This window comes from Blautia sp. aa_0143 (genome assembly GCF_004167315.1).
GTDB classification, from domain to species: Bacteria; Bacillota; Clostridia; order Lachnospirales; family Lachnospiraceae; genus Blautia_A; species Blautia_A fusiformis.
Genome location: NZ_RCXU01000010.1, coordinates 57,672 through 115,342 on the forward strand (window position 1 = coordinate 57,672; position 57,671 = coordinate 115,342).

General features: G+C 44.5%; 51 protein-coding genes and 3 pseudogenes (2 of these 54 cut by a window edge). 4 read left to right on the plus strand and 50 right to left on the minus strand.

All coding sequences use genetic code 11. The annotated features are described in order from the left end of the window. The 3 genes in view from xylB to EAI83_RS06555 are tightly spaced (at most 34 nt apart) and all read right to left on the minus strand, a layout consistent with a single transcriptional unit that may run on beyond the window. Positions 1-431, minus strand: partial view of a xylulokinase gene (xylB, locus tag EAI83_RS06545; RefSeq protein WP_129974808.1) — the 5' portion only. The gene continues 1,087 nt to the left of window position 1, outside the view; 431 of the gene's 1,518 nt are visible here — the first part of the coding sequence; it begins with the start codon at positions 429-431; its stop codon lies off the left edge, out of view. Next, positions 431-1,456 (minus strand): LacI family DNA-binding transcriptional regulator, encoded by a 1,026-nt coding sequence (locus tag EAI83_RS06550; RefSeq protein ID WP_015527309.1) that lies wholly within the window; start codon positions 1,454-1,456, stop codon positions 431-433. Before EAI83_RS06550 ends, xylB begins: the two co-directional genes overlap by 1 nt. A 34-nt stretch (positions 1,457-1,490) precedes the next feature. Next, entirely contained in the window at positions 1,491-2,342 is an 852-nt protein-coding gene (locus tag EAI83_RS06555) for a class II fructose-bisphosphate aldolase (protein WP_015527310.1), read from the minus strand. A gap of 347 nt (positions 2,343-2,689) precedes the next feature. Between EAI83_RS06555 and EAI83_RS06560 the strand changes: the two genes are divergently transcribed. Further along, entirely contained in the window at positions 2,690-3,136 is a 447-nt protein-coding gene (locus EAI83_RS06560; RefSeq protein ID WP_015527311.1) for an RbsD/FucU family protein, read from the plus strand. A gap of 117 nt (positions 3,137-3,253) precedes the next feature. Here EAI83_RS06560 and EAI83_RS06565 read toward each other — a convergent pair whose 3' ends face one another. The 3 genes from EAI83_RS06565 to glf (EAI83_RS06575) all read right to left on the minus strand — a co-directional run bounded on the left by EAI83_RS06565 (position 3,254) and on the right by glf (EAI83_RS06575) (position 8,328). Further along, positions 3,254-6,178 carry a C1 family peptidase gene (locus EAI83_RS06565; protein ID WP_129974809.1) on the minus strand — a complete coding sequence of 975 codons (2,925 nt, stop codon included), beginning with the start codon at positions 6,176-6,178 and terminating at the stop codon, positions 3,254-3,256. 39 nt (positions 6,179-6,217) lie between these two features. Continuing rightward, positions 6,218-7,090 carry a hypothetical protein gene (locus tag EAI83_RS06570; RefSeq protein WP_129974810.1) on the minus strand — a complete coding sequence of 291 codons (873 nt, stop codon included), beginning with the start codon at positions 7,088-7,090 and terminating at the stop codon, positions 6,218-6,220. 122 nt (positions 7,091-7,212) lie between these two features. Beyond that, on the minus strand, positions 7,213-8,328 hold the full coding sequence (glf, locus tag EAI83_RS06575; protein ID WP_114002264.1) for a UDP-galactopyranose mutase: 1,116 nt from the start codon (positions 8,326-8,328) through the stop codon (positions 7,213-7,215). A 196-nt stretch (positions 8,329-8,524) separates the two neighbouring features. Between glf (EAI83_RS06575) and EAI83_RS17510 the strand changes: the two genes are divergently transcribed. Both EAI83_RS17510 and EAI83_RS17515 read left to right on the plus strand, forming a co-directional pair. After that, positions 8,525-8,953 carry a hypothetical protein gene (locus EAI83_RS17510; RefSeq protein ID WP_227589092.1) on the plus strand — a complete coding sequence of 143 codons (429 nt, stop codon included), beginning with the start codon at positions 8,525-8,527 and terminating at the stop codon, positions 8,951-8,953. Continuing rightward, complete coding sequence (locus EAI83_RS17515; protein WP_242981976.1) at positions 8,890-9,459, plus strand: Rpn family recombination-promoting nuclease/putative transposase; 570 nt, start codon at positions 8,890-8,892, stop codon at positions 9,457-9,459. The genes EAI83_RS17510 and EAI83_RS17515 overlap by 64 nt, the downstream gene beginning before the upstream one ends. A gap of 91 nt (positions 9,460-9,550) precedes the next feature. Here the strand turns inward: EAI83_RS17515 and EAI83_RS06585 are convergent, their stop codons facing one another. From EAI83_RS06585 to EAI83_RS06620, 8 genes and pseudogenes are all read right to left on the minus strand, one after another. Next, on the minus strand, positions 9,551-10,573 hold the full coding sequence (locus EAI83_RS06585; protein ID WP_118368694.1) for an acyltransferase family protein: 1,023 nt from the start codon (positions 10,571-10,573) through the stop codon (positions 9,551-9,553). A gap of 133 nt (positions 10,574-10,706) precedes the next feature. Then, a pseudogene (locus tag EAI83_RS17825) lies at positions 10,707-11,608 on the minus strand (sugar phosphate nucleotidyltransferase). A 24-nt stretch (positions 11,609-11,632) separates the two neighbouring features. Then, positions 11,633-12,553: pseudogene (glf, locus tag EAI83_RS06595) on the minus strand (UDP-galactopyranose mutase); the annotation flags it as partial. Between the two features lie 35 nt (positions 12,554-12,588). Further along, positions 12,589-12,705 (minus strand): annotated as a pseudogene (locus EAI83_RS17830) (LicD family protein); the annotation flags it as partial. A gap of 215 nt (positions 12,706-12,920) precedes the next feature. Continuing rightward, entirely contained in the window at positions 12,921-14,045 is a 1,125-nt protein-coding gene (locus tag EAI83_RS06605) for a glycosyltransferase family 1 protein (protein ID WP_118368686.1), read from the minus strand. Between the two features lie 31 nt (positions 14,046-14,076). After that, positions 14,077-15,111 carry a glycosyltransferase family 2 protein gene (locus EAI83_RS06610; RefSeq protein WP_118368685.1) on the minus strand — a complete coding sequence of 345 codons (1,035 nt, stop codon included), beginning with the start codon at positions 15,109-15,111 and terminating at the stop codon, positions 14,077-14,079. An 11-nt stretch (positions 15,112-15,122) separates the two neighbouring features. Continuing rightward, complete coding sequence (locus EAI83_RS06615) at positions 15,123-15,947, minus strand: DUF4422 domain-containing protein (RefSeq protein WP_059086096.1); 825 nt, start codon at positions 15,945-15,947, stop codon at positions 15,123-15,125. 334 nt (positions 15,948-16,281) lie between these two features. Beyond that, entirely contained in the window at positions 16,282-17,517 is a 1,236-nt protein-coding gene (locus EAI83_RS06620) for a zinc ribbon domain-containing protein (protein WP_161206345.1), read from the minus strand. 311 nt (positions 17,518-17,828) lie between these two features. Between EAI83_RS06620 and EAI83_RS06625 the strand changes: the two genes are divergently transcribed. Then, positions 17,829-18,938, plus strand: coding sequence for a tyrosine-type recombinase/integrase (locus EAI83_RS06625; RefSeq protein ID WP_118368683.1), 1,110 nt, complete (start codon positions 17,829-17,831; stop codon positions 18,936-18,938). A 188-nt stretch (positions 18,939-19,126) separates the two neighbouring features. On the opposite strand, the gene galE is transcribed toward EAI83_RS06625, so the two are convergent. From galE to clpX, 36 genes are all read right to left on the minus strand, one after another. Beyond that, positions 19,127-20,143 (minus strand): UDP-glucose 4-epimerase GalE, encoded by a 1,017-nt coding sequence (gene galE, locus EAI83_RS06630; protein ID WP_015527335.1) that lies wholly within the window; start codon positions 20,141-20,143, stop codon positions 19,127-19,129. Between the two features lie 92 nt (positions 20,144-20,235). Continuing rightward, positions 20,236-21,159, minus strand: coding sequence for a sugar phosphate nucleotidyltransferase (locus EAI83_RS06635; RefSeq protein WP_021652265.1), 924 nt, complete (start codon positions 21,157-21,159; stop codon positions 20,236-20,238). Between the two features lie 143 nt (positions 21,160-21,302). After that, on the minus strand, positions 21,303-22,658 hold the full coding sequence (locus EAI83_RS06640; RefSeq protein WP_021652264.1) for a sensor histidine kinase: 1,356 nt from the start codon (positions 22,656-22,658) through the stop codon (positions 21,303-21,305). Next, positions 22,655-23,329, minus strand: coding sequence for a winged helix-turn-helix domain-containing protein (locus EAI83_RS06645; RefSeq protein WP_044961949.1), 675 nt, complete (start codon positions 23,327-23,329; stop codon positions 22,655-22,657). Before EAI83_RS06645 ends, EAI83_RS06640 begins: the two co-directional genes overlap by 4 nt. A 158-nt stretch (positions 23,330-23,487) precedes the next feature. Further along, positions 23,488-25,308: a Na/Pi cotransporter family protein gene (locus EAI83_RS06650; RefSeq protein WP_129974812.1), complete on the minus strand. Its 1,821-nt coding sequence runs from the start codon at positions 25,306-25,308 to the stop codon at positions 23,488-23,490. Positions 25,309-25,594: 286 nt separating this feature from the next. Beyond that, entirely contained in the window at positions 25,595-26,095 is a 501-nt protein-coding gene (gene greA, locus EAI83_RS06655) for a transcription elongation factor GreA (protein ID WP_015527340.1), read from the minus strand. Further along, positions 26,092-26,244 (minus strand): hypothetical protein, encoded by a 153-nt coding sequence (locus tag EAI83_RS17210; RefSeq protein ID WP_015527341.1) that lies wholly within the window; start codon positions 26,242-26,244, stop codon positions 26,092-26,094. The genes greA and EAI83_RS17210 overlap by 4 nt, the downstream gene beginning before the upstream one ends. Beyond that, on the minus strand, positions 26,232-26,765 hold the full coding sequence (locus EAI83_RS06660) for a CarD family transcriptional regulator (protein ID WP_110102861.1): 534 nt from the start codon (positions 26,763-26,765) through the stop codon (positions 26,232-26,234). Before EAI83_RS06660 ends, EAI83_RS17210 begins: the two co-directional genes overlap by 13 nt. A gap of 216 nt (positions 26,766-26,981) precedes the next feature. Further along, on the minus strand, positions 26,982-29,996 hold the full coding sequence (locus EAI83_RS06665; protein WP_129974813.1) for a translation factor GTPase family protein: 3,015 nt from the start codon (positions 29,994-29,996) through the stop codon (positions 26,982-26,984). Positions 29,997-30,080: 84 nt separating this feature from the next. Further along, a complete protein-coding gene (locus EAI83_RS06670; RefSeq protein WP_021652256.1) occupies positions 30,081-30,950 on the minus strand; it encodes a patatin-like phospholipase family protein in 870 nt (289 codons plus the stop codon). Positions 30,951-31,072: 122 nt separating this feature from the next. Further along, a complete protein-coding gene (locus EAI83_RS06675) occupies positions 31,073-32,629 on the minus strand; it encodes an ABC-F family ATP-binding cassette domain-containing protein (protein ID WP_129974814.1) in 1,557 nt (518 codons plus the stop codon). Between the two features lie 222 nt (positions 32,630-32,851). Further along, positions 32,852-33,841, minus strand: coding sequence for a choloylglycine hydrolase (bsh, locus tag EAI83_RS06680; RefSeq protein WP_129974815.1), 990 nt, complete (start codon positions 33,839-33,841; stop codon positions 32,852-32,854). A gap of 17 nt (positions 33,842-33,858) precedes the next feature. Further along, on the minus strand, positions 33,859-35,415 hold the full coding sequence (gene cls / locus EAI83_RS06685; RefSeq protein WP_129974816.1) for a cardiolipin synthase: 1,557 nt from the start codon (positions 35,413-35,415) through the stop codon (positions 33,859-33,861). A gap of 398 nt (positions 35,416-35,813) precedes the next feature. Further along, positions 35,814-36,617: a hypothetical protein gene (locus EAI83_RS06690; protein ID WP_021652251.1), complete on the minus strand. Its 804-nt coding sequence runs from the start codon at positions 36,615-36,617 to the stop codon at positions 35,814-35,816. Positions 36,618-36,633: 16 nt separating this feature from the next. Further along, entirely contained in the window at positions 36,634-37,452 is an 819-nt protein-coding gene (locus EAI83_RS06695; RefSeq protein ID WP_021652250.1) for an ImmA/IrrE family metallo-endopeptidase, read from the minus strand. Next, positions 37,452-37,829: a helix-turn-helix domain-containing protein gene (locus EAI83_RS06700; RefSeq protein WP_015527351.1), complete on the minus strand. Its 378-nt coding sequence runs from the start codon at positions 37,827-37,829 to the stop codon at positions 37,452-37,454. Before EAI83_RS06700 ends, EAI83_RS06695 begins: the two co-directional genes overlap by 1 nt. Before the next feature lie 855 nt (positions 37,830-38,684). After that, the gene (locus EAI83_RS06705) at positions 38,685-38,984 is read right to left on the minus strand and encodes a hypothetical protein (protein WP_110104167.1); all 300 of its coding nucleotides are present in this window, start codon (positions 38,982-38,984) and stop codon (positions 38,685-38,687) included. Positions 38,985-39,363: 379 nt separating this feature from the next. Next, the gene (locus EAI83_RS06715; protein ID WP_161206346.1) at positions 39,364-40,080 is read right to left on the minus strand and encodes a DUF4868 domain-containing protein; all 717 of its coding nucleotides are present in this window, start codon (positions 40,078-40,080) and stop codon (positions 39,364-39,366) included. Next, entirely contained in the window at positions 40,053-40,259 is a 207-nt protein-coding gene (locus EAI83_RS17215; RefSeq protein ID WP_161206347.1) for a hypothetical protein, read from the minus strand. The genes EAI83_RS06715 and EAI83_RS17215 overlap by 28 nt, the downstream gene beginning before the upstream one ends. Positions 40,260-40,278: 19 nt before the next feature. Beyond that, positions 40,279-40,935 (minus strand): phospholipase D-like domain-containing protein, encoded by a 657-nt coding sequence (locus EAI83_RS17410; protein WP_192926471.1) that lies wholly within the window; start codon positions 40,933-40,935, stop codon positions 40,279-40,281. After that, complete coding sequence (locus EAI83_RS06725) at positions 40,917-41,876, minus strand: DNA cytosine methyltransferase (protein ID WP_129974818.1); 960 nt, start codon at positions 41,874-41,876, stop codon at positions 40,917-40,919. Before EAI83_RS06725 ends, EAI83_RS17410 begins: the two co-directional genes overlap by 19 nt. A 26-nt stretch (positions 41,877-41,902) precedes the next feature. Further along, entirely contained in the window at positions 41,903-44,773 is a 2,871-nt protein-coding gene (locus EAI83_RS06730) for a DEAD/DEAH box helicase (RefSeq protein ID WP_129974819.1), read from the minus strand. Positions 44,774-44,775: 2 nt separating this feature from the next. Further along, on the minus strand, positions 44,776-45,165 hold the full coding sequence (locus EAI83_RS17520) for a hypothetical protein (RefSeq protein ID WP_243113455.1): 390 nt from the start codon (positions 45,163-45,165) through the stop codon (positions 44,776-44,778). Positions 45,166-45,215: 50 nt separating this feature from the next. Next, positions 45,216-46,874, minus strand: coding sequence for a site-specific DNA-methyltransferase (locus tag EAI83_RS06735; RefSeq protein WP_243113456.1), 1,659 nt, complete (start codon positions 46,872-46,874; stop codon positions 45,216-45,218). 16 nt (positions 46,875-46,890) lie between these two features. Further along, on the minus strand, positions 46,891-47,085 hold the full coding sequence (locus EAI83_RS06740) for a helix-turn-helix domain-containing protein (protein WP_129974820.1): 195 nt from the start codon (positions 47,083-47,085) through the stop codon (positions 46,891-46,893). 346 nt (positions 47,086-47,431) lie between these two features. Then, positions 47,432-48,091 carry a vWA domain-containing protein gene (locus tag EAI83_RS06750; protein WP_129974822.1) on the minus strand — a complete coding sequence of 220 codons (660 nt, stop codon included), beginning with the start codon at positions 48,089-48,091 and terminating at the stop codon, positions 47,432-47,434. 109 nt (positions 48,092-48,200) lie between these two features. Continuing rightward, positions 48,201-49,217 (minus strand): O-acetyl-ADP-ribose deacetylase, encoded by a 1,017-nt coding sequence (locus EAI83_RS06755; RefSeq protein WP_021650597.1) that lies wholly within the window; start codon positions 49,215-49,217, stop codon positions 48,201-48,203. Between the two features lie 614 nt (positions 49,218-49,831). Then, complete coding sequence (rpsI, locus tag EAI83_RS06760) at positions 49,832-50,224, minus strand: 30S ribosomal protein S9 (protein WP_059086106.1); 393 nt, start codon at positions 50,222-50,224, stop codon at positions 49,832-49,834. A 16-nt stretch (positions 50,225-50,240) separates the two neighbouring features. After that, positions 50,241-50,669: a 50S ribosomal protein L13 gene (gene rplM / locus EAI83_RS06765; protein ID WP_021650595.1), complete on the minus strand. Its 429-nt coding sequence runs from the start codon at positions 50,667-50,669 to the stop codon at positions 50,241-50,243. 243 nt (positions 50,670-50,912) lie between these two features. After that, positions 50,913-51,650, minus strand: coding sequence for a tRNA pseudouridine(38-40) synthase TruA (truA, locus tag EAI83_RS06770; RefSeq protein ID WP_021650594.1), 738 nt, complete (start codon positions 51,648-51,650; stop codon positions 50,913-50,915). A gap of 157 nt (positions 51,651-51,807) precedes the next feature. Continuing rightward, a complete protein-coding gene (locus EAI83_RS06775) occupies positions 51,808-52,611 on the minus strand; it encodes an energy-coupling factor transporter transmembrane component T family protein (protein WP_015527359.1) in 804 nt (267 codons plus the stop codon). Further along, entirely contained in the window at positions 52,608-53,495 is an 888-nt protein-coding gene (locus tag EAI83_RS06780) for an energy-coupling factor transporter ATPase (RefSeq protein ID WP_022426171.1), read from the minus strand. The genes EAI83_RS06775 and EAI83_RS06780 overlap by 4 nt, the downstream gene beginning before the upstream one ends. After that, positions 53,480-54,331, minus strand: a complete 852-nt coding sequence (locus tag EAI83_RS06785) for an energy-coupling factor transporter ATPase (RefSeq protein ID WP_015527361.1) — start codon at positions 54,329-54,331, stop codon at positions 53,480-53,482. The genes EAI83_RS06780 and EAI83_RS06785 overlap by 16 nt, the downstream gene beginning before the upstream one ends. 14 nt (positions 54,332-54,345) lie before the next feature. Then, entirely contained in the window at positions 54,346-54,957 is a 612-nt protein-coding gene (yihA, locus tag EAI83_RS06790) for a ribosome biogenesis GTP-binding protein YihA/YsxC (protein ID WP_015527362.1), read from the minus strand. A gap of 69 nt (positions 54,958-55,026) precedes the next feature. Then, the gene (lon, locus tag EAI83_RS06795; RefSeq protein WP_129974823.1) at positions 55,027-57,339 is read right to left on the minus strand and encodes an endopeptidase La; all 2,313 of its coding nucleotides are present in this window, start codon (positions 57,337-57,339) and stop codon (positions 55,027-55,029) included. 17 nt (positions 57,340-57,356) lie between these two features. Continuing rightward, on the minus strand, positions 57,357-57,671 hold the end of the coding sequence (gene clpX / locus EAI83_RS06800) for an ATP-dependent Clp protease ATP-binding subunit ClpX (RefSeq protein WP_059086109.1). 999 nt of this gene lie beyond the right edge of the window; only the last 315 of its 1,314 coding nucleotides appear in the window; its start codon lies off the right edge, out of view; the stop codon is at positions 57,357-57,359.

Sequence of the window (57,671 nt, forward strand, 5' to 3'; positions counted from 1 at the left end):
TCTTTATACCAGAGGATCTTTGCAGTTGTGTAGGACGGCTGAAGGGAATTACCGGATACTTCAAAAATCTGCTCTGCCCCGATCTCTTCATTCAATCTGTCACAGATAGACTGTGCTCTGGTATCCATCCAGATCGGAGTGTTTGTCAGTACATTTCCGTCCTTATCCATGGCAATGGCTGACCAGCTCTGGCCGTCAATACCGATGCCTGCGATCTCCTCAGGTGCTATCCCCGCTTTTTGGATAGCCTTCTTTACCGCCTGACAGACAGCACTCCACCATTCTTCCGGATTCTGTTCTGCCCAGCCCTCCTTCGGATAGTAAACCGGATAATCGCCGTTGGCCGCAGCCACAACCGTTCCCGATTTTTCAAAAACCGCAACCTTACAGGCACTGGTGCCGATATCAATACCTAATAAATATGGTTTCATTATAGCTTCTCCTTCTCGTCCAGCACACGGACGGATTTTCCCATGATGATCTCTGCGCCAAGCTTCTCCGTGATCGGTTCTGTTTCTTCACTTGCAGCCCCTTCCAGCCGTTTCAGCATGATTCCCGCCACTTCTCCGGCAATCCCCTGTGTAGGTTGTGCCACAATGGTAAGCTTGGGATTGCATGCTCTGGCAAACTGCAGATTGTCAAAACCGATCATAGACAGCTGTTCCGGGATCTTAAGACCCAGCTCATTCATCCCGATCACCGCCCCCATGGTCATCTCATAGTTGGTAACAAACACGGCCGTCATATCCGGATTGTCCGCAACAAGCTTCTCAATTCCCTGCACACCGCCCTGAATGGTATAATCGCCGTGATAGATCAGAGATTCCCGTACCGGTATATTTTCTTTTTCGTATGCATTGCGGTACCCCTGGAGACGTTCCTGAGCTGTGGAAATTTCCTCCGGTCCGCCAATGATCCCGATCTTACGGTGTCCTGCCTGAAAAAAAACTCTCATTGCGTCCTCAGCCGCCTTCTCGTTGTCTACAAGAACACTGTCACAGGAAAGCTCCCGGATCCTGCGGTCAATGAGTACGATGGGCTTTCCGGTTTTCTGGAATTTTTTCAGATGATTGCCTTCCGCATCTACCGGCATGCTGATGATCCCGTCCACACGCTTCCGGCTTAAAAACTCCACTGCATCCCGCTCCAGTCTCTTATCGGTACGGCAGTCACAGACAATAGTCGCATATCCGTGACTCCTTAAGACATCCTCCATTCCTGTGATGATCTCCGCGCAAAAGGTATTGTTAAGCTCCGGGATCACCACGCCGATGGTCTTGGTAGCATTAGTCTTAAGCCCTCTGGCCACCTCATTGACCTCATAATGCAGCTCCTGAATGGCCTCCTCGATCTTTATTCTGTTTTTTTCTCTTACGTTTCCGCCGTTAAAATAAGAAGAAATCGTTGCGAGCCCAAGTCCGGTCCGCCTGGCAATATCTTTCATGGTTGCTGCCATACTGATCACTCCGTTTCTGTTTTTTTACAGAAGATCATTCTGCCTTTCCATCACAGCCGCAAACCTTCATACGCGCCTCAACCAGCTCCTTCACTGCCTGGATCGCTTTCTTTCCGTAGGCCTTCGGATCGATGGTGTTCTCATTCTCTGCAAAGGTCTCCTTCACTGCCCTGGAATATGCAGCACGAAGCTCTGTTGCAAAGTTAACCTTGCAGATACCACGTTTTACACAGTCGCTGACATCCTCATCACTGAGTCCGGATGCCCCGTGAAGAACAAGGGGGATATCTACAACTTCACGGATCTCGCTTAAGCGTTCCTTGTCAAGAACCGGTGTTCCCACATAGAAACCATGTGCGGTTCCGATGGCAACTGCCAGGGAAGTAACACCTGTACGCTCCACGAATTCCTTCGCCTCCTGCGGGTCGGTGTTAGTGTCTGCCTCAGCCTCAAGATCATCCTCTTTACCACCGACCTTACCGAGCTCAGCCTCACATGGGATATCCAGGGCTGCTGCCACATCCGCAACTCTCCTGGTCTCTCTGATATTATCCTCAAAATCCAGCTTGGAACCATCGATCATCACAGAGGTATAGCCTGCATGCATTGCCTGCATCGCAAGCTCAAAGCTGCTGCCATGGTCAAGATGAAGGCATACCGGAACGGAAGCCTTGGCTGCCTCTGCTGCTACGATCGCAGCGTAAGTCTCAACCGTACCATATTTAACAGTAGAAGGTGTTGTCTGGATCATAACCGGTGCTTTCAGCTCCTCAGCTGCCTGGATGATCGCCTTCACCATCTCCATATTCTCTGCGTTGAATGCTCCTACTGCATATCCGCCCTTCTGTGCCTTTAACAGCATTTCCTTCGATGTAACCAGTGGCATAATCTTCTCCTCCTTGGAATCATAATCATTGTGTTTGTTTTGTATTATTTTCTCATTTGGTCCAGAAACCGAAACGTTTCCGTTTGAGTTCATCATAGCGCTCCACAGGGTTTCTGTCAACCATAAAATTTTCATCATTTACAGGAAAATATTCCCTTGAAAAGAAGACCAAATACCGTTAGATTAATTAATAAGAGTTCTAAAGCCTGTGGCCGGGCAGGTCTGTCTGATACTACCGGCGTCATAACAGTTTCGGAAATCCATGTATCCTGTTCTGATTATCTGAGCCTGATGCTATAATTTCCGAAATGCTGTAAGTACACAATGATCTTAGGAGGATATAAACTATGTTAAAAGGAATTCCAGAAATCTTATCACCAGAATTACTGAAGGTTTTATGTGAGATGGGACACAGTGACCGTCTTGTTATCGCTGACGGAAACTTCCCTGTAGAATCCATGGGAAAAAATGCCATCACCATCCGCTGTGACGGACATGGCGTTCCGGAGATCCTGGATGCCATCCTGAAGCTCTTCCCGCTGGATACTTATGTAGAGCATCCGGTAAACCTGATGGAAGTAATGCCTGGCGATAATGTGGAGACACCGATCTGGGATACATATAAGGAAATCGTTTCCAAGCATGACGAGCGTGGCGAAAAAGCCGTCGGAAACATCGAGCGTTTCGCATTCTATGACGAAGCAAAAACTGCATACTGCATCATCTCCACAAGTGAGAAAGCACTTTATGCCAACATCATGCTTCAGAAAGGCGTTGTGATCAACAACGACTGATCTTTCTTTTGAACTGCCTGATATAATCATATATAATACACATATTCAACCAAAACATAAAACGCCCGGATCTGGATTGAAACATTCCAAATCCGGGCGTTTTATATTTTAACACTTTTATCTCTTTGCTGCTTTTGCGGCGTATCCTCCGCAGAGTACTTTTCCACCCGAGGTTTTTATCCCTGCACGCACCGCATAGTAATACGTTGTTCCCTTCTTTGCGGTCTTATCCTCAAAGGAGGAGCGGCTGCCTCCGGAAACTGTACTGATCTTTTTCCATGACCCCTTTCCGGTCTTACGGTAGATCTGATAGCAATCTGCTTTCTTCTGCGCTTTCCAGCAGATCTTCAGCCCCCTGGAGGTCTTCCTAACACTGGATATCTTCTGAAGTTCCGGATAGGACAGGATATAGCTGCTTGCCTGATATCCTCCTAAAACTTTTTTCCCGTCTACATTCTTATATGGCCTCACAGCATAAGCGTAGGAGGTGATTCCCTCAATCTTCGTGTCCTGCCAAGACAATACTTTGTTGTTAACGGTTCCAATCCGAACCCAGCTTTTCCCCTGGAGCTTCCGGTAGATATAATATCCACTGGCTCCGGAAACCTTCTTCCAGGATACCCTGTTACATGGTCCGCTGACAGCTTCAGCCACTGCACGGGCCTTCCCCAGCTCCGCTTTTGCTGAGAACGGCGAAGATACGGCTCCATAAACAGTCTTCTTTCCGGAACGTACATAAGAAGCCCGGATCCGATACGTATAAGTGCTTCCTGTTTTCACTGCAGTATCCTGCCAGGTCACTACATCTGCTGCCACGGTTGCCATTTTTTTTGAATTTCCGCTTTCATCCCAGCGATAGATAGCATAACGATTGCAGCCGGGAACTGCTTTCCAGGAGATCCGTATCCTGTTAAATGCCTTGGAAACCAGTTTTACACCTGTGGTCTGACGAAGCTTCACCGTAACCTTACAGGTAGCCCGGATTCCCCTGGCATTTTTTCCGTAGCAGGTTATGGTTGCTGTTCCCGGATTTTTTGCAGTAACAACGCCGCTTCCATTTACAGCAGCCACACTGGTATCTGAGCTTTCCCAGACAATGCCGGAAGCATCCATCTCGGATCTGGTAGCCGAAGCATTTAGTGTTTTCTGATCTCCGGAATACAGACTTATCTCAGAGGAAGAAAGCTGCATCCTGGCCGCACTGCTCAGAGTCCTGGTATGCGCCTTGATCCTCGGAGTTACCGATGGATTAAATTCAACTGCATCCATCCAGGTATCCTCCGCGTTATATCGCAGAAAGCTCTGATCGGATACGATAGACGGAGAAAAGCTGCACCAGCCATAACTGACCTCTGCCTCCACACAGTATTTTATATATGTGCTTCCTGCATTTGTCACCACAATAGAATACAGACTGTTCTGGCTGAGCAGAACCTCCGGGATTTGAAAAGTCATAACCCCAGCCATCGGCTGACTGCAGGAAACCGGTGTGGAATATGCCGGTGTTCCACTGGTAGGATCACTGGCATCCTTCAGATTTGTGTATACCTGCACAGTATAGGAATTATTGGCAGACATGGAGCTAAGAGTCACCTCACCAAGCGATTCCGCTTTTCCGTTTCCTGCACTGGCACGAAAAACCGTGGACAACTGTTCTCCTGCATACATGCGGATAGAACCAAGGCCCGACGTTCCGTCATAAAAATAATTGTTTCTATATTTCGGTGTATTGACAGCCGTAGCCGCAACCAGCTCACTGACAGACTTATCCTCATAGGACATATAAAAATATCCGGATTTTCCCCAGCCTGTACCCCAGCTGTTCTTGACGATCCAGGCTCCATCTCCCTTTACCTGGGAAGATGCCCGGAAATTCTTCGCAGAATAATTGTCATCCCAACCCACCACTGTAACTACATGATTCACGTTCTTGGTGCTGGTAGGATAGGAATAGGCCGCTGTACTTGCATTGTAATAGGCATTCTGTGCATTATACATCACAGTGACCGAATTATTTGCAACCAGAAGCTTCTTCATGGCATTTACGGAATAATCGGAAAAATAGGCATTTTTCAGATAAGCAGCTGCATTGTACGCCTTGGATGCCGCCGGAGTCACACCGGTTTTCTGTGTATGCGTGGAATCTGTTGCCAGCGGCACATCCCCTTCTGTTGTCATTCCGGACCAGGTGCTCAGAAACATGGAAGCCAGAAGATCATTTCCGCCCTCATGATAATCTGCGTTTCCTTTATCATCTGTCCCCATATGCTTATTGACATCCCCGTAGGTATTTCCAAGCGGGTCATTCTTTCTGTTTGCAAAAAAATACGCCAGATGCTCTTCCGACAGATCATAAGTTCCAAGGTCCTGGGTCAGAAACGAAGTTTCCAGAAGAGAGGCCATTCCAAATGCCCAGCACATACCGTAGGGCTCCTGATTCTTTACGGAAGTAACATATCCCTGATCCGCTGCATTATAATAGGACGGATAGGCCGCAGCTCTTCCCATCGGTACCTCATCCACATCATTTCCGATCTCCACGGCGGTGGAATAAGAGGTCAGATTATCAAAGGGTGCCAGCTGTTCCTGCTCCTCTTCCTCCGTAAGCGGACGGCCCTTGATATATTCGATGCCGGACTCACCACTGTCTGAGGCATCCCCGAAGCTCTCCTCACCGTCGCCAAAGGTATCCTCCTGGGAATCAGAGGACGATCCTTCTGATGTTTCGGGAGTCTCTGTATCCTCCTCGGAGCTCTGCAAGGCTATATCCTCGGTATCCCCGTCGGCTGCCTCTGCAATATCCTCGGTCTGTTCATCCGGGATACCGGTGTTCTCTGTGGTATTCCCTTCTGCGGTCTCCGTCGTATCCTCTGCTTCCGCCGGCTGCGTCTGTGTATCTTCTGACCATTCTTCATTGAAGCCTTCCGCAGAATCACTGAAGCCTTCCACATCGGCTGCCATGACCGGAACCTGGCTGCCCGCAACTGCCACACACAGAAGAAGCGGCAGTAATTTCTTCCTGACAAGCTGTAATCTCTTCACAAAATTCTCCACTTTTCTTATATTGATCTGGTTTATCTGTTAACGTTTCTTCAAATGATAACCCAGAATTCCGATTACTGCAAGTACTGTTGCGATCCCGATCCAGATAAACGGACTTTTATACCAGGAATTTTCTTCTTTAAAGGATGTCGCAGCTGTGCCATTGACCGGCTTAGTGACAGCTTCATCCGCAGATTTCCCACCTTCTGTTGTTCCATCCGCTGCAGGCGGTCCCTGGACCTCGCCGCTCTGAGCCTGAGAACTACCTGTGCTGGACGTCCCTGCAGGTGGCCCCTGAACCTCACCTCTCTGAGCCTGAGATTCATCTGTGCTGGCCGTCCCTGCAGACGCTCCCTGTCCTTCGCCATTCTGAGCCTGAGAGTTGCCTGTATTGTCCGTCCCTGCAGACGTTCCCTGTCCTTCGCCATTCTGAGCCTGATAGCTGCCTGTATTGTCCGTTCCTGCTACTTTCCCCTGAGTCTCGCCGGCTGCGGAATTCTGCGTATCGGATGCGTCTCCCTGATTCACTGCAGAAGTCTCTTTCTCCGTGCTCCCTGCGATTCCGGCCTTCGCCAGCTCCGCATCCTTTGAGGGCCGCAGCTCCTCCAGCGGCACATAACCGTATCTGCCATTATACTCTGTATATCCCCAGGGCTCACCATTCTTCTCTGTCTCCCCTTCGATATGCAGGACAGTACCATCCCTTACCGTCTTATCATTGAGCTTTTCACCTTTTCCGTCGGTGGACGGATAGATATCCACACCAACTCCACCGGAATCCACAGTCATATAATAATCTGTGGTATCCGCCGGAGCTTCCACCTTCACCACAACCGACTTGTCCGCATACACCGGAACACTCATACTCAGCACCAGCATTCCTGCCAGAAGCACACCTTTGCACCTTTTCATTGCTCTTTCCTCCCTCAAAAAATCTCACTGCCATTCTATGCATAAAATCCCCTTATATTTCTCTTTTGCCTTGGCTCCGAAATATAAGAGGATCTTATCATTAGTTATATCCAGTATCTTTTTTATGCAAGCTCCCGCTCACACATATCCAGCGCAGAAGCGATCACCGCATCCATGTCATAATATTTATATTCACCAAGACGGCCGCCGAAGATCACCTTCGGTTCCTTCTCTGCAAGCTCCCTATACTGTCCGTAAAGCGCTCCGTTCTTCTCATCATTGACCGGATAATACGGCTCATCTCCAGGCTTCCACTCGGAACTGTATTCCCGGCTGATCACCGTTTTCGGAAGATCATTACCCTCCTCATCCTTTCCGAACTCAAACCATTTATGCTCGATGATACGGGTCCACGGAGTCTCCACATCCGTATAATTCACTGCTGCATTTCCCTGGAAATTAGGTTTATCCAGTGTCTCGTTCTCAAAACGCACGGAACGATACTCCAGAGTTCCCAGCTTATAGTCAAAATACGCGTCGATGGCACCTGTGTAGATCACCTTCTCCGCCATTGCATCGTACTGCTCTTTTTTCTCCAGATAATCCTCATTCAGCCGTACCTCGATACCGTCCAGCAGATTGGCAACCATCTTCGTATAACCACCCACCGGGATTCCCTGGTACAACGCATTGAAATAGTTATTGTCAAAGGTCAGACGCACCGGAAGCCTCTTGATGATAAAAGCAGGAAGCTCCGTACATGGACGTCCCCACTGCTTCTCTGTATAGCCCTTGATCAGCTTCTCATAAATATCCGTACCTACAAGGCTGATAGCCTGTTCCTCCAGATTTGAAGGTTCCATGATCCCTGCAGCCTGCCGCTGCTCCTCGATCTTTGCCGCAGCCTCCTCCGGAGTCACCACGCCCCACATCCTGTTAAAGGTATACATATTAAACGGAAGACTGTACAGCTCCCCGTGATAATTGGCAACCGGACTGTTGGTAAAACGATTGAAGGTGGCAAACCGGGTGATATAATCCCAGACCTTCTTATTATTGGTATGGAAAATATGCGCACCGTATTTATGCACGTTGATCCCTTCCACCTTCTCTGTATATACATTTCCCGCAATATGCGGACGCTTGTCGATCACAAGCACTGACTTCCCGGCACGCTTCGCCTCCTGTGCAAAAACCGCACCGTAAAGACCGGCACCTACGATAAGATAATCGTACATTGATTTCATTCTCCCTGTTCTTTCATTGATGCTGTTATTTTAACACCGGAAAAGGGTAGCTGGCAAGAAGCCTCTGTAAAATCCCGATAAAATATCAGATATCCGCTTCTCAAACACCAAAATGTATGATACCCTGTAACTGGATCAGATAATAAACTACTCTGATCACATAAACAGATCGAAGGTGGTGAAACCTATGGGTACAAAGGATACCATCACCAAAGATTACATGGCTGACAACCGCGTTTTTGCGGATATGTTCAACCATATGCTGTACAAAGGAAAAAACATCATAGACCCTGACACTCTTCATCCACTGGATACCACAGCTCTCGCTGTCCCCTACGGATCCGGCACTTCAGAAGTTCCCGTCCAGAAATTCCGGGACGAATTCAAATCTCTTAATGTTATGCACGATGATTCAAGGATTTATCTTCTCCTGGGGATTGAAAATCAATCGGAAACACACTACGCAATGCCGGTCAAAAACATGGTCTATGATGCATTAGAATACGCAGGGCAGGTAGAAAATTCCGCCAAATCACACAGAGAAGCAAAGCAATGGCCTTATCCGGAGAATATCTCACCGGCTTCTACAAAGATGACCGGCTCATCCCGGTCATAACCACGGTCGTGTACTTCGGTTCCGACACCTGGAACGCTCCCAGGAGCCTCCACGAAATGCTCTCTGTCCAGGACCCCGAAATTCTTTCCATGGTCCCGGATTACCGGATCAATCTCTTCTCACCTGCCGAGATAAAAGATGAAGAACTTGACAAACTCCAGAGCAATCTCAAAGAAGTCATGCTCTTCATCAAATATTCCAAAGATAAACGGAAGCTTCAGGAGCTTACCTCACAGACTCCCGGCTTCCGCTCACTCGAGCTCAAAGCAACCCGGGTCATCGACTCCATAACCGGTATCAACTTACGTTTCACAGAAACAGAAGGGAGGGTTAATATGTGTCAGGCTGTTCAGGAAATGTGCGATGATGCGCGTGCCGAAGGCCATCAGGAACAAGCTATGCTGACAGCACAGCGTATGCTTCAGGATCCAAGATTCTCCCCTGAAGACATCTCCAGATTTTCAGGACTTTCTCTTGAGGACGTGCTGAAATTACAGAAGAAATAGTTCGTATTGGAAATGCTCAGATCCTTTACAGAGGATCTGAGCATTTTGCTATTCTTCTGACCAAGGCAGAAGCCGATTGTTATCTATTACCCTAAATCAGCTTTTTTTGTAATTTTACAATTGTGTATGTCAAAAACAAACTTATCAAAATACAAAAAACATAATTTTGAAAATAAAATGTCTTTATCCCTATAACATTCATAAGTGCTCTAATTGCAACATGAGTCAAATATAATTCATAAGACATTTTTCCAAACTGCTCCAATATCTTTACAATTCTTTTAGGCATCTTTCGCATACTTACAGCAATACAATACAGCAAAAAAATCCCCCAAAAACACATCAAAATCCTAAATCCTAGTTTTGACACAACTATTTTGGTTACCGGTAAAAAGCCGCACAGCATTATCATTACTCCAAATAAAATTCCCATTTTATCTATATTATTAATACAAGCATTCTGGTAAACTTTTTTTCCACACCAACACCCTATGAAAAAAACAAGAAATCTTCCCAATAGAATTTCTATATTTAAATTCAATACAGGATCTACAATTCTCGGTAAAAATTGAATAACTAAAGCTATAATAAGAAGAATTAACAGTTGCCCCCAATCTGACCACTTTACATGCAATATCTTATAAACAAATGGATAAATTAAATATGCAAAAACAATAAATAACACATACCAAAAGGTTCTTGTCCCTTGTGTAAAAAATGTAACAAAGCCAAAATCAAATGCAAACATCTTGACGCCTTTTTGCATGATAATAAGATCAATCACAATCCAATATGGAATAGCAACCATAAGATAAACTGGCAAAATTCTCTTTATTCTCTTCTGAAAAAAATGCAAAATATTGGAATCTTTTGACATCGAAAAATATAATCCAACGCCGGACAGAAAAACAAAGAACTCAACTCCAACACTACCAATGAATGTGTTATACAACTTGCCTAAAAATCCCAATCCCCCTCCGGATAAATTTGAATTTGCTATATCTTCAAAAAAATGAAATATCATAATTGAAATTATCGCCACACCATAAATTGCATTACGATTTTTGCTAAATATATTCCAATTATCCTTCGAATTCATCACCGATATATTCATCACAATGTTCCTTTATTTCTTTATATATTGGGGCCATTTGCAAATGATTCTATATTCTTATATGCCTTCTATATAAAATAATAGTAACATTATCCCCATTTACTGACGGCCTCGCTTTTATACAAAAAAACTCTTATAAATCAGCAAAAAGCTCTTCTCTGTAAATTCCTTTTTCCAACATCTCTCTGAAACTATCCTTCACTGCAGCAACATCCTCTTTATAAGTCATACCATACCAAGTATCATTGGTACGAAGAACCTTTACGGATATCCTTCCTTCTGCCAGAAGTTCTCCAATAAATGTTGGAATCAAAAATTCCTCCTTTATAAGATTCTCCGGGACCACTTTTTCAAAAAAATATTGAAAACCACTTTCCAGCGTTTTCAGGAACTCCGGTGCCAATCCCCACATATTCATAGAAACAAGTGATTCTGTATCCAGCTTTACGCCGTCCGCCTCGGCACCTTCTGCATTCTTTACAATATTGGAAGTCTCCACAATCTCCGTCAGATTATTATACTCATCCATTTTGCAGATACCACGTGTCACACCACCATTATCAGACAACGTATTCTTCAACACAAAACCAGCCATGCAGGACTGGCCTCCTTTTACAAGATAATCATGAATCTCACGGAATCCTTCTTTTCCATAATAATCATCTGCATTGATCACAACAAAAGGCGTTGTCAAACATCCTTTGCAGCCAGAACCGCCTGTCCGGTACCCCAAGGCTTCGTACGGCCTTCCGGAAGTTCTCCCGGAATATCGTTGATATCCTGGAAAACATACTCCACAGTAACAGAATGCGCCTTGCAGACCGCCTCGATCCGATTCCCGATCACATCCTTAAATTCATTTTCAATATCCTTTCGGATAATAAAAACCACCTTGTTAAAACCTGCTTCGATTGCGTCATGAATCGAATAATCCATGATGATATGGCCCTGTTCATCAACCGGCTCCAGCTGTTTGATACCACCGCCAAAACGGGAACCGATACCAGCAGCCATGATAAGTAATGTTGTTTGCATTTAATTTCCCCTCATTTCCTGATCTTAATGCAATTCTTTTTCACAGCGGTCTAATGCAGCCGCAATAACCTGATCCATGTCATAATATTTATATTCACCAAGACGTCCGCCAAAAATCACATTTGTCTCAGCTTCTGCCAGCTTTTTATACTCTGCGTAAAGAGCTCCATTCTTTTCATCGTTAACAGGATAATACGGCTCATCCCCCGGCTTCCACTCAGAACTGAATTCTCGGCTGATCACTGTCTTAGGAAGATCGTTACCTTCCTCATCCTTACCAAATTCAAACCATTTATGCTCAATGATACGCGTCCATGGAGTTTCCCGATCCGTATAATTCACAGCTGCATTTCCCTGGAAATTCGGTTTATCCAGAGTTTCTGTTTCAAAACGCACGGAACGATATTCCAGTGTACCAAGCTTATAATCAAAATATGCATCGATCGGACCTGTGTAAACTACTTTTTCAGCCATCGCATCTAATTCATCTTTGTTTTCCAGATAATCTGTACTCAAACGAACCTCAATACCTTCCAGAAGATTTGCTACCATCTTCGTGTAACCTCCAACTGGGATACCCTGATACAAAGCATTAAAATAGTTATTATCAAATGTCAGACGAACCGGCAGACGTTTAATAATAAACGAAGGAAGATCCTTACAGTCACGTCCCCACTGTTTCTCGGTATAACCCTTGATCAACTTTTCATAAATGTCACGTCCGACCAGTGAAATTGCCTGCTCTTCCAGATTCTTTGGTTCTGTAATTCCAGCTTCTTTTCTCTGCTCCTCAATCTTCGCTGCAGCTTCCTCCGGTGTTACCACACCCCACATTTTATTAAATGTATACATATTAAAAGGAAGACTGTAAAGTTCCCCTTTATAATTAGCGACCGGGCTGTTTGTAAACCTGTTGAACTCTGCAAACTGAGTGATATAATTCCATCCCATGGAATAAACCCTTTATGGCGTACTGCTCCTAACAAAGTTCCTCCCGATAAATAATATCTCAGCCCATTCTGATCACAGAATGCCGCAAACTCACATAATATATTCAAAATATACTTTTTAACTTCCGTATTATCTAACTTTCTCATACTTTACAGAGATAAAACACAAATCTCTTATCTCACTGTCCTTTCTTTAATATATAAAGGTTAAATAGTTATTGTGCGATATATATCCATAAAACGCGCTCCTATCTTTCTTCCCTATTAAACGTCTCATAGAAATAGCCTTATTGTCTGATTGTTTTTTTATATTTTCTCTTTATCAGTCCATTATTCCACTACTGTTTCTTTTATTTTTAAACTTATTTGTTCACCACACCATTCAACAATATTTTTTCTAATTTTTTTGCTTCAGTATGAATTTCGTATCCTCGCATTGTAAAATTATCCACTATCTCCTTTTGGGACACTCGGTTTATATTTTCTTTGATATTTAAAATTTCTTCTGCCCAAGACTCCGCTGAATTTTCCAAATTCCAAAATATAAATGATGGATTAATTTTAACTTCTTTAGGAATTACACTGTCAGATGCTAACATAGGTACTCCATTTGCCTGAGCTTCCATCGCAGCCATGCTGAGGCCTTCAAATTTAGATGGAAACAAAAACAGATCGAATGTACTCAACCATCCACATATGTCTTTCTGAATTCCGGCCATATATACATACTTATTTAGTTTCTTTTTATCAATCTCTTTTTCAAGCTTTGTCCTGTCTTCTCCATCACCTATTAAAATCAATCTTACTTTTGGTTCTTTTTTTATAAGTTTTTCAAATATGTCTAAAATAAACATTTGATTTTTTTGGAAATGCAACCTTCCTATATTTCCTATGATATAATTTTCTTCCCACTTCAAATCTCGCCGCAATTTTTTTCGCTTCACATCATCAAAACAATATTTTTCTACGTCTATCGCATTACTGATAATAATAGATTTTTTTATTATTGAAGAATCATAAAACCATTCCGAAGCTTCTTTTGAGCAGCTCCAAAAATCCGTTACATAATAAGCAATTCTTTTTTTATTATATTTATGTAAAATTCCTCTTAACCTGCTATCCATATTTTGAGAATTATGGCTATGTATAATTCTTCTTTTTATCCCATATTTTTTTGCCATTTTCAGATAATCAATATTGGCAAGACTACACACATTCACCCATATTGCATCATACTTAGAGGCATTATTTTCAAAAAAATTTTTTAATTCTTTTTTGTATTTTTTATAATTTTTACTTCTCGCAGGAAAATGAAAGGTTTGTGAACCATTGGAAATAATTTCTTCTTCGAAAGCGATTTTATTATATGAATTACATAAAAAATCAAAATGAAAGGTATTCTTATCCATGTAATGATAGTAATTCATAATAACACTCTCTACCCCACCTGGATTTTCTGTCATACCAAAAACTAATATTTTATACATAGGTTTCCTCACAATTTAATGTTTGACTATTTTAATTTCTACTTTTTTCGTAAATATAATTTTGATATGCCCGCACAATATATATGATACTTGCAATATGAACCAATTTATATTTCATAAAAAAAACAGGCAATGTTCTCGCTGAAAAATTATTCTTTATATGGAACTTTTTTATCGCATCTTTGAATACAGGTGTATTTATAATTTTTTTTATATGCTCTATTTTTTTTACATAATTTTCTTTATTATTAACGCAAAATATACCTCTAACACAGGCTATATTTAAATGCATTAAAATATAATCATTAAATGCCAATTGTACATTTTCATGTTGTTTTTTAATATACTTACTCGTTATATTCATAGCTTCAATATATTGAAGTACTTTTTTATCTGCGTTACTCCTCATCGTAGACTCATTGTCTATAGAATAATGGTAAAATATCGTATCACTTATGCTAATTCTGGAACAATGCATTAAATAATGTAATGTAAAATCACTATCCTCTGAAAGCTGCATTTTTGTATTAAAGCCAATTCTATTTTCATAAATAATGCTTTTCCTAAAAATCTTTCCCCAAACCTGCATGAATTTTGTTGGATTTGCGATCATTTCCAACTTCATTTTTTCTGCAGAGTCATTAAAATAATATGTTTTCTCTTCTTTATTGTTTATATAATTTGCTCTATTACCAATCTCGTAACTATATACATACAAATCCGCTTTAGCATTTAATATATCTTCGTAAATATATTTTTTGCTTTTAGATACTATATAATCATCTGCATCGACAAAGACAATCCATTCTCCTCTGGCGTTTTTCAATCCTTCATTTCTAGCTCTTGACACTCCTTTTTCCGAATGAATTAGTTTAACATTTTCTCCATATTTTTGAATTAATTTTAATGCAACACTATTGGTGTAATCAGTTGATCCATTTTCAACAATCAATATTTCACATTTCTCCATGTTACAAGTATGTGTAATACTTTCCACAGCTCTTTCTAATGTATCAGCCGCATTATATGCTGGAATAATATATGAAATTAATATTTTTTCATTCATAATCCTCTTATTTAAAAGCTCCCTTCATATCTTTTTCCAACAAACTTAGCTTTTAAAAACGCTGTACTCTTTTTCCACCAATTAATCTTTTCCATATGCTGGTAAGGCAACTCTTTAATCTCATTTTTCTTAATTTTTCCTAGTTTAATCTCACCATCAAGCCACACATTAAATATTATCTCGCTTACTCTTCCATAAAATCGCCCCTGAAATGCTGATAATTCCTGTGGATCGATGCGTTTTTCTAACTCGAAGAGAATATCAAATAACCATTCACAATAATCATTCAGATATCTTTTTTGCATGATCATCATATTGAACATATATCCGTAAGTGTGTTTTACAACTTCATCATAACTTTTCAGATAGTCGGGATATTTTTCAGCGATTATCTCTCTGGTGATATCTAATTGAGATGCATAATGTGTATGTTCATAATGGGAATATAAGGTTTCTATATAATACTTTCTTTTTTTAGGTACAAAAATTTTATATTTTTCCAACATTGGGCGCAACTCATTATACGTAAGAACACCTTCAAATGGTGCCTTGGTTTTCTTTCCAAAATGGCGTCTGTAATGTGCCAATCCTGTATAATCCGTGTCAAGATTTTTCCACGCCCAATATAAGCCTGTAAGCTCACAATACGCAGCGTTTTTGTTTGAAATGTTTTCTCCTGTATTATCTTTTTGATACCCTAAATCCAGCGGATTTCCATTCTGATCTGTTTTTCCCTCTGCACCAACATGCAGTGGAAGATACATTGCATCTTGAGGCATTTCATATTTTTTATGTGTTGCTACTATAATTTTTACTGTAGGCGTATTCTTCGTCATTTCAATATTTCCTTACATGCTTTCTCTCTTTTTTCTATTCATCCTCCATATGCAAGTTTTTATTTTTCATAACTTCGAATACACTCCCCAACTCAAAAGCCGGCACATTCTTCGCCGTGCCCATCCCTTCTTCAGGCGCACACACGACAGGCGGTATTCAACCCGACGGTGTTTATCACTGATATACACCGTGTTTTGCTTTCGCTTTCTTTTTGTCAGCACGGCAAAGCCGATGCACTGACCTTATGACATCTGTTTTCTGACATGCCATAAGGTCAATCCACCTGCTCGCTTTTCATACTGATATTCTGTTCTGTTTCTTTTGTTCTTCCCTTCATGCTCCGCGTCCAAACTGTGTCAGGCACTTTTTCCCGAGATTTCTCACAGCATTCAGATATCGGTTCGTCTGATGTCCATTGGCGCAGCAGCATAGTTCTGTTCTGATGTCAGTCCGAATGATTTCTGCGCCGCATCTGGCACAGTTTGTGCTGATGCCGGTGGCGTGGACTTCGATAACGATGATTCCGTTTTTCCATGCTTTGTAGTCCAGATACTGGCGGATCCTGGTACTTAAGTGGAGCGGGCCCCAGTTTCCTGAGCCTTTCATGACGTTTCTGGAATATTCCTGGTTATAACGTGGAAGTACGATCACAGAAACGTCCTGCTCTACGGCAAAACGTAAGATCTGGCTTGTGACCTGGTGTCCATAGTGTTCAGAAAGATGTTTCAGATGCATCCAGTATTTCTGATCAACTCTGCCTGTCTGTCTGCCTCCGGTTGCTTCCTGGGACTTCTGGATCTTTTCCAGAAGCTTTCTGCAATGGTGGCTGTATTCATTTCCGCCTTTCCAGAACTTCACTGCGATCTCCTGACCGGTTCCGTCCAGAACAACGCCTACCGCAAAGGCATCACTGTTTGTAAACTGAATACAGAGTATCCTGCATCCTGCCTGCATCCTCTGACGTACGGTTGCTGTATTTTCATTGTTCTGACGTACTGGAACATGCAGCATGTCATATTTGTATTCAAAAACTACGGATGGTGACATGAGTCTGGCGTTTTCCGGAAAGTCTCTGCCTGACAGCCGGCAATGCATCCAGGTCCATGTGTCTCCTGTCCAGACACGCAACGTGATCTCTTTAGCGGAAAAATCCTGATACATTCCTTTGTAATAAGTAACTGCTGCATTTAGTTTCTCTGCTCTGCCGATCTTCTCATCCTGGGCAAAACGGCTGAGATAGCTTTTGGCTGAAGCAATTCCCTCATTGGCTGCTGCTCTTCGAAAATACAGCGGAACCTTTTTCCAGGGGAGAGGATCTGATGGTATGCGTCCGCCTCGCCCCGGAATGCTCATGATTTCCAGCTCGCGTAAAGTCTGCTGGCTTCCCATTTCCCAGAGATCCGTATGATCCAGAAGCAGGTTGTAATAAAATTCAGCGATCCGGTTATAAAATTCCTGTGTGGTACGCAGCCATTCCGGATGTCTGCACCAGAGATGCAGTCGCCAGGTTGTGATGCTGTAGCCGCTTTTTCCGGTGTTTTCTTTTTTGCCGGTTTCCGGTTCTTTCATTTTGGTTCTCCGTTTTTCGCAAAGAAAAATCATTATAATATAACTTATCTAAATTATTATTTTTGTCACTTATCATTTCCATAAGCGACAGGTGATTTTCTCTCAAATTGCATAGTTTTTGAATCTTAATCAATAATAGCATTGCACCCTGTCACTGTCAAGATACGAAAAATGCACCACTTTCGACCAAAAATGCAGTTTTTTTCGGTTAAATTTTTTTATATACGACAAATTTTTCTTTTTTTCGCTTATCAGTGGTCACAAAAATGGTCAGACTTTTGCTATAATAGTGCGAAAAGGAGACTACGATTATGCCTAGAAAAGGGGAAAATATCAGAAAAAGGAAAGACGGAAGATGGGAGGCTCGCTATGAAAAATGTCGTGACCATAATGGACGTATCCAGTACGGATATCTGTATGGTCGTACATACGAGGCTGTAAAAAAGAAAAAGCTGGCTGTTTTATGTCAGAATAATCTTCAAAACTCTCCGGGAAAGTGTTATGTATTTCGAAACCTCAGTGAAGAATGGATGTTATCCATGCGTTATGCTGTAAAGCTCAGCACCTATGCCTGCTACGAAACACTTCTTGATACACATATCCTTCCGGAATTTGGTGATATGCCGTTGAAATACATCTCTTCTGCTTCCGTATATGCCTTCTCTGAAAAGCTGAAACAGCAGGGGCTTTCGCCACGTACCATCAAAAATCTTCTGATTTTGTTCCACAGTATTTTACGCTATGGTGAAAAACAGGGGTATCTGAATCTTTCACAGCTGGAATTTCGGTATCCCAAAATAAATACCAGTCCTTTTCAGCTTATTTCTCATGAACATCTCACAAAGCTGATCACAGTTCTCTCTGCTGAGGACTCAGAATTTCCCATCGGCATCCTGCTATGTATTTATACAGGGATCCGCGTTGGCGAGCTTAGCGGCATCCGTTGGGAAGATGTTGATTTTGATAAAAAGCTGCTACATATAAGGCGAACGATCTCACGGATAAAAAATCTTGATTATTCTGGTGAATCTGATGACGAACCCAAAACCGTTTTAATGATAGGTCCTCCTAAATCAGTCTCATCCATCAGGGATATTCCAATCCCTGATTTTTTATTGAAAAAAATGAAGCGGATTGCTGCTGAACCTGATTCATACCTGCTGACGGGTACGAATCGTAAATGTATGGAGCCCAGAAATATACAGCGTAAATTCCAGAAGCTCCTTCAGCAATGTGAAATTCCCAGTATCAACATTCATTCTCTCCGGCATGCTTTTGCCACCCGTTGTACGGAAATGGGATTTGACAGCAAGACACTTTCTGAAATTCTGGGACATTCGTCCGTCAAGATCACCATGGATATTTATGTGCACAGCAGCATAAAACAAAAGCAGAAGTGCATGGAAAAGCTGAACTATTAGCAGTCAGAATTATGGTCAAAGCAGGCCGGAAGTCCGCATTTATACGGGTTTCCGGTCTGTTTGTCGCTTATGGAAATGATAAGCGACTTTTTTACCCTCAAAAAAACAACACGGCAGACATCCCTCCGGGGCTGTCTGCCGTGTTTTATATCGCTTTTATGTTTTTATGTAATTAAGCTTTCTGTTCCTTAAGCCTCATATCCATTAGGGTTCTGGCTCTGCCATCTCCAGGAGTCTGCACACATCTCGCGGATTCCGTTCTCTGCCTTCCAGCCAAGCTCTTTCTCTGCTTTGGTTGCATCGGAGTAGCAGGTTGCGATGTCGCCTGGGCGGCGTGGTTTGATCACATATGGGATCTTGACGCCGGTAGCTGCCTCAAAGTTCTTAACGATATCAAGAACACTGTAGCCTTTTCCGGTTCCAAGGTTGTAGATGCTTAATCCGGAATTGTCTTCCAGCTTCTTAAGAGCTTTTACATGGCCCTTGGCAAGGTCTACTACGTGGATGTAGTCACGGACACCTGTTCCATCCGGTGTATCGTAATCGTTTCCGAATACGCCAAGCTCTTTCAGCTTGCCTACTGCTACCTGTGTGATATATGGCATCAGGTTGTTCGGGATACCATTTGGATTCTCACCGATGGTTCCGCTCTTATGAGCACCGATCGGGTTGAAGTAACGAAGAAGAACTACGTTCCACTCCGGGTCTGCCTTCTGGATGTCTGTAAGGATCTGCTCCAGCATGGATTTGGTCCAGCCATATGGGTTGGTACACTGTCCCTTCGGGCACTCCTCGGTGATCGGGATCATTGCCGGATCTCCGTATACGGTTGCTGAGGAAGAGAAAATAATATTTTTAACATTATGTTTTCTCATCACGTCTACAAGAGTAAGGGTTCCTGCGATATTGTTCTCATAATACTCCCACGGCTTGGCAACAGATTCACCAACTGCTTTCAGTCCTGCAAAATGAATACAGGAGTCGATCTCTTCTTTGTCAAAAACTTCATTTAATGCTTCGCGGTCCAGGATATCTGCTTTATAGAATTTCACCGGTTTGCCTGTGATCTTGGATACTCTGTCCAGAGCCTTCTCACTGGAATTACATAAATTGTCAACTACTACAACATCATATCCTGCGCTCTGCAGCTCTACAACGGTATGACTTCCAATGTATCCTGCTCCACCTGTTACTAAAATTGCCATAGTTTTTCTCCTCCTCTATTGGATCTAACTGTTCCTGTTTATTTTAGCACTGTTCCTTTGTTTCCACAATAGCAGAAAATCAGATTTACTACTTAATCCCAGAGTCCCTGCGGATAAAGTCCCTGATCCTTCAGATTCTGGATCGCGGCTACCACTACCGGTTTGTCCTCTTTATAGGTCACTCCGTACCATTTATCCTGTGTGGTAAGGACCCTGACTGCTGCCTTTTTTTCCTGAAGGAGCTCGTCAACTACAAACGGAAGGAAATATTCGCATTTCAGAGGATTTTCCGGGATGCTCTTTTCAAGGAATACCGGGAAGCGTTTTACCAGTTCTTTCATAAATCCGCCGGTGAAGCCCCACATGTTCATGGATACCGGAGTCTCTCCCGGGAGACTTGTCCAGGTTTTTCCATCGTCCTCTGTGTAGGCTGCTCCGCCGTCACGTTTCTCAATGTGTGTTCGCTCATTGATATCTGCAAGATATCCATTTTCATCTGTCTCACAGACACCTCTGGAAACGTAGCCATTGTCTGTCAGGGTATTCTCAAGACGGTAGCCTACCATCATATACTGGGCAGGTACGGTGTCCTCCTGGGCCTGGATCAGGAAATCATACGCCATCTTAAAGGCATGGGTTCCATAATAATCATCTGCATTGATCACTACAAACGGTCCGTCGATCTCTCCGGCACAGCTTAATACCGCATGTCCGGTTCCCCATGGCTTCACACGGCCTTCCGGAACCTGGAAGCCTTCCGGGATGTTGTTGAGATCCTGATGCACATAAACGATCTCCACCTTGTCACTTAAGCGGTCGCCGATGGCATCGCGGAAATCCTGTTCATTCTCTTTTTTTATGATGAATATCACTTTCTTAAAGCCTGCACGTACGGCATCATAAATGGAAAAATCCATGATGATATGACCTTCCTGATCTACAGGATCGATCTGTTTCAGTCCGCCGTAGCGGCTTCCCATTCCTGCTGCCATTACTACCAGAACCGGCTCTTTCATAATTTTGTTCCTCCTGATTTTTAGAAATACAGGGATTTTTTCCCATACATATTTTAAGCCGGTCAGATTCTCATCCGACCGGCCTTTGAACCTTTTTTTATTATACTACACTTCACCGTGAAATCCTACTGATTATTTTCAGTTTATTTTCGGTCAGAAGTATTCTCCGGGAAAACGATCTCCATCCTGGTTCCAACTCCTTGTTCACTTTCCACGTTGATCTGTGCATGATGAAGCGTTGCTCCATGCTTCACAATGGAAAGCCCCAGACCTGTTCCGCCGGTCTGTCTGGAATGGCTTTTGTCTACCCGGTAAAAGCGCTCAAAGATCCTTCCCTGTTCACTTTTCGGGATTCCGATCCCGTCATCTGCCACACAGTAGAACGGATGCCCTTTCCGGTTGCCTACCATGATCCGCACATGACCATTCTGTTCTGTATAGCGAACTGCATTGTCTGCAATATTAAAAAGCATCTCATAGAGTACATGGCGGACACCCTTGATCTTCTCTGCACTTCCGGCAAGCTCAAGGAAAATATTTTTCTTTCCGGCAGGATGTCTGAGATTATTTCTTACGTCTTCCGCAAGCTCATAAAGATCCACCTCTTCAAAAGGAACCTCACTGTTGCTTTCATCCAGTCTGGAAAGCTGGATGATATCCGCTACCAGATTGGAAAGTCTTATTGATTCATGGTAGATCCTTCCGGAAAATTCCCGTATATGATCTGCCGGAACCATGCCGTTCATCATAAGCTCCGCATAACCGGAAATGGACATCAGCGGGGTCTTCAGCTCATGGGAAACATTTGCAGAAAATTCCTTCCGGATCTCCTCTGCCTCCTTCAGTTCTTTTACCTGCTGCCGGATCTGCCGGTTCTGTTCATCCACCCGCACAAGAAGGGGACGCAGCTCCTCATAGCACACATTGTTCAGCGGATGCTCCAGATCCAGATCGTTGACCGGACGGATCAGCTCTCTGGTCTGTCTCTGTGCAAAAACAAACTCCAGGATCAGTACCAGGAGCATCAGAAGTCCCAGCACAGCAAGACTTGAGATCCATGTGGAATATATGGAGTCTACGGTTTTTCCTACACGGAGCACGTTTCCGTCATCCAGCTTCACCGCATAATAAAAGGTCTTTTTTGCAAAGGTTTCTGAATAACGGATACTTTCGCTTTTTCCATTTTTTTCTGCCTGTATAAATTCCGGACGATCACTGTGATTTGCCAGTTTTTTCGGAGAGGCCTCAGAATCGTAGAGAACGGTTCCGTCTTTACGGATGAGAGTCACACGACTTGATGATACTGTCCGAAGCTTTTTTGTGAGAAAGGAATCTCCATACTCATCCATGGCAAGGCAGATATACTGCGCTTCCTCACGGACTCCCCGCTGCATGTATGTGTTTAATTTACTGTAGGTGACCACACTTGCTGCCAGAAACGTGACAAGAACAGCAAAAATGATCATAATGCTTGTATGATGCAGAATTTTCTTTTTCATACATGATCTCCGATCCGGTATCCCACGCCACGCACTGTCTCAATCAGATTTCCGGCCTCCCCCAGCTTTTGTCGGAGAGTCCGTACATGAACATCTACAGTCCTTGTTTCTCCGTCAAAATCATAGCCCCACACATGGCACAGGATCTGGTTTCTGGACATGACCAGTCCTTTGTTCTCCATAAGATATTCCAGAAGCTCGAATTCCTTTCTGGTCAGCTCCTTCACCTCACCCTGATAGCTGACTTCGTGACGGGACACATTGACACGAAGACCCTTACAATGCAGCTCCCTCTCTTCGCTCTGCCTTGCGCAGCGCCGAAGGACCGCTTTGACCCTGGCTACAAATTCCATCATCCCGAAGGGCTTGGTGATGTAATCATCTGCGCCGCCCTCCAGACCTTTTACCTTGTCAAACTCCGCTTCTTTGGCTGTGACCATGATCACCGGGATATCCCGGGTCCTGGTATCACTTTTCAGTCGTTTCAAAATATTATACCCATCTTCACCCGGGAGCATGATATCCAGCAGGATCAGTTCCGGCATATTTTTTTTCATGGCTGTGTCAAGTTCTGCCCCGGTTTCAAAACCTTCTGCCTCAAAGCCTGTTGTCTCCAGGGTATAGACAAGAAGCTCTCTGATATTTCTCTCATCTTCCACACAGTAGATCATTCTATATCCTCTCTGTTCGTTTTTTTGCCGTTGGCACTTCATAATCGTCTGATCTTTTTTGTTCCATGCCTTCAGTATAACTGCTTTCTTTTTACTGCACAAGCCCTGGCCGTCTGCTGATACAGATAACCAGGGCATAGCATTATTTCGATATCTTTTTATTGGCTGCCTGCCGCTGCCATCTGGGCTGCCGCCGGCTCATCCTTTATTTCCGGAAGCTGATACTGATTCCGGATCACCTCCAGCGCACGGTAGAAGGTTTCGTCCGGCCCATGTTTGATCTGCTTCAGGTGCTGATGTGTATCAAAAGCATCTTCATGAACCTGTGTCACACAAACACCGATATTGGAACAGTGATCTGCCACACGCTCCAGGCTGGTAGTCACATCGGACAGGATGAATCCCATTTCAATAGTACATTCTCCGGCGCGAAGTCTCTGGATATGCCGGTACTTCAGTTCCTTGCTGAGTTCATCGATCACTTCCTCCAGTGGCTCGATCTCTCTCGCAAGCTGCACATCCTGATTTTCGTAAACCTTGTAAGCAATATCTACAATGTCTTCCACCGCATGCTCCATGACACGTAACTCTTCCAGCGCCTTATCCGAAAACTTCAGGCCTTTTTCATAAAGCTCCTGTGCGGATTCCATGATGTTCACACCGTGATCGGAAATCCTCTCGAAATCACCGATACAGTGGAGCATGATGGAAACACTGTGACTGTCATGAACGGAAAGATCCTTCTGGTTCAGTTTTACAAGATAGGTTCCAAGTTCATCCTCATAACGGTCTACCTTTTTCTCTGCTTCTTCCACCAGAGCCTTTCCTTCTGCGCTGAAATTCTTCAGAAGGTCCAGGGCGGTAAACAGAGTTCTGTGAGAATCCTCTGCCATTTTTTTCGCTGCATTCCTGCTCTGCTCAACTGCAAATGCAGGTTTCTCCAGAAAACGGCTTTCCAGGATCATGAAATCCGGATCTGCTGCCACCTTCTCCTCCTCTTCCTTCCTGTCGCGGATAGTAAGACAGGCAAGCTTCTCCAGAGCCTTTCCAAACGGAAGAAGAACAAGAGTTGCCGTGATATTGAAGGCACTGTGCAGGATCGCGATCCCGGCCGGAGTCGCTGCCTGTGCCATAAATGAAAAATGTACTGCTGCATTTATCGCATAAAATACTGCCATGAACAGCATGGTTCCGATCAGATTGAAATACAGATGAACCATAGCCGCACGTTTTGCGTTTTTGCTGGCTCCGATGGCTGAAAGGATCGCAGTGATACAGGTACCGATATTCTGTCCCATGATAATAGGAAGTGCTGCACTGAACGGTACCATTCCGGTAAGGCACAGTGCCTGGAGGATACCAACCGATGCGGAGGACGACTGGATGATCGCTGTCAGCACTGCTCCGGCCACAACTCCAAGGATCGGATTGGAGAATTTCACCAGCATTCCGGTAAACTCCGGTACCTCTGCAAGAGGTTCCACAGCTCCGCTCATGGCATTCATTCCATACATCAGGATCGCAAAGCCTACAAAGATCGCTCCCACGTCCTTTTTCTTCTGGCTTTTTGTAAACATGATCAGAACCACGCCGATCAGTGCCAAGATCGGTGAAAATGACGTCGGCTTAAAAAGCCGGATAATAAAGTTATCACTCTGGATACCTGTAAGACTTAAGATCCATGAGGTTACGGTAGTACCGATATTGGCACCCATGATGATTCCCACAACCTGGGACAGCTTCATGATTCCCGAGTTTACAAAACCAACGACCATAACGGTAGTTGCCGAGGATGACTGGATCACTGCAGTCACACCCATTCCAAGAAGAACGGCTCTGATGGGATTGGAGGTAAGTGTCTCCAGGATCCGCTCAAGCTTTCCGCCTGCAACCTTCGCAAGCCCGTCTCCCATTAAGTTCATTCCATAAAGGAAAATAGCAAGGCCGCCAAGCAATGCCAGTACGCTGAAAAAATCCATAATACTCTCCTTCACTTTCTCTTTTTGATATGTTTGATTTCCTTTTTTCTCATTTCAACGATTTTCATAATAGCGGCCTATTGTAAAATTTTCCCCACTGGAATGTAAAATCTGTGTAAAAAAAATAAAACAGAGGATCCTGTTACGGGAAACCGATTTCCCGTCAGGATCTCTCTGTCCTATATATCGTACAGTGATTTTTATTCTTATGATGTGTTTTGTGCTGCGGATATTCTCATTCCGCTGAGCTGCATGCTCATGAGCAGAGCTGCCCTGCGATCTGTGATCAGAATCCGCGGATCTCCTCATCCTCAGATCCGGTCTTGTCGATGGATTTTATTACAAGGTAATAACTGTAATCATCATTGACCTTTACTTCCACCCGGTCTCCTACACGATGACCGCGCAGTGCCTTGCCGATAGGCGATTCAATACTGATACGGTTTTCCATGGAATTTCCGCGGATGGAAGTAACCAGCTTGTACTTCTCCACCTCATTATCTTCTTCAAAAAGAACTTCCACGATATCGTCCATTCCCACTTCGTCAGATCTGGAAGCATCGGATACAATGGATGCCGTCTTCAGCATCCTCTCCAGATAACGGATGCGGCTCTCGTTCTGATTCTTATGCTTCTTGGCTGCATAATACTCAAAGTTCTCACTTAAGTCTCCCTGGGCACGTGCCTCCTTGACCGCCTCAATGGCTTCCTTACGTACTACCAGTTTACGGTGTTCGATCTCCTGCTCTATTTTTTCAACATCCTTGCGGGTAAGCTGTTCTCTCATTTCTCTGGCATCTCCTTTTCTTTATAACATTCAGACTGATCCTGGATCTGTTCTCCACTTCCTGTGAAGCTTCTGTCACAGATACAGGATTTCTGGAAGGTTACCGGAAATACCATAGCAGATACGCTCTGCTTTGTCAAACAGCGCATACCTGTTCTTCGGCTTCCTCCTGCTGGTGTACTCGCTGTTCAATATAATCTGCCATATGTTCTTTGGGGATATCCAGTAACATGGAAAATTCAGAATAGAGATGATCCTCTGCAAGCTTCAGATACCGCTCGTCTGTAGCGGTTGTTTTTTTGCCATGAGATAATCTGGCCTGTTTTCTGACGTAGATCGTCTTGATGATCCGAAGAAGATCTCTGCATTCACAGGTACGGATGCATTTCTTGTAGCTATCCTCCCGGAATTTCTCATTCTCAATACTCAGTGTCTCAATGGATGGGATCTCATCGATAAGCCTCTCCGCTTCTTCCCTCGTAATGATTCCGCGAAGCACCTGCTTTCCACCTTCCACCGGTGTAAATATCTTCCCATCTGTTTCTCCTCCGGGCCTCAGTACATAATAAAGCTTCTCGCCGGAGGAACCATCCACCCTCATTGTGGTAACTCCTGTTACCTGGCAGATGCCGGTACGACCATACACAACATATTCGCCTGTTTCAAACATTTTTCCACTTCCTTTCATTTTTTTACTTTTCTTTTGTTATCCTGGCGCTTATTGTGCTCTAATGAAAGCTCCCTGCCAGGTTATATATCCAGACAAGGAGCTTCTCACTGAGGATTCTATCCTTATTTTACTACTTTTCCCATTTATTTGCAAAAGAATTCAAAAAGTTTTTTTATTTTTGTGAAATATGCCCACAATGAGGGCATGTATTTTTTGTTATAATTCTTCTTTTTTCTTTCTTCCCAGACGGATGTCTTCCATATGAGATTTCAGTTCCGGTGTCATACTGTCAAAGAGATAGGTTTTGCTGTTGTCCCTGCGCTCCTGCCATTCTTCTCTCATCTGCTGTTTTGCGGAAGCGATCTCATCTTTGAATCCGCGCGCTGAGATCCTGGCGGCTCCCTGTCCCATAATGATGATCTGCTCCAGTCCGTCTGATGTGGCAACTGTCACGTTATGCTTCCGTCCGATTTTATGGACAGTGCGTTCAATATACTGGTCTGCAGTTTCCGCTTCTTTTGTATAGACAACATGAATGTTATGATACTGGAAGGTTTCCTCCGGATGGCCCTCCACACGGTAGGCATCAAATACCAGGATCAGGATGCAGCCCTTGATCCTCTGATAATCGCTTAATATATCCATTAACCTGGACTGTGCCGCATGAAAGTCTGCCTGTGCCAGATCTCTTAAATCCTCCCAGGCAAATATGATATTGCAGCCGTCCACCAGCAGATAGTCCTCTCTGTGGATGGCCGGACTGCTGTTTCTCCAGGCGCCGTGACCGGATTTTGCCGGAAGGCCGGAATCTGCTGCACCTTTGCCTCCCTTCCCGGAAAAGCTGCTTCCGCTTTCCGGATTTCCGAAGCTTCGGCTGTTACTGCTGTATCTCTTTGAGCTCACCGGACCAAAGGTTTTCTCAAAGATTGCCTTCAGTTCTTTTTCCTCTTCGTAGCTTCCATACATGGAGGTATATTTTCCACGGCCGGCATTGGCTGTTCTGTGATCCGGACTGTTTTTGGCTGTTCCCTGAACTGAACGCACTCCTGCAAAGCTGTTGTCGGAATCCTCATAGGCATCATTACTGTCCGGAAGCTGAGCTCCTTCCAGATGCATATATTCTTCTACCTCATACCAGGGAACCACGAAGCCTGCTCCATGGGCACAGAATACAGAGCCTGTAGGATTCTCAAGATCTCTCTCGGAATCATATCCGATCTCCTCTGCGATCTGCTCCTGATCCTGACAGGGTTCATAGCCATTCAGAGTACAGGTCAGATGACCTCTGCCTCTTGTGTAGGAAACTACCTGGCTCTGATAATCCCTCATTTTTGCCACCGGCGCACTTCCTGTGATCACCGACAGCTCTCCCTGGGTTTCCGGCCCCTGAAAGGTTCCCTGCATCCTCTGGATATCCGTCATGGCACGGCCTACATTTTCTGCCGGAACCTCAAGTCGGAAGCTGTAATAGGGTTCCAGAAGAACTGTCTCCGCTTTCTTGAGGCCCTGGCGCACAGCACGGTAGGTCGCCTGCCGGAAATCTCCACCTTCCGTATGCTTCTGATGTGCCCGCCCGGTGAGAAGTGTGATCTGCATATCGGTGATGGGTGATCCGGTAAGGACTCCCAGATGCTCTTTTTCCTCCAGATGTGTCAGGATCAGCCGCTGCCAGTTCCGATCCAGCTGATCTTCATTTGCCGCAGTAAAAAACTGCAGTCCGCTTCCTCTCTCTCCCGGTTCCAGAAGAAGATGTACCTCCGCATAATGACGAAGCGGTTCAAAATGTCCCACGCCTTCCACCGGTGCGGCAATGGTTTCTTTGTATACGATATTACCGGTCCCAAATTCTACTGCCACATGAAAGCGCTCCCAGATCAGATGCTTCAGGATCTCGATCTGTACCTCGCCCATCAGCATGGCGTGGATCTCTCCCAGCTGCTCATCCCACATGATATGAAGCTGCGGTTCTTCCTCCTCCAGCTCCTTCAGGCTTTTCAGCATCCTGTGGGCGTCACAGCCCTCCGGAAGGATGATCTGATAATTCAGTACCGGTTCCAGCACCGGCATGGCAGAATCCGCCTCAATGCCAAGTCCCTCTCCCGGATATGTTTCGGTAAGACCTGTAACTGCACAGACGGTTCCTGCCTCTGCCTCTTTGAGCATTTCAAATTTTGCACCGGAATAGATACGGATCTGATCTGCCTTTTCCTCCCAGATCTCCTCTGCCGGAATACCATTTCTTCCTGCATTGGTCAGCGTCTCCTTAACCTTCAGGCTGCCGCCGGTGATCTTCATATAAGTGAGACGGTTTCCCTGCTCATCTCTGGCGATCTTAAAGATCCTGGCTCCGAATTCCGCGGGATAGGACGGTACTGCCATGTAGGTCTCCATTCCATGGATAAAAGCATCTACGCCTTCCATCTTCAAGGCAGATCCAAAAAAGCATGGAAAAAGCTTTCGCTCCAGGATCAGCTCTGCCACGTCCTTTTTTGTGATCGTTCCTGTTTCCAGGAAGCTTTCCAGAAGGTTCTCCTCACACATGGCGATATTTTCCAGAAAATCATCAGTTCCATTTATTTTATCAGAAACGCCCTGCGTTTCGAATATATTCTCTTTTTCTGCTTCATTGGCGTTGTCTTTCAGCTGCATTCCTTCAGCTGACGGAGATTTCCCGGAGTTATCCACAGGATTCTCCTTTTTCCCTGCTGCTTCTGCACCGGAGCATTCCAGTTCTCCACTAAAATCCACACAGCATCCGCTTAATTTCTTCTTCAGCTCCTCAAGAAGTCTTTCCCTGTCTGTTCCTTCCTGATCCATTTTATTTACGAAAAGAAATGTTGGGATCTTATACTGTGTCAGCAGTCTCCACAATGTCTGTGTATGCCCTTGCACACCATCTGCGCCATTGATCACCAGGATCGCATAATCCAGCACCTGCAGGGTACGCTCCATCTCAGCAGAAAAATCCACATGCCCCGGTGTATCCAGAAGTGTCACTTCCATATCCCCCATGGAAAAAACTGCCTGCTTTGAAAAAATGGTGATTCCTCTCTCCCTCTCAAGCTCATAGGTATCCAGATACGCATCCTTGTGATCGACTCTTCCGATTTTCCGGATCCTTCCGCATTTAAAAAGCAGGCCTTCCGATAATGTCGTCTTTCCTGCATCCACATGGGCAAGCACGCCCAGGCTTATATGTCTGTGTTTTATATTCTGAGGTTTTTCTCCCATTGAAAATACCCCTTTCTGTTGTAATGATATCCAATATCATAACATAGAAAGGGGTATAAGTCGAATCTTGTTTCGGTCTGTGATTCAGGAATCCAGGTAGGCTTTCAGCTTCTCCAGATCCTTTTTCATATCTGCTCTTCCTGTCTGGTAGATCCGCTCCAGATTGCTCTCATCACGCTCGATCATCGCCGCCTGGATGGGACTGCTCGGACGGATGATATGAACGCGCCCCTCTTTTTCCAGAGAAGCCAGTTCCTCCAGTGTTTCATTATAATGGATATGCCGTTCCTCCAGATCCTTCAGAAAAGCCGGATATTTATGTAATACTGCTTTCAGAAAAAGCTGCATCTTCGGGTTTGCTTTTTTTCGGTACTTCACATCTCTGGTAAGCACCACTACGTTTTTTTCGTATCCCCTGGAAAGCATCCACTTAACCGGGATCGGATCAGACACACCACCGTCCAGAAGTCTCTTTCCCCCAAGCTTCACCGGTCGGGAGGCTACCGGGATCGATGCAGACGCACGCATCCATTCAATATCCTCCACATCTCCGTTGGGACATTCATGATACACCGGTTTTCCTGTATCCAGGTCCGTACACACCACTGTAAATTTCATGGGATTTTCCGCGTAGGTCTGACGGTCAAAAATATCCAGCTTCCAGGGCAGTTCATAATATCCGAATTCCCGGCTGTATACATCTCCTGTGGTGATCCAGTTCCGGATGCTTGCAAGTCTTTTATCCTTGCAGTACTTTTTGTTATAGCGAAGAACTCTTCCGATCTGCCTGGACTTATAATTGCATCCAAAAACAGCTCCAGCCGATACGCCCACCGCACTGTCCGCATAAATCTCATTTTCCATCAGAACATCGATCACACCGGCGGTATACAAGCCTCGCATACCGCCGCCCTCCATAACGATACTGAATTTTTTCAATTGTGTTTCTTTCATTTATTTGTCCTCTGTATTCTGTCTGGCAGACTCTGCTGCCCTTATGCTGTCATCTTTTATGTCCCATTTATTGTACTTTTTGAATTATATCTGTCTTTTCTGCCATATATCTATATCCATTATCAGAATATCTTGGTTGTCCACTTGCTCATATCCCAGACTTCATTTACCACATCCTGGTAAAATTCCGGTTCATGGCAGATGAGAAGGATACTTCCGCGGTATTCCCGGAGAGCTTTTTTCAGCTCGTCTTTTGCATCTACATCCAGATGATTGGTAGGCTCGTCCAGAAGAAGAATATTGGTGTCACGGTTCACCAGCTTGCAAAGACGCACTTTTGCCTGCTCACCACCGCTTAAAACTCGTACCTGGCTCTCAATATGCTTGGTCGTCAGCCCGCATTTCGCCAGCGCGGAACGCACTTCATACTGGGAAAATGACGGAAATTCCTGCCAGAGTTCTTCGATACAGGTAGTTCGATTCTCACCTTTAACTTCCTGCTCAAAATATCCGATCTCAAGGTTCTCGCCCTGCTCCACACTTCCGGAAAGAGGCTTGATCAGTCCAAGAAGGCTTCGAAGAAGTGTTGTTTTTCCTATTCCATTGGTTCCCACCAGTGCGATCTTCTGTCCTCGCTCCATAGTAAAATTCAGCGGCTTGGAAAGCGGCTCATCATAACCGATCACAAGATCATGTGTCTCAAAAAGCATCTTTCCTGGTGTTCGGCCATAACGGAATTTGAACTCCGGCTTCGGCTTCTCTGCTGCCAGCTCGATCACATCCATCTTGTCCAGCTTTTTCTGACGGGACATAGCCATGTTTCTTGTGGAAACACGGGCCTTATTCCTTGCTACGAAATCCTTCAGCTCACTGATCTCCTGCTGCTGTTTACGGTAAGCAGCCTCCAGCTGTGCCTTCTTGACCGCATAGACCTCCTGGAAATGATCGTAATCTCCTACATAACGGTTCAGTTCCTGATTTTCCATATGATAGATAATGTTAACTACAGAATTCAGGAAGGGAATATCGTGGGAAATAAGGATAAAGGCATTCTCATAATCCAGAAGATATCTTTTCAGCCATGCAATATGCTCCTCATCCAGATAGTTGGTAGGCTCATCCAGAAGCAGGATGTCAGGCTTCTCAAGAAGAAGCTTCGCAAGAAGTACCTTGGTTCTCTGTCCGCCGCTTAGATCCGTAACATCACGGTCAAGCCCCAGATCCAGAAGGCCCAGAGCTCTGGCAACCTCCTCCACTTTGGCATCGATCGAATAAAAATCGTGAAGTGTCAGTTCGTCCTGGATCGTTCCAAGCTCTTCCATCAGACCATCCATCTCGTCAGGATCTGCAGTTCCCAGCTTGTCGCAGATCTCGTTCATCCGTTCTTCTTTTTTGAGAAGAGGATCAAAAGCGGATTTCAGCACCTGGCCGATGGTCATCCCCTTTTCCAGAACTGCATGCTGATCCAGATAGCCTGCGTGGACATTTTTTGCCCACTCTACCTTGCCCTCATCCGGCATCAGTTTTCCGGTCACGATACTCATAAATGTGGACTTTCCTTCGCCATTAGCGCCTACAAGTCCGATGTGTTCTCCCTTAAGAAGCCGGAAAGATACATCTTCGAAAATCGCTCTGTCTCCAAACCCGTGGGTCAGGTGTTCTACATTTAAAATACTCATTTGTTATATTCCTTTATCATTGTGGTTTTTCTGTTTTCCCGGAAGGGATTTTTAATAATGCTATAGTATTATACTTGATATTTTTCTCTGCTGTAAAGTCAAATCTCTGTATACACTGCGATCGGCTGACTGGCAGCTTTTTGTATTACCGGTTAAGCTGCTGAATACTATTGAATAATTTTCCATCTTCCTATCTCATTATCTTCTGTAAAAATCCTGTTCTTATTTATTATGCCATCGGATCTCACCGTTTAATATGATCGGATAACGGATCAGCTTGTCTGAATCAAGGTTTTCCGCATACATATCTACTGCGGTTATCTGGTGATTATCATATGTGGTATAATAATAGATTCCCTTTGTCGTGTTGCAGCATGAAGTATAGATCGTGATCTCATATGCGCCCTCTGATACCTCACAGCATCCCCGCTGCTGATCAACAGAGCCTAAAATATGGAAAAACTGGCTGACACTTTCGTTTTCCCCATCTCCGGATATTGCGTTTAATTTTGTAAATGCAACCTTTACAAATCTTGACTGGCTTGAAAGATCTCCCGGAATTCCCATTCCGCCCATTCCTCTGCTGTATGGATCCAGCTCCAGCACTCCTGCAAATGTACTTTCTGGCTGCTTTCTGGATACACCCGCATAATTGTTAAGTGCAAACATCTGCCCGGGGAATGGAGGATTATTTGTAAGTACGCCAACAGGATCGTCATAGATGTGCATTCCGTCTTTCATGGATTCTACAACGATGCATTCCTCCTTGTCTGCGATCATCCAGTGAAGCTGTGCCGTTGGAAGCTGTTCACTGAAGGGTGTTCCCATGAGCTTCATATTGGAAAGCATCCTCCTTGCTTCAGCCACCGAAGCACACTGGGTAAGGATCCATGGAATAAATTCATATTGCGCCACCTGGATAAGATCCTTATCTGCCTCTGTCGCTTCATCTGCATATGCCGCATTCCCCACAAAGTTAAGTCCTGCCATACCCAGTCCCTTTTCATTAGCCGCATCATAATAAAGCGGATAATCTCCTGCTACAAACGCCATTCCTATAAGAGCATAATGTGTTTTTGTTTTTCCTGCATATCGGAAATCGAACTCATAATTTCTTGGGGTTATGGTCACCTCTTCCCCATAGGAAAACTCATAGTCAAGAGTTCTTCCCATATAAAAATCCTTTGTCTGATACGTTGCTGCTGTACACATAGATCTACACCTCTTCCTTACAATAATCCTGCAAATAATCTCATGAAAAGCTGTCCCAGACGAAGATATGCACTGCGTCCTGTCCGGTATTGTTCCGTTACTTCCCGACATTTCTTCATTGTTTCTTCTAGGTCATTTCTTATAGATAACACAGCCGGACTGTCTGCCATAAAGCATCCGTTTTCAAAATGATGATAAAGACTTCTGTAATCCAGATTTATGGTTCCGCAGGTTGCCATACAGTCATCTGCCACGCTCATCTTGGCGTGACAGAAGCCAGGTGTCCACTCGTAGATCCGCACTCCATTTTTAACCAGTCCATGATAAAAGGAACGTGTAACACTGTAAATCATTTTTTTATCCGGGATTCCCGGTGTAATGATCCTGACATCAATCCCCCTCTTTGCAGCAAGACACAGCGCATGTGTCATTTCATCCGTAATGATCAGATATGGCGTTATAAACCAGCAGTATTTTTCAGCTTTGTTGACCATGCTGATATAAACTTCCTCTCCTACCTGTTCATCATCCATTGGACTATCTGCATAAGGCTGTACAAATCCGTTCTGAGCTGCCTTATATTCTGATCTTATAAAATATTTGCTGAAATCCTCATTATTATTCCTGTCATTGGCTGCATTCCACATTTCAAGGAATGTTGCTGTCAGCGACTGAACTGCATCGCCTTCAAGACGGATCCCGGTATCCTTCCATTGTCCGTAAGGATTGGTGTAATTAAAATATTCATTTGCCAGATTATAGCCGCCTGTGAAAGCTACTTTTCCATCAATCACGGTTATTTTTCGATGATCACGGTTGTTCAGAAATACATTCAGACCCGGCATAAACGGATTAAATACCCGGCAGTGGATTCCGATCCGCTCCATCTTTTTTACAAAATCCGTATTAATAAAGCCAATAGAGCCCATATCATCATAAAATACTCGCACTTCCACGCCTGCCTGTACACGCTCCTCCAGCACTTTCTGGATCTTTTTCCAGGCCTCTGCATCTTCTATCGCATGGTATTCCATAAAAATAAACTTTTCAGCCTTTGACAGTGCTGATAACTGTGCTTCTAATCCCTTTACCGCCTCATCATAATAAACAATATCCGTATTCTGGTATACAGGATAACCTGCATTTTTCCAAATATACTCACTGATATTTCCTGCTTTGGGGATTTTATTTTTGATATTTTCCAGTTTTTCCCGATTGTCCGGCAGAAGCGGCAGAAGCTTTCTGTCGATATCCGCATATCGTTCTCGCATTTTACGGGTTCCGCCATTTAATCCAATCAGAAGATACAGTGCTACACCCATGATCGGAAACACAAGTATCAGAATGATCCACGGCATTTTCATGGAAGAGGTCTGATCGGATGCATATAGTGCCAGAACCAGAATTCCTGCAAAGACTCTAGTCAGCAGATTAACGATCTCCGCATATTCATTCAGCCTTGTGATCACGATAATGATAAAAGCTGCTTCCAACAAAATACAAAGCACCGAAAAGCATAATCGAATGACACCGTTTTTCGTTTTTGCTCTACCCTCCAGTGTATCCTGCTTCATAAAACCGCCCCTTTCTGCATTGAATGAGAATTTTCTGTTGTGCGTAAGCCTAACTGAATATTCCTGTTGCGTAATAAAATCAACAATTATCTTCTATACTGCAAACAGCGCAGCGCTGACCTGATGATTCCTTGTCCACTGTAATAAAAAATGAAATAAGAAGAAAGCCCTGGAAGCTGCAACTTCGAGGGCTTTTGCTTTTTTCGTTATAAATACTTTAATTCTTTTTTTGCCTGCGAGCATTATATCATATGCGATTTTTCTTCGCAATATACTCTGTATACTTTTTAAGATGTTTCTGTTTTTACTGAACTCTTTGCTTCTATCATTGCAATAACTTTCTCCGCTGGTTTCCCAACTAGACATGTGATTGTTGGTATTCTTTAACCTGTTTTCACTTACCGCTTGTACCGCAACATACCATTTTTCAATTCAATAAATTTTCCGTTAAAGATTTCCTGCAACACCTGTCTGCATGGTATCCGTTGCAATCTTCTAACCTCAGACGCTTCCATTACTCGGAAAGTAGTTTGGTGATGATCTTGATAAAATGCAATGAGCGATTCAATATACGGCTCAGCATCTTCAAACGTCCAGTTTGCTTCCTCCTTCAAACGCGAGAATACCGATACCAGACTAATACATCGAACATCTTCAAAATTTGTAGCGCCATTCCGAGCATTTCGGTCATCGGAGCAGAACACATAAATCTGCTCCCCAAGCATCACCGACAAGACCTGCAACAGCACAAAAGACTTGATTTCTCCAAGATTATTTTTCTTGCCCACTTCGATATCGAGTCGTTCAAGCTCTTTCAAATAATCCTCTCTCGATATCGCCGTGTAATCAGCATCTTCCAATGCTCGATAATGTTCCGAAAAGTAATCTTTAGAAAAAACATCACAGGCCAATTTTAACATCTGTGTATAAGTCGCACACGCCAGCGGCCCTCGTACATGTGACAGGCTTTCAAGAATTTCTTGATCCGTGTAGCTTTTTATCTTTTGCGCGCCAATCTTTTCGCTCAACCAGATTGGCGCATCAGCATTATACCGATTAAGTTCTGTTACGATTTGCGCATGACAAAAGAACACATATTCCGGCAATTCCATGACCCGGTCAATCAAATGATTATCGCCGCCATCTTGAACAGAGTGCGTTTTGGAAATGAAATCGGTATCTAGCAGTGCATATTTTTTCACTTCGCTTTGACACCCCTCAATCCAAACCGTACTCTTTTTTCAGTTGAGTAATGTAAGCCACATCGTCATTTTCTCTGGATTCTGTCAGATACTCATGCTGTCTGTTATACTCAACTTTCTCAAGGAGTGTGCCAAAAGATTCTGTTCCCCTGCCATCAAGCTGCCAGCGCTTTGCCTTACCTATCAGTGATGCCCTTTTCATTACATTCGCAGAACTTATCTCCAGCAGCTTTTCAGCCTGCTGGTGGGATATGTTTCCACTTTCAAACAAGCGCAGTACAACTGCCTTGTAGGGCATAGCAAACATATCCATAAGTATCAAAACGGAATCTACCGAAACCAAATCTTTATCAATTCCATACAGTAGAATTTGCTCATGGAGAAGTTGATCCGGCATCAAAAGCAGACCTGCGAAGGCATTAGCTTCCAAGTCCTCCTGTGTTCTTCCTGTTTCATCACCTGTTGCCGAATCCAGCATAGAACCATTTTTTATATAGCTCTGGTCTGCATTTTCTACATAACAGTAGATATGATACAATTCATGCGACGCAGCGAAAAACTGCTTACATAGTGGAAGTGCCGTATTTACGCACACAAAAATCGTATCCTGCTTCAAAAAAGTCAATGCCCATAATTCATCATCATGAATTGGAAAACGAAGCAGTTCCAGTGCAATTTCTTTCTTTCTTGCATAGTTCTGTATAACAGCAAAAATATTATCTTTGATAATAGAATTACCGACATACTCTGCCGAAAACTGCCTGACAACAGATTGAATTTCATCAAATTTCCTGTTTTGGCTTACAAAAAGGCTATCTTTCAGAACATTGTTCATCACTTATCCTCCCAGAGCTGCTCCATCTTTTTGCCATTCTCGCATGCCCTAGTGTGGAACAGAATCATGTCGGACAGTTCATCCGCAAGCCGGATTCCCTTTCTTGCTTCTTCTGTTTTAACACGCCCCATAAACGCATGAATCACATTCGTATCCATCGGCTTTTCTGGCATCTTCATCAGAGAATCCATCGACACATGCAGATATTCAGAAATCTTATGAAGTTCAATCGCATTGATTGCTCTTGCACCATTCATAATTTTGCTCATTGTCTGTTTGGAGACTCCAATTCCTTCTGCCAGATCAACCTGCTTTTTGTTTTCTTTTTTCAGTTCAGCCTGAATGTTGTTTGCAATTATCATATTTACATCCAGCATATAATCGCCTCCTGTTCTTGTACTTATATTATACGCTCTTTCACATAGAATATCAATTATTTAGAGACTGATCTTAGTTTTTAATTTATTTTGTCGCTATTTTAGTTACAAGTCATCGCTAACCTTCAGAAGAGTGGTTTACACTAACGCTATAAACCTGTATTTTCCTCATTCAAAAGACCTTCTACAACCTCAACAGAGAGATTTCTATGATAGAACAGCTCATTGCCGAAGCAACAAAATTTGATTTCAAAGTTGCTCTCAAAACGAATCCACCAAAAAACCGGTTAAAAAACACCCCATTGCTTTTCCAACGAGGCTTGTAATTGTTGCAGGTCGACAAAATGCTTGTTTCTACACCCCTTGACCTTTCTTTCTTGTTTATAATGAGAAAGAAAGAAAAAGAAAGGAAAGGCAACCTTTTCAAATCTGGATCGAACTGACAGAAGAGATTATCCAGAGGATGCAATCAGAGAATCTTTACTGAACAGCATTGTTCACCGTGATTACTCTTTCAGCGGAAGCAATCTGGTCAATGTCTATGAGGATAGAATCGAATTTGTCTCTCTTGGAGGTCTTGTATCCGGTTTGGAACTGGAATCCATTTTCCTGGGTGTTTCATAATCGAGAAATCCGAACCTTGCGGCTGTCTTCTCCAGGATGAGATTGATTGAAAGTTATGGCACAGAAATCGAAAAAATTGAATGTGCATATAAGAATTGACCATCCCCGCCAGAGTTTGAAACGGCAAAAGGTGTTTTCCGCGTAACACTTCCCAACAGGAATGAGCAGCCGGAAACGAATGTCCGGATATCTGATAAAGCGGACAAAGATATTTCACTGAATGAACAGAAATTACTCATTCTTCAATATACACTGGAAAACGGCAGTGTTACAAGAAAAGAAGTTGAAGATTTGATTGGTGCAGAAACAACAAAGGCTTTCCGGTTGCTTAAGGAACTTTGCAAAGCTGGCAAACTTGAGCAAAAAGGAAGCGGCAGGTTGAGCACCTACATTTCCAAATAAAATCATTGTACAAAGGAATATCTCGGCAATGAAATCAACTTTATGAGCTAGGTAAAAAATAAACTGTCTGAATCCCATGCTATGCACAGAACTCAGGCCGTTTAGCTTTTGTTCATCTTCCCATCTCATTTCCAACTCGTCCAAAAGCGAATGCCTTTTAGATTTTCTTCGCAATCGTAGACAGCTCCGAAAAAGAGCCTCATGACGGTGAAGAAAAAATCCAGAGCTGTGTTTCTTTCCACTTAGCCTTCGTTAGTTTCTTTCTGTCCCGAACACACCTTTTACCTGAATTCTGAAATCCAGCTTGTTGTTGGTCAATCCCTGCATGAGCTACACATTCTTATATCTGGGCAGGAAGATTGGACTGATAGACTGAATATCTTGCTCATTAATACAATGAGCCGTCATGAACTTTTTCGTCATATGGGGCTTTATATCTGACAGTACCTGTGACATAGAATCCTTTTTTTCTTCTATCACTCATCTATATTTTCCTATCATTGGTCAGTCAGTGACTTGCTCCCACTGGGCCCAAAAGCATTTTGCTGGAGCTGTCATATTCTTTTCCAGTGAGTTCAGACCGAACAATATCATCATTCAACATTTTAATAAATGCCGCTGCCTCTTTTTGTGAAGAAATCACAATATGATCTTCTTCAAACTTGAACATAGTTTTGTAGCGAGAATGCTTTTTCAGATTCTCTAACAAATCGTTCTTTTTCATCTGCAAAACAGGCGAATTTTTTGCCTTTAATAACTTCTTTGCATTTGTCAACTTACTTTTATTTTCAAACGCAACAAACTTTTCAAGGCTATCTACAATATCCAGATCGCGAATAATCTCAATCGTCTTCTGTGCCCCCGCTCGTATGTATTGCTCAAATCCAAAAAATCTCTGCATAAGATCCATTTTTGCCGTAACAACACTTGAAGAAAAGATAATTACATCTGCTCGTGAATCTATCTGCACAATATCGCTATCAATTTCATCGTATGTATCACCAACAAATAGGGCTATAACATTTTTACTTCGATCAATTCTTGATACAGAGTATATATGTTGATAAACCCAAAAGTACTTGTCATTCAAATTGATTCTAAAAAGAAATCCAGACAGTTTATTTCTATCGCTTTCCGAGTAGTACTCCGTACGCTTTTCAGCATCATCAAGAAAAATAAAGGGTCTATAGTTCTCTATCAGACTATGATTGCTGCTAAAATCCATGTAGCACATAACAAAAACACAACAATCAGCACATTATTAAGGCGAACAAATTCTCCCCAATATGACTGATTTTCAGCAAGTTCGCTGACGGGGGTAAATTTGAAATTGCGTACAATAGTCAAAAAAGCCAATGGACTCAATGATTGCAGCATTAACTTATGTTTCAAGCTTAAATTCATTGGCACACCTCCATAAAGCTTACAGTTCAACAAATATCCTTTTGAATACCAGTGAAGTAAATATATCCTCTACTTGTTTAGCCAATTCTTTCGAATGAATCCGTGCCCCCAGCTCGATATTTCCTTCCTGTCCATGATATGAAAGGTTTGCAGATGTAATCAGCGTATCCGTTTGATCAACAGAAATTACCTTTGCATGAAGAGCAGACATTTTATCTTCCTGTTTTGGATAGTTATAAATTCGCAGAAATTTTCCCTTATAGCAGCATAAACGGTCAAAGGCCTTCTGACTCTCAATGTCATTCACAAAAAATTTCACGAGAACGCCTTCTTGGCTCTTTTGAATTACACAATCGACTAACTCGGCAAAATAATCCGAGAGGGAGTACCCAGTAATTAGAATGCTCTTCCTAGCTCCCATAAGCATTTCTCTTACGGTAACCTTTGTCGGTTTTGTTTTCAACGCAAAAGAAGGTGGCGCTGTAACAACTAATTCAGCGCTATCATCGTTACTTTGGGCAGTCGCTGAAACCATAGCAAGAATTTCATGAGCTTCTTTTTCAGAAAGAGATTGATATCTCTTTTGAATGGCTCTAATAGACTCATTTCCACCAGATATAGCATCTGTGAGAATTTTGTTTAACAAAATATCTAAGCTTATACTTCCAGTTGACATAGTTCTTCCACCAAAGTTTTAAAATAAGACTGATTTTCTCTTCCGTCAATAGGCACAATTAGTCCGCGATCCAACATGCGATTTCCATTCTCGCAATCCTTGCGGATTCCAGTGCTTCTTAAATAATCGCTGAAATCATCTGATCTGTATTCACCCGATTTCCCTCCTGGCTGCAACGCTGGCAGATCACTGAGAATATCGTTAACCGTAGCATCCGCTATTGTCTGCTCAAACTGCGGATAAGAAAGCCCGGTATTCTTCAGCCACCCGACAATGATCATTCTTCTTCGGTTTTGCAGCACACCAAAATTCTTTGAATTTTGCTCATGGCATTCAATCTCATAGCCAACGGAACGCAGCGCTTCCTGGACTTTCAGCCAGGTTGCACCACTGTTTGCTGACTTGATTCCCATAACATTCTCAAAAACGAACATCTTTGGATGATATTTCTGAAGGAATCTCGCATACAACTTATAGAGATCATTTCTAGGATCCGCTGACATCGGTGTTTCCATATGCTTGCTTTGCGCCCTTCCCACCAAAGAATATGCCTGGCAAGGCGGTCCACCAATAATGACATCTACTTGCTTGATGCCTCTTTGCGTAAGGATCCTATCTATATTTTCAAATAACCTTGGAAGAGTTTCATTTGACATCGTTTCACAAAATACGGATTGTAGCTGCTCCTCGGGAATATGTTGCAGAAATTCGTCGCGGGTGATTTTTCCGCTAATATAATCCTTGTAGATATCAAGTTTCCCTTGTGCTTTGAGATAATAGTATCCCGTTCGTGTTTCCAATGTTTGAGCAGCATATGGGTTCATCTCCACATGCGCTACAGGTGAAAAGCCCGCTTGGATGAAGCCTTCGGACAATCCACCAGCTCCTGCAAATAAATCTATAAAATTGTAAGAGCCTGTTGTGGCGTTGATACGTTCCATGATGAACCCCTATCTGTGTAATTAATTTAGTCTTCAAACACACCGTCTGTGTCAAAAATATGGTCTAACTCATCCGTACTGATTGCGGCAAGCACCTTATTGCGGATACTGCCTTTTGCAAGATCTAACCGCTTAAAGCGATTTTCTCCTGCTGCGTCTTTTCCAATACGTATCAGCTGCACTCTGCCAATTCTTGGTTCATTTGCAGCATAGTTTGCAAGTCCCTTAGCTTTGCCCAAGTTATCCTTGAAATCCGGATTGTGAGGTTCCAAAATATCAACGATGTACTTGAGAATTGGATCTTGGCGAACAATGATGAAATCCGGATAAAGCTCCTTGCATTTCCCGTCCATTTCATAAGGCATCCGCAGTGACCAAGACTGTCGGGACGGATTACGCAGCCAGCAAACATAATCCTCTCGTTTTTGCTCTTCTGCCAAAACAGCCTGTTCCCAGCCATTCAACTTAATTTTTGCTATTCCATCTGCATTGGCAAAAAGATGATCCGTGTACTTTATTCCATCTGCTTCAACCTTGGCACTGATTGTCTCCGGAAGAGTAAAGTTGTGCTTACTGATTTCATCGCCGTTAGCAACAATATCGCTATACTGCTTTTGACACTTCTCCGGTTTAGCTACAATATATTTACGATACTGGTCGTTCAATTCATGGAACTTCTTCTCAGCGTATTTATTTAATTCCGCAATACACTCGCTGTCGAATGCGAACAGAATACAATCCACCTTAAAGGCGTTCGGATTGTCGAAGTCGATATATTTACGCCCATATGCCAAGTGGAAACCACATCCACCCATTTTTGCGTCTGCTACTCTTAGCTGACGATCAAGGTCAGACTCGGATGCAGTAAACATATCTATCTGGTTATCGCTTTGCATTTTCTCACCGAAAACATCGAATATCTGAACAGACAGTTTCATCTCCATGACTTGCTTTGTAAGCTCGTCATATTTTCCAGCATCATGCAAACCGTTCACATAGTTGCGGATAAGTTCAGCAACATCGTTTTTCACATCCTCAGCCGCCGTAATACAGATATTGAACTGCGATAACAGCCCTGCCAAGCTCATCAAAGACTTCAAATAACTATTGATTTTTACCGCACGGACGATATAAGTCAGATATCCCTGTTCATTGATGAACTTTGTAATTCCTTCACGATCTATTGTTGGAAGCATCGACATCTGCGATACAGCCGGTGTTAGCACTGGCTGCTCTTTTTTCTCAGATTGGTCACCTTCACTGGTTCTCTCAATTTCTTGACCTGCATGCACATCGTTTCTAGGCACTGTTTCCAGTGGAATCGTCTGGTGTTGTCCTTCTGCGGGAAGTTCTGAATCTACTCTACCTTGGTTCACTGCCACAACTCCAGAATTTGGCATATCGCCAACTGCTGTGGAAGGTGCCACAGCAGGCTCTTCTTGGAAGCCATTCGGATAATCAAATATGCTCAACTGCCCCACCGTCAGTTTTTGCGTTTTCTTTCGCTGGTTGTGAACCGACCATGTATCATAGTTCTGCTCCTCAAGAGATTCACCATCGACAACTGTCGGAATCTCTCCACCTTCGGTTGCCTGCAATTCATCAATAACCTTTTGGACGGTATCCTGGTTGAAATACGGAAGGAATAGCCGCACATCATTTAAGGAGTCATCCACGAGAACATGACACTGAAGCGGTGTACGAACCATACGTCCGAGCAGCTGCGCAATATAGGTTGCGTCTTCCGCACGCCGGAAGGACATCATAGTTTCTGCACGAGGGCAGTCCCAGCCAGTGGACAGATTTTCCTTAAATAAGACAACACGAATGCGGCGATCTTCTGCGATCTCGGATGGCTCGATATGCGGCACGGTCAATCCGTGAATCGACAATGTGCCCGTTGAACCGAAGGTATGCACGACTTCATTTTCCTTGAAGCTATCGCCCATACGTTCTTCGATTTTCGCAATTACATCGTCCAGATCGGTGTCAGATACTTTCGTACCGGAACCAGCGCAGACTTGGATAACAAACACCGGATTTACATTGGTGTAGTGCTGCTCATAGGTATACTGATACCAGTGCTTGCACTTATCCTGCCATTCGTCTGTTGCAGCCTGGAGAACGGCCATGTCACCGTGTTTAATTGGATCTTCCGGATAAGTGATTACAATACGATCTTTGAGCAATCCAGATTGGCGAACTTGAGCCGGGGAAATAATAACCTTATGCAATGTAGAATTTGTTGCCTGTCCTACAAGGGAATTAAAACGTTCGGCGGTCGCGCTCATTCCGATGACGACCGGAATGGGCAACAGATTCTGTTCGCTGCTTCCCTTGATAAATCGCTGCATGATGGTAGTTGCCGTTCCCGCCTGGCGTCCCTGCATACCGCGGTGTGCCTCATCAATAATGAAATACAGACGATCAGCTTTTTCTCTTGCCGTATTTTCAATGGTCTCCCAAATCGTATACTGTCGCGTATCCGAATGACGGCTCAGATTACCGGCCTTGCCAAGCTTCTGCGTATTCAGAAAATAGATATGACCGTCCTCCAGAATCTCTCGGTCGAAAGATTCATCCGAAATCACTACACACTGATCCATACGGATCTTATCTGCCTTCAGCTCGATCTTCTGTTTGGACTGCTCATTCAGCTGTGGAGAATCCGAAAGCCATACAAAAATAGCCTCCGGCTGTTCAGTAAACTGCTCTGAACCGTAAAAGATATCTTCAATCAGAGCAGACATGATAATCGTTTTGCCAGAACCCGTTGGTGCCTGGAGCGAAACCACCTGAGGGATCTTCAGCATGCGATAGTTATTCAGCGCCATCGCCACGCGGAGGCGCATTTCATTGACCGCCTGTTTTTGAAATGGAAATAATTCACAAATCATTCTTAGTTTCTCCCTCTGTTCATACGGAAGTGATCCAAGTAATCCCGGTAAAGCTGATACGCCTCTGTGACATTCAGATTTTTTACCATCGATTGATAATTCACTTCATAATCGGTTGCCAAGAATACGGTTTGGATTTCAGGATGTTCTGCAAGCTTTTCTGCAAAATCGGCAAATGAATTCTCGTTAATCAAGACCGCAAATTGATTCTCCGGCAAGATCAGCATGTCCGGCATTTGCTCTCCGGTCAATTCCGGGCATTTTCCTTTTGCACCAGTTTTCAACCACAATGTAGGCAGCATTTCCGAAAAGCGCATACCGAGAGAGACTGCTGTCGAATCCAAGAACCCAAGTTTGAAGAATGCTGCATTTGCTTTGAAACCGTCCGCCATATGCATCAGCGGCTCGCAGCCGAGATAATCTCCTTTGAGCGGCTTTCCGTTTATATCTTGTCCCTTAATAGAACAAACTGTACGCGGCCAAGTGACATAGTGGGCGATGCCGAGCTTTTCCCATTCCGCATTACCGGGCTGATAGCCTTTGTTTTCAGCATCTTTGCTTCATCTGCGGAGACCTCATTATTCGTCACCATAATGCAACGTCTGTGCCCACCATCCTCAGCGTTGAGCAGGTTCACTGCATGCATGGTCGTGCCGCTGCCTGCGAAGAAGTCAATGATGAGGGCAGCTGGCTTTTCTGCTACAAAATACTTCAATGAGTCGCGGACAGAATAAAGTGATTTCGGAAATGAAAAACGTGCATCACCAACTATATTTTTCAGCAGGACAGTGCCATATGTTTTCGCATCATAGCTTTTTTCGTTCCATACTGTAGTGGCTCTTGTAAGTTTTCCTCCGGTTTCCACAACAATTTTAGAGCCATCTTCTCTATAGCCTTTTACAGCCCATCTTCCGGACGCTATTTTCTCTTCAAAATTTTCACTTAAATACTTTATCGTATAAGGCTGGTAAGGAGATTTTTTGTTAGGCAACACTTGAATCACCTTTTTTTCTAAAAGTCTTGCAAGTGTTTCTCCTGTAACGCCCCAATTCATTTCTATACCATCATCTCTAATCGGAAACACCGTGGTGGCACCATCAATGTCTGGTACTGAATGACGATCTTGTGTATGTGGAAGTGCCTTGCCTATTTTGACGATTTTATGAGTTTCATTGTCTATATAAATTGGGTAAAACTGAGCTATGCCTCCCTTCACAGTACCTCTCCGAGAACCGTACTCAAGCCGTCTTAAATACCACCATCTAACTTCAACTTCATCTCCATCACCTTTTTTCTGAACAACATGTGCATCCCCTAGAATCACAAAGAAAGCATATTCATCAGCTCGAGAAAAAAGGTTTTTTCTTATAGCACCAGATGGGTTAATAGTGATGCTAACCATTTGAATTTGTGCCTCTGGAAACATTTCCTCCAGCAGACAGCCAAGATGCAGGTATTCTTTTTCATCAATAGTTACAATTAAAACAGAATCCGCCGGGTTCAACAGTTTCTTTGCCAGCTTCAACCGGCGCTGCATAAATGAGAGCCACTTACTATGACGGTAAGCATCATTGCCGTCCACATAATCGTTGTTGTATTTCCAGTCCTTTGCGCCGGTATTGTATGGCGGGTCGATATAAATGCAATCCACCTTACCCGCATACAAATATTCCAGAAGCTGCAAGGCGTGATAGTTGTCCGCTTCAATCAGCGTGTGCCAGAGATCGCTATCCGGTGCATTGCAAACTGAATCCAACGGTTTCAGATAGGGATAGATGGATTCTCCAAATTCCGCAACACGAACGATATCCTTCAGGTCAAAGGTGACTGCTTCGTCTTTCTGTTCCGGCTTAACGCAGACAGCGGTATCGCCTTCAACTCTCAGCACAACATAGATGGATTTGTCGTCCTTACTGTCACGGCGCATAACGTTACAGCCTCTTTTGATAGGCATATCATAGAGAGGCGTGCTTTCCGGCATATGTTCTTCAAAGACCAAGCCGAATTTCTTCTGCTTGGCCATTTTACTCACTTCTTCCTGAATTCTATTTCGAAGAGTCTCATCTTGGATCTGGCTTATTAAATCATTGATTGCAGCCATTGGTACGACCCCTTTCTTAGTTTTCTTTTGTCTTCACGTAGCGACCACTCTTGATTCTTGCGTCAGCTGGCTTTTCCGCATCCTCTGGAATCGCCCAGTATGAACCGATTTTCGTTGCTCCGGGAATTCGTCCGGCTTTACAAAGATCACTGATCCATCTTGCCGAAAGGTTCCATTTTTCTGCTGTCTGTCTGATTGATAAATAGCCCATACAATTCTCCGATCTAATCCGAGCAAATTCTACATGTAATCACAATAATTGTACTCCAAACCTCGCGGAAAATCAAGATATTCTATCCTCGTTAAGCTTTAGCTTTCGTGCCCCCACTAATTCGCAAGCAGGGCTTTCGTGACATGAAAGCGATTTTCTGCTTGTTGGGGAAACTCTCCAATCCCCATAGAACGCTGCCTGCGGCATCGGGCTGCTGCGTCTCCGTTCCACTCCGGTCCGCGCAAAGCAGACGTCCACCGGACGTCTTGCGCCGTTCCGGATGCTTTAACAGCAGTTCCGCCAAAGAAAAAACCGGAATGAATCATCATCCCGGCTTCAAAAACATTTACTTGTGCTTGCAACCTCCACGCTTTTTGTAGTCCTCGTCTATACGCTTTTTCCAATCTGCGCTCAGCGGAGCACTGCACCGGACAGAGCTGATTGCTTCGCTGACCACTTCATAATTCAACGCGGTTCCTTCACTGTCGCACTGATAGTTGACTGCACGATCTGCACCGATTCCGAACTGGCTTGCAGTCTCTACTGCGTCAATATTGGCACCAAGGAACAAAAACTCCCAACCGTATTTCGCTTTCTGCCGCTCGATCATCTGCTTCACTTTTTCGCTGTTGTACCGGCGGCTGGCATTTTCCATTCCGTCCGTAGTGATTACGAACATGGTATGTTCCGGCACCTCCTCCGGCCTTGCGTACTTATGAACATTTCCAATGTGATGAATCGCACCGCCGATGGCATCTAAGAGTGCCGTGCATCCGCGAACCGTGTAATCACGGTCAGTCATCGGTCGGATATCCTTTACATTTACACGGTCGTGCAGGACTTCGCTCACATTGTCAAACAGCACCGTTGAGATCAGTGCTTCGCCCTCTGCTTTTTTCTGCTGCTCAATCATGGAATTGAATCCGCCGATGGTATCCCGTTCCAATCCGATCATGGAACCGCTGCGGTCTAAGATAAAAACGATCTCTGTTAAATTTTTTCTCATATGCTTGTCCTCCCAAAAGATTATGGCTGCTCGGTTTCGTACCTTACAGCCATAATATAGCGATTTTCTTTTGTGAAGTGGTCGCATAGAAAACGACATTTCTTTGTCCTTATGCCCCGATCAGGCTCTGGTCAAAAGCAAACAATGCCTCGTTGATTTCATACACATTGTAGTTTCCCCGTTCGACAAAATATTCTACAATGATATCGAATTTGCTCGAGTGGGAAAGAGTAAATCCTGCCTTGCCGAGCATCTCCTGCATCTGGGCAAGCGGCAACTCCAAAGCGAGAGCAAATGCCAGCACTGTTGGTTTGGATGGCTTATAGAATTTATCAGAGCGAATTTTGGAAAAGAGTTTCCGGTCAATGTTTGCCTTCTTGTAACACTGGGCATCCGTCATGCCGCTTTCGTCAATCTTCCGCAGCAGCATTTCCGAAAAGCTCTCATCAATCTGCCCCAGTGCCTCCTCCAGAGATTGACTGCTGCAAGATTTACAGATTACTTCGGACGGCAGCGGGGCAGATGCAGCTTCAAAGCAGGATTCCTCTGACAGCGCTTCAAGCCGCCGTCTCTGTTCTACTCGACTGTCGGTATGTTCATCCACATACCAGTCATCTATGTACGCCGCGATATCAGCAAACAGTTTTCCGCTAATCTGATATGCCTTCTTATCAAAGATAACGATGTAGACCATCATCTCATTTTTCAGCAAGAATGCACTGATGGTATCGACTGCAACCTTCAGAGCCTGGTCTTTTGGATAGCCGTAGATGCCGGAGGAAATCAGCGGAAAAGCCACCGCCTGACAGCCATTTTCTTTTGCCAGGTTCAAAGATGTCCGATAACAGGATTCCAGAAGCTGTTGTTCCTGATGCTTGCCATCTCGCCAGCGCGGGCCGACTGCATGAATCACATATTTGCAGGGCAGGCGATATCCCTTTGTGATTTTTGCGCTGCCAGTCTCGCAGCCATGCAGCGTACTGCATTCTGCAAGCAGTTCCGGTCCGGCGGCACGATGAATGCAGCCGTCCACACCACCGCCGCCCAAAAGAGAAGTGTTGGCAGCATTGACGATTGCGTCAACGCGCATTTTTGTAATATCGTTTCTGATAATCTGTAACGGCATGAAGCATACCTCCCATTCGTCCGATCAGAGTCCTTGTCTGATCAAATATCTATTAAAGTGTCTCATACATTGCTTTCAATTTTTTCGGCGCTACACTGTTCCTGCAAATACACTGCCATAAAGGGCAAATATATTTGCTTCCCGTCCGTATTGTTCTATGCTATAATACTATTGTTGTCCAACCGAAACCCGGCAACGGGAGGAGGTGAACGTTATAGACACTTTAATTACCTTTATCATCACTGTTGCGGCAGGTGTTACTTGCCATCTCATCTGCAAATGGTTAGACAGACATGATAGGGACAACAAATAGCCTAGTGGTTTCTTATCCACTATAATAAAATAAGAAGAAAGCCCAAGAAGCTGCAACTTCAAGGGCTTTCACTCTTTTTGTTATAAACACTTTAATACCTTTTGCCTACTGGCATTATATCATACGCAATTTTTCTTTGCAATATACTCAATATATTTTTTAAGGTGTTTTGTGCGCTACGTGTGTTCTACACTTCAAAATCGCCCACTTTTTTAGAAAATCCAAGAACTTTCAGGCATAAAAAAACCCCGGAAAATCAAAAATTTCCGAGGTTTTGATAAATTTCCGTATTCGATTGGAATTATCGCTTGCTGAACTGCGGTGCGCGACGAGCAGCTTTGAGACCGTATTTCTTACGCTCTTTCATACGTGGATCACGTGTAAGGAATCCAGCAGCTTTAAGAGCTGGTCTGTAGTCTTTGTCTGCCTCAAGGAGTGCTCTGGAAAGACCATGACGGATTGCTCCAGCCTGTCCTGTGTATCCACCGCCGTGAACATTAACGATCACGTCGAATTTACCCTCTGTCTCTGTTAAAGCCAGTGGCTGACGAACGATAACCTTCAGAGTCTCAAGTCCGAAGTACTCATCGATATCTCTTTTATTGATAGTGATTTTACCTGTTCCAGGTACCAGGTAAACTCTTGCGATTGATTTCTTTCTTCTTCCTGTTCCGTAGAATTTTGCGCTAGCCAATGTTTTCTACCTCCTATTAAAATGTTAAAACTTCAGGCTTCTGAGCCTCATGTTTGTGCTCTGGTCCTGCGTATACGAAAAGTTTCTTGTTCATAGCTCTTCCAAGAGGTCCTTTCGGAAGCATTCCCTTAACTGCGAGCTCGATAACCTTCTCAGGTTTCTTTGCTAACATTTCTTTTAATGTGGTTTCTTTCATTCCACCAACATAGTCGGAGTGGTTATAATAAATCTTCTGCTCAAGCTTCTTGCCTGTAACTTTGATTTTATCAGCGTTTACAACGATTACATAATCTCCTGTGTCAACGTGCGGTGTAAACTGAGGTTTGTTCTTTCCTCTTAAAACACTTGCAACACCGGATGCCAGACGTCCCAGAGTGCAACCCTCTGCGTCAACTACATACCATTTTCTTTCGATTTTATCCGGATTAGCCATATAAGTCTGCATGGTCCTACCTCCTGTTATTTATCAACGATAATGTTTCTCAAACCGCGGTACTTCCGCGAAAAAAAGTAAATGGAAACGCGGGTGCAAAATAAATCGCGGAAATGTCCGAAACCGCTGATAAAATGCCGTCGCCGGGGCTATTGGCTCAAGCATCTTCGCACTACGTCACATTGAGTTATTATATTATAAGGCACCTTGCCTGTCAACTGTTTTTTCTTGTAATTTTCAACAAAATTCCTGTTTTCAGAAAAACTCGATTCCCATCAGCGTCAACCCCTGAGCCGGAGCTGTGGGGCCTGCTGCCCCGCGGTCACAGGCTTTCAGGATCTTATCCATGCGTTCCGGCGGATACTGCCCGTTTCCGATCTCGATCAGGGTTCCGGAAATGATACGCACCATATTGTAAAGGAAACCTGTTCCTGAAATGCGGATGGTCACCATGTCACCATCTCTCCACACGTCCATGGAGGTCACGGTGCGGATGGTGGTCTTCACCTGTGCGCCGGAGCCGCAGAAGCTGGCAAAATCATGGCGTCCGATCAGATAAGATGTTGCTTCCTTCATCTTATCCACATCCAGTTTATAATGGTAAAAATAAGAGTACAAACGCTCCGTTGGCACCGGAAACCGCCGGTTCAGGATACGATATTCATATGTTTTTTCACTGTCACAGTAACGGGGATGAAAATCCGGCTCCACCTCCTCAGAAAGCTGGATACGGATATCCTCCGGAAGTCTCTGGTTCAGTGCATAGGAAAATTTTTCCCCGGGGATCCTGGATTCGGTATCAAACACCGCCACATTTCCAAGAGCGTGCACTCCTGCATCTGTACGGCTGGCACCGATGGTCTCGATCTTTTCCCCAAGCAGCTCACTTAAGGTATCGTTTAAAACGCCCTGAATGGTGATTCCATTTGGCTGTGTCTGCCAGCCTGAGTACTTGGTTCCATCATAAGCTACAACAAGTCCTACTCGTTTCATAAAATATATTCCCTCCTGATACAGACATCCCTGCAGTACTTTCTATCCCAAAACAGACATACCGTCCTGCAAAATGCCTGCCTGATCCGGTTACAGTTCTGCTGTGCAAAATGCAGCGCTTCGGACCGTTCCATGTCTGAGTACCGGCAGGATTTGGCTACAGTCCCGCCACACGGAATGCAACACCCACCGCAAGATATGCCACAAGGATTCCATAGGCCGCATAATCTCTTTTTTCATAATGCAGCGGCTTCATCTGTGTTCTGTGCTCTCCACCATGGTAACACCTTGCTTCCATGGCCATTGCCAGATCATTGGCGCGGCGGAACGCTGAAATAAACAGCGGTACAAGAAGGGGTACCATATTTTTCGCCTTCTGGATCAGGTTTCCGTTTTCGAAATCTGCACCTCTGGCGATCTGTGCCTTCATGATCTTATCCGTCTCCTCCAGAAGGATCGGGATAAATCGAAGGGCAATGGACATCATCATGGCGATCTCATGTACCGGCACCCGGATCTTGTTCAGCGGACGGAGCAGTCTCTCCAGACCATCTGTCAGCTGATTCGGCGTGGTAGTCAATGTCATGATGGAAGATCCGATCACAAGGTAAACAAGACGGATTGCCATTCTTCCTGCAAGAACAAGGCCTTCCCTTGTGACCTTGATGATCCCGAAACGCCACAGCACTTCGCCAGGCGTCAGGATGATATTGAACACAACCGTGATCAGAAGGATCATAACGATAGCCTTCAGACCCTTGAACATGAATTTCACCGGGACCTTGGATATTGCGATCATGGCTACCAGAAATGCTGTTGCCACCGCATATCCGAGAAATGTATGGAACAGGAACACAGAGATCAGAAATCCCAGAGTTCCCAGAAATTTGGTCCGTGGGTCCAGTCTGTGAAGAACGGATTTGGCCGGATAATACTGGCCAATGGTAATATCTCTGATCATTTTTCCGCCCCTCCTTTGTTCAGTAATGGAGAGTTCGCCTGCGCAAGTGCGGCAAGGATACTGTCTCTGGCTTCCTCCACCGTTGTGGCATCTGCATCCACATGCAGCCCATGTTCCTTCAGCGCATGCATGATATAAGTGATCTGCGGTGCGGCAAGTCCCATGGTTTCCAGTTCCTTATAATGGAAAAAAACCTTCTTCGGCTCATCATCAAATACAGCTTCTCCGTGATTCATAACAATGAGGCGCTCCACGTATTTCGCAATATCCTCCATGCTGTGGGAAACCAGAACAATGGTTATCCCTCGCACCTTATGAAGCTCTGCGATCTGATCCAGGATATCATCCCTGCCCTTCGGGTCAAGCCCTGCTGTGGGCTCGTCCAGGATCAGGATCTTCGGGTTCATGGCAAGAACCCCTGCAATAGCTACCCTTTTTTTCTGGCCTCCGGAAAGCTCAAAGGGTGATTTCTTGAAATTGGACTCTTTTACTCCAACCTGAGTCAGCGCCTGCTTCGCTTCTTTCTCTGCTTCTTCCCTGGAAAGTCCCTGATTCATAGGTCCGAAGCATACATCCGAGATCACATCATTTTCAAACAGCTGATGCTCCGGGTACTGGAACACCAGACCAACCTCGCTGCGGAGCTGTTTCCGGTCATATTTCTCAGCCCACACATCTTCTCCGTTATACAGAACCTGGCCGGATGTTGGCTGTACCAGCGCATTCAGATGCTGGATCAGCGTGGATTTTCCGCTTCCTGTGTGTCCGATGATCCCGATAAACTGGCCGTCCGGGATCACAAGGCTGACATCCTTCAGCGCATGGCTCTCATAGGCTGTCCCGGGGCTGTAGGTATAGGTTACATTTTTTAATTCGATTGACATAATGCGCTCACCAGCTCCTCTGTAGTCAGTATTCCATCCGGAACATCCACGCCGGATTTCTTCAGTTCATATGCAAGAAGTGTTACCTGTGGTACATCCAGTCCATACGCCTTAAGAGTATCCACCTGGGAAAAGATCTCTTTGGGATTTCCCTGCATCACAACATTTCCGCTGTCCATGACATAAACACGGTCAGCATGGATCACTTCCTCCATGTAATGGGTGATCAGAATGACTGTTACCTTTTCCTTACGGTTCAGCTCCCGCACTGCCTCCAGGACTTCCTTTCTTCCGTTAGGATCCAGCATGGCGGTAGGCTCATCCAGAATGATGCACCGCGGGCGCATGGCCATCACGCCTGCAATAGCCACTCTCTGCTTCTGCCCTCCGGAAAGCTTGTTTGGGGACTGATAACGATAAGCTGTCATACCGACTTTTTCCAGGCTGTCATTCACCCGTTTCCAGATATCATCTGTAGGAACTCCCATATTTTCCGGACCAAAGCCTACATCCTCTTCCACAACGGTTCCTATGATCTGGTTATCCGGATTCTGAAATACCATTCCTGCCTTCTGGCGTACCTTCCAGAGTTTGGTCTCTCTGGCGGTATCGATCCCGTCCACCAGCATCGTTCCCTCTGTTGGGATCAGAAGCGCATTCATATGCTTCGCCAGTGTGGATTTTCCGGATCCGTTATGTCCCAGAACTGCCACAAATTCTCCTGCTTTAATGTCCAGGTTCACATCATTGACTGCACGCTGCATGTCTACCACATTGCCGTCATCATCGTATCTCTGATAGTCAAATCCCAGCTTAAGCGCCTTGATAATTCCCATCTTTTCTGCTCTCCTTAATCCTCTGTAGCTGCCGGTTCACCAAGGCCGGTCAACTCATCGATCAGTGCCCATATCTCGTCTCTTCCCTGCTTCGTCTCCGCAGAAAACGGAAGGATCTTTCCCTCTTTCGGAAGGCCCAGTCCGATGCGGATCTCCTTCAGGCTTTTTGCCACCTGGCTGCGTTTCAGCTTGTCAAGCTTGGTTGCGATGATCACCGGCTCATATCCGTTGTGACAAATCCAGTCATACATCTGCTTGTCATTGGCGGAAGGCTTGTGGCGAATATCCACCAGGAGAAAAACCGCACGGAGCTCTTTGGAATTATGAAGATAGCCCTCGATCATTTTTCCCCATTTTTCCTTCTCTGCTGCAGAGACCTTGGCGTAGCCGTAGCCCGGCAGGTCTACGAGATACATTGCTTCATTAATGTTATAAAAATTGATCGTCTGTGTTTTTCCCGGCTGTGCGCTGGTTCTTGCCAGGGCCTTGCGGTTCATCAGACCATTGATCAGGGAGGATTTCCCTACATTTGATTTTCCCGCAAAAGCTACCTCCGGCCTTCCTGTGTCCGGGATCTTGCTTGTGATGCCGCAGACGATATCCAGCGATACGTTTTTGATTACCATTCGTTATTCCTCCCTTTTCTTTTAAAAGCCCTGTCCTGAAGGTCAGGGCAGGGTTTTTCTGTTTTTTGTTTATGCAAGAGCTTCACCGAGAACTTCTTTCATGTTATCCACAAACCGGATATCCAGTCCCTGGATGATCTCTCTGTCCATCTCCTCGATATCCGGACGATTTTTTTCCGGAACAAGGACTTCCTTGATCCTGGCATATTTAGCTGCAAGCAGCTTCTCTTTCAGTCCGCCGATCGGAAGCACACGGCCTCTTAAGGTGATCTCACCGGTCATGGCAAGATCCGCACGTACCGGTTTTTCGATAATTGCAGACAGCATGGCAGTTGCCATTGTAATACCGGCGGACGGGCCATCCTTCGGAACGGCACCCTCCGGAATATGTACATGCATATCATGCTTCTGGAAAAATTCCGGATCGATCTCATATTGGTCAGAAACCGAACGGATATAGCTGATACCTGCCTGTGCAGATTCCTTCATCACATCTCCAAGCTGTCCGGTAAGAAGCAGCTCGCCTTTTCCGGGCATGATATTGACTTCGATCTGCAGGGTATCACCGCCTACCTGTGTCCATGCAAGACCGCGGGCGATCCCGATCTCATCCTTCTCATTGGCCATTAGATAGTTATATCGTTCTTTGCCAAGGAATCTGGAAATATTTCTGGATGTGACAACTACCTTATCCTTACCCTCTTCCATGATAGCACGTGCAGTTTTTCTGCAGATACGTCCGATGCCTCTCTCCAGAGAACGGACTCCTGCTTCCTTGGTATAGTTGTTGATCAGCTTGCCAAGAGCTGCCGGCTGGATCACCAGCTTGCCTTCCGGAATACCGTTGATCTCCATCTGCTTCGGGATCAGATGCTCCCTTGCGATATGTTCCTTCTCATTTTCCGTATATCCCGGGATTTCCATCAGCTCCATACGGTCAAGAAGAGGTCTCGGGATTCCCTGAACATCATTTGCAGTGGCAATAAACAGTACCTCGGAAAGATCCTGGGGAATCTCTACATAGTGATCATTGAACTTACTGTTCTGCTCCGGATCCAGAACCTCCAGAAGTGCTGCGGAGGTATCTCCTTTATAATCGCTGCTGGTCTTATCGATCTCATCAAGAAGCATCAGCGGGTTGCTGACTCCGGCTTCCTTCAGTGCGACTGTGATCCTTCCTGGCATGGCACCGACGTAAGTCTTTCTGTGGCCACGGATCTCTGCCTCATCACGGACACCTCCAAGACAGATGCGGACGTATTTCTTGTTCATGGCCTCTGCCACAGAACGTGCAATGGAAGTTTTTCCGGTTCCCGGAGGTCCCACCAGACAGAGGATCGGACTCTTTCCCTTGTGGGTCAGCTTACGTACAGCAAGGAATTCCATGATACGTTCTTTGACCTCTTTCAGTCCGTAATGACCCTCTTCCAAAACCTTCCATGCGTTCTCAAGATCCTCGGAATCCTCGGATTTCTTATTCCACGGAAGTGCAAGAACGGTTTCCAGATAGCCTCTCTGCACCGTTGCCTCTGCAGCACTGGCTGCCATTCCTTTAAAACGGCTGATCTCCTTGGAAATCTTCTCTTTTACTTCATCAGATGCATCCAGCTCCTTCAGCTGTTTTTTAAATTCATCGATATCATCAGCAGTATTCTCCTCGCCCAGCTCCTCACGGATGGTTTTCAGCTGTTCCCGGAGGATATACTCTCTCTGATTCTTGTCGATATGGGATTTCACCTTGCGCTGAAGATCTTTGGTGATATGGATCACCTCGATCTCGCTGCCAAGAAGCGCTCCAAGGATCTCATAACGGTCATTCAAAGACACTGCTTCCAGAAGCTTCTGCTTGTTCTGATACGCCATCGGAAGATTTACTGCGATCTGGTCGATGGTTTCCTGCACATCTTCGATGTTCATGATCTGGGTTACCAGATCCTTGCTTACTTTTCCGCTTTCTCTGCAGTATCTCTGAAAAAGCTCCCGGATGCTGCGAAGCATGGCGTCCTTTACCGGTTCCGGGTAATCCTCTTCCTGTGCCGTAACGATCTCGCATTCCGCCTTCAGATATGGTTCCTCCTGCTCCAGGCCCAGAACCTCTGCCCTGTCCAGTCCCTCTACCAGAACCCGGTAAAGATCCTGCGGAAGCTTCACCACCTGCTTGATATAAGCGACGGTTCCTACCTGATACAGATCCGTAAGTTCCGGTATTTCCACCTCAGGATCCTTCTGTGTCAGCAGAAAGATCTTCTGGTCATGGAGCATGGCTGCTTCCACGGCACGGATAGATTTCTCCCTGCTCACATCAAAGTGTACGATCATATCCGGAAGGACTGTAGTCCCACGGAGAGCGATCATTGGCAATATATTGACCTGATTTGTCATTTATGTCATTCCCTTCATCAAGCTGTTTCCGGCTTGCCTTTCTTTTTCGAACGGGATGTTTTGCGTCCTGCTTTTTTTGCAGGAGTCTTGGCCTCCCCGTGGATGATCTCCGGCTCTCCGGTTCCCTCCACTGCCTCTTTTGTGACGATACACTTACGGATGGTGTCGTCCGATGGTGTCTTGTACATCAGATCCATCAGGGTATGCTCCATGATGGCACGAAGTCCTCTGGCACCTGTTTTTCTCTCAAGAGATTTCCGGGCAACTGTCTCAAGTGCTTCATCCTGGAACTCAAGCTGCACGCCATCCAGCTCAAAAAGCTTGTCGTACTG

Bases quoted from the DNA above. Each gene is read 5' to 3' on its own strand.
- EAI83_RS06755 (WP_021650597.1), bottom strand. From the start codon at position 49,217: ATGCCGTTACAGATTATCAGAAACGATATTACAAAAATGCGCGTTGAC.
- EAI83_RS06665 (WP_129974813.1), bottom strand. From the start codon at position 29,996: ATGGGAGAAAAACCTCAGAATATAAAACACAGACATATAAGCCTGGGC.
- EAI83_RS06700 (WP_015527351.1), bottom strand. From the start codon at position 37,829: ATGCTGGATGTAAATATGATAATTGCAAACAACATTCAGGCTGAACTG.
- EAI83_RS17410 (WP_192926471.1), bottom strand. From the start codon at position 40,935: ATGTCAACTGGAAGTATAAGCTTAGATATTTTGTTAAACAAAATTCTC.
- EAI83_RS06670 (WP_021652256.1), bottom strand. From the start codon at position 30,950: ATGAAAGAAACACAATTGAAAAAATTCAGTATCGTTATGGAGGGCGGC.
- EAI83_RS06560 (WP_015527311.1), top strand. From the start codon at position 2,690: ATGTTAAAAGGAATTCCAGAAATCTTATCACCAGAATTACTGAAGGTT.
- EAI83_RS17515 (WP_242981976.1), top strand. From the start codon at position 8,890: ATGGCCTTATCCGGAGAATATCTCACCGGCTTCTACAAAGATGACCGG.
- EAI83_RS06750 (WP_129974822.1), bottom strand. From the start codon at position 48,091: ATGAGAAAAAATTTAACAGAGATCGTTTTTATCTTAGACCGCAGCGGT.
- EAI83_RS06625 (WP_118368683.1), top strand. From the start codon at position 17,829: ATGCCTAGAAAAGGGGAAAATATCAGAAAAAGGAAAGACGGAAGATGG.
- rplM (WP_021650595.1), bottom strand. From the start codon at position 50,669: ATGCAGACTTATATGGCTAATCCGGATAAAATCGAAAGAAAATGGTAT.
- EAI83_RS17215 (WP_161206347.1), bottom strand. From the start codon at position 40,259: ATGAATTTAAGCTTGAAACATAAGTTAATGCTGCAATCATTGAGTCCA.
- yihA (WP_015527362.1), bottom strand. From the start codon at position 54,957: ATGGTAATCAAAAACGTATCGCTGGATATCGTCTGCGGCATCACAAGC.
- bsh (WP_129974815.1), bottom strand. From the start codon at position 33,841: ATGTGTACAGCAGCAACGTATCAGACAAAGGATTTTTATATGGGAAGA.
- EAI83_RS06620 (WP_161206345.1), bottom strand. From the start codon at position 17,517: ATGAAAGAACCGGAAACCGGCAAAAAAGAAAACACCGGAAAAAGCGGC.
- greA (WP_015527340.1), bottom strand. From the start codon at position 26,095: ATGAGAGAACAGCTTACCCGCAAGGATGTTGAAAAAATAGAGCAGGAG.
- EAI83_RS06740 (WP_129974820.1), bottom strand. From the start codon at position 47,085: ATGGGCTATTTATCAATCAGACAGACAGCAGAAAAATGGAACCTTTCG.
- truA (WP_021650594.1), bottom strand. From the start codon at position 51,650: ATGAAACGAGTAGGACTTGTTGTAGCTTATGATGGAACCAAGTACTCA.
- EAI83_RS06645 (WP_044961949.1), bottom strand. From the start codon at position 23,329: ATGATCTACTGTGTGGAAGATGAGAGAAATATCAGAGAGCTTCTTGTC.
- EAI83_RS06640 (WP_021652264.1), bottom strand. From the start codon at position 22,658: ATGAAAAAGAAAATTCTGCATCATACAAGCATTATGATCATTTTTGCT.
- lon (WP_129974823.1), bottom strand. From the start codon at position 57,339: ATGACAAATCAGGTCAATATATTGCCAATGATCGCTCTCCGTGGGACT.
- EAI83_RS06705 (WP_110104167.1), bottom strand. From the start codon at position 38,984: ATGAGATGGGAAGATGAACAAAAGCTAAACGGCCTGAGTTCTGTGCAT.
- EAI83_RS06610 (WP_118368685.1), bottom strand. From the start codon at position 15,111: ATGAATGAAAAAATATTAATTTCATATATTATTCCAGCATATAATGCG.
- EAI83_RS06675 (WP_129974814.1), bottom strand. From the start codon at position 32,629: ATGAGTATTTTAAATGTAGAACACCTGACCCACGGGTTTGGAGACAGA.
- EAI83_RS06605 (WP_118368686.1), bottom strand. From the start codon at position 14,045: ATGTATAAAATATTAGTTTTTGGTATGACAGAAAATCCAGGTGGGGTA.
- EAI83_RS06715 (WP_161206346.1), bottom strand. From the start codon at position 40,080: ATGGATTTTAGCAGCAATCATAGTCTGATAGAGAACTATAGACCCTTT.
- EAI83_RS06780 (WP_022426171.1), bottom strand. From the start codon at position 53,495: ATGTCAATCGAATTAAAAAATGTAACCTATACCTACAGCCCCGGGACA.
- glf (WP_114002264.1), bottom strand. From the start codon at position 8,328: ATGTACGATTATCTTATCGTAGGTGCCGGTCTTTACGGTGCGGTTTTT.
- EAI83_RS17210 (WP_015527341.1), bottom strand. From the start codon at position 26,244: ATGCGCTGTTTGACAAAGCAGAGCGTATCTGCTATGGTATTTCCGGTA.
- galE (WP_015527335.1), bottom strand. From the start codon at position 20,143: ATGGCAATTTTAGTAACAGGTGGAGCAGGATACATTGGAAGTCATACC.
- EAI83_RS06730 (WP_129974819.1), bottom strand. From the start codon at position 44,773: ATGATTTGTGAATTATTTCCATTTCAAAAACAGGCGGTCAATGAAATG.
- cls (WP_129974816.1), bottom strand. From the start codon at position 35,415: ATGAAGCAGGATACACTGGAGGGTAGAGCAAAAACGAAAAACGGTGTC.
- EAI83_RS17520 (WP_243113455.1), bottom strand. From the start codon at position 45,165: ATGGCGGACGGTTTCAAAGCAAATGCAGCATTCTTCAAACTTGGGTTC.
- EAI83_RS06585 (WP_118368694.1), bottom strand. From the start codon at position 10,573: ATGAATATATCGGTGATGAATTCGAAGGATAATTGGAATATATTTAGC.
- EAI83_RS06695 (WP_021652250.1), bottom strand. From the start codon at position 37,452: ATGAACAATGTTCTGAAAGATAGCCTTTTTGTAAGCCAAAACAGGAAA.
- EAI83_RS06775 (WP_015527359.1), bottom strand. From the start codon at position 52,611: ATGATCAGAGATATTACCATTGGCCAGTATTATCCGGCCAAATCCGTT.
- EAI83_RS06570 (WP_129974810.1), bottom strand. From the start codon at position 7,090: ATGAAAAGGTGCAAAGGTGTGCTTCTGGCAGGAATGCTGGTGCTGAGT.
- EAI83_RS06550 (WP_015527309.1), bottom strand. From the start codon at position 1,456: ATGGCAGCAACCATGAAAGATATTGCCAGGCGGACCGGACTTGGGCTC.
- EAI83_RS06785 (WP_015527361.1), bottom strand. From the start codon at position 54,331: ATGGGAATTATCAAGGCGCTTAAGCTGGGATTTGACTATCAGAGATAC.
- EAI83_RS17510 (WP_227589092.1), top strand. From the start codon at position 8,525: ATGGGTACAAAGGATACCATCACCAAAGATTACATGGCTGACAACCGC.
- EAI83_RS06735 (WP_243113456.1), bottom strand. From the start codon at position 46,874: ATGGCTGCAATCAATGATTTAATAAGCCAGATCCAAGATGAGACTCTT.
- EAI83_RS06660 (WP_110102861.1), bottom strand. From the start codon at position 26,765: ATGTTTGAAACAGGCGAATATGTTGTGTATGGTCGTACCGGCATCTGC.
- EAI83_RS06635 (WP_021652265.1), bottom strand. From the start codon at position 21,159: ATGAAAGAGCCGGTTCTGGTAGTAATGGCAGCAGGAATGGGAAGCCGC.
- EAI83_RS06555 (WP_015527310.1), bottom strand. From the start codon at position 2,342: ATGCCACTGGTTACATCGAAGGAAATGCTGTTAAAGGCACAGAAGGGC.
- EAI83_RS06725 (WP_129974818.1), bottom strand. From the start codon at position 41,876: ATGGAACGTATCAACGCCACAACAGGCTCTTACAATTTTATAGATTTA.
- EAI83_RS06650 (WP_129974812.1), bottom strand. From the start codon at position 25,308: ATGGATTTTTTCAGCGTACTGGCATTGCTTGGCGGCCTTGCTATTTTC.
- EAI83_RS06615 (WP_059086096.1), bottom strand. From the start codon at position 15,947: ATGACGAAGAATACGCCTACAGTAAAAATTATAGTAGCAACACATAAA.